The sequence below is a fragment of the Streptacidiphilus melanogenes genome (assembly GCF_000787835.1).
Classification (GTDB): domain Bacteria; phylum Actinomycetota; class Actinomycetes; order Streptomycetales; family Streptomycetaceae; genus Streptacidiphilus; species Streptacidiphilus melanogenes.
This window is the reverse complement of record NZ_BBPP01000028.1, coordinates 1-56,430: the sequence shown is the minus strand read 5'-3', so window position 1 is coordinate 56,430 and position 56,430 is coordinate 1. Positions and strand designations below refer to the sequence as shown.

At 71.6% G+C, this 56,430-nt stretch carries 54 protein-coding genes, 1 pseudogene and 2 riboswitches (1 of these 57 only partly in view); of the genes and pseudogenes, 25 read left to right on the top strand and 30 right to left on the bottom strand.

Annotated features, from left to right (window positions below):
- The 6 genes from TR49_RS26045 to TR49_RS26020 form a co-directional block, all read right to left on the bottom strand.
- Window positions 1–586, bottom strand: partial view of an endonuclease/exonuclease/phosphatase family protein gene (locus TR49_RS26045; RefSeq protein ID WP_042385999.1) — the 5' portion only. Its footprint begins 206 nt before the window's first position; the window shows 586 of its 792 coding nt (coding positions 1–586); its start codon is at window positions 584–586; the stop codon falls past the left edge of the window.
- A gap of 95 nt (window positions 587–681) precedes the next feature.
- A complete protein-coding gene (locus TR49_RS26040; protein ID WP_042385998.1) occupies window positions 682–1,620 on the bottom strand; it encodes an ROK family glucokinase in 939 nt (312 codons plus the stop codon).
- 139 nt (window positions 1,621–1,759) lie between these two features.
- Window positions 1,760–2,272: a DUF5304 family protein gene (locus TR49_RS40345; RefSeq protein ID WP_052434641.1), complete on the bottom strand. Its 513-nt coding sequence runs from the start codon at window positions 2,270–2,272 to the stop codon at window positions 1,760–1,762.
- Window positions 2,273–2,308: 36 nt separating this feature from the next.
- Window positions 2,309–3,526, bottom strand: coding sequence for an ArsA family ATPase (locus TR49_RS26030; RefSeq protein ID WP_236653529.1), 1,218 nt, complete (start codon window positions 3,524–3,526; stop codon window positions 2,309–2,311).
- Window positions 3,526–3,966 carry an SRPBCC family protein gene (locus tag TR49_RS26025; RefSeq protein ID WP_042385996.1) on the bottom strand — a complete coding sequence of 147 codons (441 nt, stop codon included), beginning with the start codon at window positions 3,964–3,966 and terminating at the stop codon, window positions 3,526–3,528. Before TR49_RS26025 ends, TR49_RS26030 begins: the two co-directional genes overlap by 1 nt.
- A gap of 88 nt (window positions 3,967–4,054) precedes the next feature.
- Window positions 4,055–4,822 (bottom strand): metallophosphoesterase family protein, encoded by a 768-nt coding sequence (locus TR49_RS26020; RefSeq protein WP_042385994.1) that lies wholly within the window; start codon window positions 4,820–4,822, stop codon window positions 4,055–4,057.
- Window positions 4,823–5,014: 192 nt separating this feature from the next.
- Between TR49_RS26020 and TR49_RS26015 the strand changes: the two genes are divergently transcribed.
- Window positions 5,015–6,811, top strand: a complete 1,797-nt coding sequence (locus TR49_RS26015) for an AMP-dependent synthetase/ligase (protein WP_042385991.1) — start codon at window positions 5,015–5,017, stop codon at window positions 6,809–6,811.
- A 70-nt stretch (window positions 6,812–6,881) separates the two neighbouring features.
- Here the strand turns inward: TR49_RS26015 and TR49_RS26010 are convergent, their stop codons facing one another.
- Window positions 6,882–8,012 carry a glycosyltransferase family 4 protein gene (locus TR49_RS26010; RefSeq protein WP_042385989.1) on the bottom strand — a complete coding sequence of 377 codons (1,131 nt, stop codon included), beginning with the start codon at window positions 8,010–8,012 and terminating at the stop codon, window positions 6,882–6,884.
- Between the two features lie 64 nt (window positions 8,013–8,076).
- On the opposite strand from TR49_RS26010, the gene TR49_RS26005 reads away from it, so the two are divergent.
- Complete coding sequence (locus TR49_RS26005; RefSeq protein ID WP_042385987.1) at window positions 8,077–9,309, top strand: glycosyltransferase 87 family protein; 1,233 nt, start codon at window positions 8,077–8,079, stop codon at window positions 9,307–9,309.
- Here the strand turns inward: TR49_RS26005 and TR49_RS26000 are convergent.
- The 6 genes from TR49_RS26000 to TR49_RS25975 form a co-directional block, all read right to left on the bottom strand.
- On the bottom strand, window positions 9,257–10,546 hold the full coding sequence (locus TR49_RS26000) for a hypothetical protein (RefSeq protein ID WP_052434640.1): 1,290 nt from the start codon (window positions 10,544–10,546) through the stop codon (window positions 9,257–9,259). The genes TR49_RS26005 and TR49_RS26000 overlap by 53 nt on opposite strands.
- Before the next feature lie 47 nt (window positions 10,547–10,593).
- Window positions 10,594–11,619 (bottom strand): C40 family peptidase, encoded by a 1,026-nt coding sequence (locus TR49_RS25995; protein ID WP_236653528.1) that lies wholly within the window; start codon window positions 11,617–11,619, stop codon window positions 10,594–10,596.
- Window positions 11,620–11,925: 306 nt separating this feature from the next.
- Window positions 11,926–12,915 (bottom strand): C40 family peptidase, encoded by a 990-nt coding sequence (locus TR49_RS25990; RefSeq protein WP_052434639.1) that lies wholly within the window; start codon window positions 12,913–12,915, stop codon window positions 11,926–11,928.
- A 52-nt stretch (window positions 12,916–12,967) separates the two neighbouring features.
- A riboswitch (cyclic di-AMP (ydaO/yuaA leader) is annotated at window positions 12,968–13,128 on the bottom strand.
- 303 nt (window positions 13,129–13,431) lie between these two features.
- The gene (locus TR49_RS25985; RefSeq protein ID WP_042385979.1) at window positions 13,432–14,463 is read right to left on the bottom strand and encodes a C40 family peptidase; all 1,032 of its coding nucleotides are present in this window, start codon (window positions 14,461–14,463) and stop codon (window positions 13,432–13,434) included.
- Window positions 14,464–14,686: 223 nt separating this feature from the next.
- The gene (locus TR49_RS25980; RefSeq protein ID WP_042385975.1) at window positions 14,687–16,057 is read right to left on the bottom strand and encodes an NYN domain-containing protein; all 1,371 of its coding nucleotides are present in this window, start codon (window positions 16,055–16,057) and stop codon (window positions 14,687–14,689) included.
- 121 nt (window positions 16,058–16,178) lie between these two features.
- Complete coding sequence (locus TR49_RS25975) at window positions 16,179–16,445, bottom strand: hypothetical protein (RefSeq protein WP_042385970.1); 267 nt, start codon at window positions 16,443–16,445, stop codon at window positions 16,179–16,181.
- A gap of 126 nt (window positions 16,446–16,571) precedes the next feature.
- On the opposite strand from TR49_RS25975, the gene TR49_RS25970 reads away from it, so the two are divergent.
- Genes TR49_RS25970 through TR49_RS25950 form a run of 5 tightly spaced genes read left to right on the top strand, consistent with a single transcriptional unit; the run spans window position 16,572 to window position 19,503 of the window.
- A complete protein-coding gene (locus tag TR49_RS25970; RefSeq protein ID WP_042385967.1) occupies window positions 16,572–17,408 on the top strand; it encodes a rhomboid family intramembrane serine protease in 837 nt (278 codons plus the stop codon).
- On the top strand, window positions 17,401–17,727 hold the full coding sequence (locus TR49_RS25965; RefSeq protein WP_042385965.1) for a WXG100 family type VII secretion target: 327 nt from the start codon (window positions 17,401–17,403) through the stop codon (window positions 17,725–17,727). The genes TR49_RS25970 and TR49_RS25965 overlap by 8 nt, the downstream gene beginning before the upstream one ends.
- Before the next feature lie 19 nt (window positions 17,728–17,746).
- Entirely contained in the window at window positions 17,747–18,928 is a 1,182-nt protein-coding gene (locus tag TR49_RS25960) for a WXG100 family type VII secretion target (protein ID WP_042385963.1), read from the top strand.
- Window positions 18,925–19,185 carry a hypothetical protein gene (locus tag TR49_RS25955; protein ID WP_042385958.1) on the top strand — a complete coding sequence of 87 codons (261 nt, stop codon included), beginning with the start codon at window positions 18,925–18,927 and terminating at the stop codon, window positions 19,183–19,185. The genes TR49_RS25960 and TR49_RS25955 overlap by 4 nt, the downstream gene beginning before the upstream one ends.
- Before the next feature lie 36 nt (window positions 19,186–19,221).
- Entirely contained in the window at window positions 19,222–19,503 is a 282-nt protein-coding gene (locus tag TR49_RS25950; RefSeq protein WP_042385955.1) for an Lrp/AsnC family transcriptional regulator, read from the top strand.
- Window positions 19,504–19,535: 32 nt separating this feature from the next.
- Here the strand turns inward: TR49_RS25950 and TR49_RS25945 are convergent, their stop codons facing one another.
- From TR49_RS25945 to TR49_RS25935, 3 genes are all read right to left on the bottom strand, one after another.
- On the bottom strand, window positions 19,536–20,903 hold the full coding sequence (locus TR49_RS25945) for an aminotransferase class V-fold PLP-dependent enzyme (protein ID WP_042385951.1): 1,368 nt from the start codon (window positions 20,901–20,903) through the stop codon (window positions 19,536–19,538).
- Window positions 20,904–21,033: 130 nt separating this feature from the next.
- Window positions 21,034–21,169: riboswitch (SAM riboswitch) on the bottom strand.
- A 113-nt stretch (window positions 21,170–21,282) separates the two neighbouring features.
- A complete protein-coding gene (gene trpD / locus TR49_RS25940) occupies window positions 21,283–22,353 on the bottom strand; it encodes an anthranilate phosphoribosyltransferase (protein ID WP_042385948.1) in 1,071 nt (356 codons plus the stop codon).
- 129 nt (window positions 22,354–22,482) lie between these two features.
- Window positions 22,483–22,893 carry a response regulator transcription factor gene (locus TR49_RS25935; RefSeq protein ID WP_042385946.1) on the bottom strand — a complete coding sequence of 137 codons (411 nt, stop codon included), beginning with the start codon at window positions 22,891–22,893 and terminating at the stop codon, window positions 22,483–22,485.
- A 297-nt stretch (window positions 22,894–23,190) separates the two neighbouring features.
- On the opposite strand from TR49_RS25935, the gene ctaE reads away from it, so the two are divergent.
- The 4 genes from ctaE (at window position 23,191) to qcrB (ending at window position 27,412) form a co-directional block, all read left to right on the top strand.
- Window positions 23,191–23,811: an aa3-type cytochrome oxidase subunit III gene (ctaE, locus tag TR49_RS25930; RefSeq protein ID WP_042369137.1), complete on the top strand. Its 621-nt coding sequence runs from the start codon at window positions 23,191–23,193 to the stop codon at window positions 23,809–23,811.
- A gap of 72 nt (window positions 23,812–23,883) precedes the next feature.
- Window positions 23,884–24,687 (top strand): cytochrome bc1 complex diheme cytochrome c subunit, encoded by an 804-nt coding sequence (gene qcrC, locus TR49_RS25925; protein WP_042385944.1) that lies wholly within the window; start codon window positions 23,884–23,886, stop codon window positions 24,685–24,687.
- The gene (qcrA, locus tag TR49_RS25920; protein WP_042385938.1) at window positions 24,684–25,751 is read left to right on the top strand and encodes a cytochrome bc1 complex Rieske iron-sulfur subunit; all 1,068 of its coding nucleotides are present in this window, start codon (window positions 24,684–24,686) and stop codon (window positions 25,749–25,751) included. The genes qcrC and qcrA overlap by 4 nt, the downstream gene beginning before the upstream one ends.
- On the top strand, window positions 25,748–27,412 hold the full coding sequence (gene qcrB / locus TR49_RS25915; RefSeq protein WP_042385935.1) for a cytochrome bc1 complex cytochrome b subunit: 1,665 nt from the start codon (window positions 25,748–25,750) through the stop codon (window positions 27,410–27,412). The genes qcrA and qcrB overlap by 4 nt, the downstream gene beginning before the upstream one ends.
- Window positions 27,413–27,530: 118 nt before the next feature.
- Here the strand turns inward: qcrB and TR49_RS25910 are convergent, their stop codons facing one another.
- The 6 genes from TR49_RS25910 to ctaC form a co-directional block, all read right to left on the bottom strand.
- Window positions 27,531–29,081 carry an NCS1 family nucleobase:cation symporter-1 gene (locus TR49_RS25910; RefSeq protein WP_236653527.1) on the bottom strand — a complete coding sequence of 517 codons (1,551 nt, stop codon included), beginning with the start codon at window positions 29,079–29,081 and terminating at the stop codon, window positions 27,531–27,533.
- Between the two features lie 94 nt (window positions 29,082–29,175).
- Window positions 29,176–31,128: an MFS transporter gene (locus tag TR49_RS25905; RefSeq protein ID WP_052434637.1), complete on the bottom strand. Its 1,953-nt coding sequence runs from the start codon at window positions 31,126–31,128 to the stop codon at window positions 29,176–29,178.
- A 69-nt stretch (window positions 31,129–31,197) separates the two neighbouring features.
- The gene (locus TR49_RS25900) at window positions 31,198–32,457 is read right to left on the bottom strand and encodes a L,D-transpeptidase (RefSeq protein WP_236653526.1); all 1,260 of its coding nucleotides are present in this window, start codon (window positions 32,455–32,457) and stop codon (window positions 31,198–31,200) included.
- Window positions 32,458–32,711: 254 nt separating this feature from the next.
- Complete coding sequence (locus TR49_RS25895) at window positions 32,712–33,110, bottom strand: cytochrome c oxidase subunit 4 (protein ID WP_042385932.1); 399 nt, start codon at window positions 33,108–33,110, stop codon at window positions 32,712–32,714.
- Complete coding sequence (gene ctaD, locus TR49_RS25890; protein WP_042385929.1) at window positions 33,107–34,849, bottom strand: aa3-type cytochrome oxidase subunit I; 1,743 nt, start codon at window positions 34,847–34,849, stop codon at window positions 33,107–33,109. The genes TR49_RS25895 and ctaD overlap by 4 nt, the downstream gene beginning before the upstream one ends.
- Window positions 34,846–35,718, bottom strand: coding sequence for an aa3-type cytochrome oxidase subunit II (ctaC, locus tag TR49_RS25885; RefSeq protein WP_042385925.1), 873 nt, complete (start codon window positions 35,716–35,718; stop codon window positions 34,846–34,848). Before ctaC ends, ctaD begins: the two co-directional genes overlap by 4 nt.
- 363 nt (window positions 35,719–36,081) lie before the next feature.
- Between ctaC and TR49_RS25880 the strand changes: the two genes are divergently transcribed.
- Window positions 36,082–37,491, top strand: coding sequence for a cysteine desulfurase/sulfurtransferase TusA family protein (locus TR49_RS25880; protein ID WP_152627456.1), 1,410 nt, complete (start codon window positions 36,082–36,084; stop codon window positions 37,489–37,491).
- A 163-nt stretch (window positions 37,492–37,654) separates the two neighbouring features.
- On the opposite strand, the gene TR49_RS25875 is transcribed toward TR49_RS25880, so the two are convergent.
- A complete protein-coding gene (locus tag TR49_RS25875; RefSeq protein ID WP_042385918.1) occupies window positions 37,655–38,629 on the bottom strand; it encodes a carbohydrate kinase family protein in 975 nt (324 codons plus the stop codon).
- A 188-nt stretch (window positions 38,630–38,817) separates the two neighbouring features.
- On the opposite strand from TR49_RS25875, the gene TR49_RS25870 reads away from it, so the two are divergent.
- Together TR49_RS25870 and TR49_RS25865 are read left to right on the top strand one after the other, a co-directional pair.
- Window positions 38,818–39,036, top strand: coding sequence for a hypothetical protein (locus tag TR49_RS25870; protein WP_042385916.1), 219 nt, complete (start codon window positions 38,818–38,820; stop codon window positions 39,034–39,036).
- Between the two features lie 111 nt (window positions 39,037–39,147).
- Window positions 39,148–39,699: a hypothetical protein gene (locus TR49_RS25865; RefSeq protein ID WP_042385914.1), complete on the top strand. Its 552-nt coding sequence runs from the start codon at window positions 39,148–39,150 to the stop codon at window positions 39,697–39,699.
- A 63-nt stretch (window positions 39,700–39,762) separates the two neighbouring features.
- Here TR49_RS25865 and erpA read toward each other — a convergent pair whose 3' ends face one another.
- Complete coding sequence (erpA, locus tag TR49_RS25860; protein ID WP_042385913.1) at window positions 39,763–40,116, bottom strand: iron-sulfur cluster insertion protein ErpA; 354 nt, start codon at window positions 40,114–40,116, stop codon at window positions 39,763–39,765.
- A 218-nt stretch (window positions 40,117–40,334) separates the two neighbouring features.
- Here erpA and TR49_RS25855 point away from each other — a divergent pair, with 218 nt between their 5' ends.
- Window positions 40,335–41,183: a GNAT family N-acetyltransferase gene (locus TR49_RS25855; protein WP_042386101.1), complete on the top strand. Its 849-nt coding sequence runs from the start codon at window positions 40,335–40,337 to the stop codon at window positions 41,181–41,183.
- A gap of 28 nt (window positions 41,184–41,211) precedes the next feature.
- On the opposite strand, the gene TR49_RS25850 is transcribed toward TR49_RS25855, so the two are convergent.
- The 3 genes from TR49_RS25850 to TR49_RS25840 all read right to left on the bottom strand — a co-directional run bounded on the left by TR49_RS25850 (window position 41,212) and on the right by TR49_RS25840 (window position 44,367).
- On the bottom strand, window positions 41,212–42,585 hold the full coding sequence (locus TR49_RS25850) for a pyridoxal phosphate-dependent decarboxylase family protein (RefSeq protein WP_236653525.1): 1,374 nt from the start codon (window positions 42,583–42,585) through the stop codon (window positions 41,212–41,214).
- 128 nt (window positions 42,586–42,713) lie between these two features.
- Window positions 42,714–43,157: an Lrp/AsnC family transcriptional regulator gene (locus TR49_RS25845; protein WP_042385911.1), complete on the bottom strand. Its 444-nt coding sequence runs from the start codon at window positions 43,155–43,157 to the stop codon at window positions 42,714–42,716.
- Between the two features lie 37 nt (window positions 43,158–43,194).
- Window positions 43,195–44,367: a low temperature requirement protein A gene (locus TR49_RS25840; RefSeq protein ID WP_042385909.1), complete on the bottom strand. Its 1,173-nt coding sequence runs from the start codon at window positions 44,365–44,367 to the stop codon at window positions 43,195–43,197.
- Window positions 44,368–44,584: 217 nt separating this feature from the next.
- Here TR49_RS25840 and nadA point away from each other — a divergent pair, with 217 nt between their 5' ends.
- Window positions 44,585–45,778, top strand: a complete 1,194-nt coding sequence (gene nadA, locus TR49_RS25835; RefSeq protein ID WP_042385908.1) for a quinolinate synthase NadA — start codon at window positions 44,585–44,587, stop codon at window positions 45,776–45,778.
- Between the two features lie 58 nt (window positions 45,779–45,836).
- Here nadA and pspAA read toward each other — a convergent pair whose 3' ends face one another.
- Entirely contained in the window at window positions 45,837–46,115 is a 279-nt protein-coding gene (gene pspAA / locus TR49_RS25830; protein ID WP_042385903.1) for a PspA-associated protein PspAA, read from the bottom strand.
- Between the two features lie 11 nt (window positions 46,116–46,126).
- A complete protein-coding gene (locus tag TR49_RS25825; RefSeq protein ID WP_236653524.1) occupies window positions 46,127–46,945 on the bottom strand; it encodes a PspA/IM30 family protein in 819 nt (272 codons plus the stop codon).
- Window positions 46,946–47,197: 252 nt separating this feature from the next.
- On the opposite strand from TR49_RS25825, the gene TR49_RS25820 reads away from it, so the two are divergent.
- The 3 genes from TR49_RS25820 to TR49_RS25810 all read left to right on the top strand — a co-directional run bounded on the left by TR49_RS25820 (window position 47,198) and on the right by TR49_RS25810 (window position 49,803).
- On the top strand, window positions 47,198–47,812 hold the full coding sequence (locus TR49_RS25820) for a DUF3043 domain-containing protein (RefSeq protein WP_042385901.1): 615 nt from the start codon (window positions 47,198–47,200) through the stop codon (window positions 47,810–47,812).
- An 83-nt stretch (window positions 47,813–47,895) separates the two neighbouring features.
- Window positions 47,896–48,759, top strand: coding sequence for a methyltransferase domain-containing protein (locus tag TR49_RS25815; protein ID WP_174501608.1), 864 nt, complete (start codon window positions 47,896–47,898; stop codon window positions 48,757–48,759).
- Window positions 48,760–48,795: 36 nt separating this feature from the next.
- Window positions 48,796–49,803 (top strand): aldo/keto reductase family protein, encoded by a 1,008-nt coding sequence (locus tag TR49_RS25810; protein ID WP_042385899.1) that lies wholly within the window; start codon window positions 48,796–48,798, stop codon window positions 49,801–49,803.
- Window positions 49,804–49,864: 61 nt separating this feature from the next.
- On the opposite strand, the gene TR49_RS25805 is transcribed toward TR49_RS25810, so the two are convergent.
- Window positions 49,865–50,065, bottom strand: coding sequence for a hypothetical protein (locus TR49_RS25805; RefSeq protein WP_042385897.1), 201 nt, complete (start codon window positions 50,063–50,065; stop codon window positions 49,865–49,867).
- Between the two features lie 94 nt (window positions 50,066–50,159).
- On the opposite strand from TR49_RS25805, the pseudogene cobU reads away from it, so the two are divergent.
- The 6 genes and pseudogenes from cobU to TR49_RS25775 all read left to right on the top strand — a co-directional run.
- Window positions 50,160–50,702, top strand: a pseudogene (gene cobU, locus TR49_RS25800) (bifunctional adenosylcobinamide kinase/adenosylcobinamide-phosphate guanylyltransferase); the annotation flags it as partial.
- 16 nt (window positions 50,703–50,718) lie between these two features.
- Window positions 50,719–51,816 carry a nicotinate-nucleotide--dimethylbenzimidazole phosphoribosyltransferase gene (gene cobT, locus TR49_RS25795; RefSeq protein ID WP_042385895.1) on the top strand — a complete coding sequence of 366 codons (1,098 nt, stop codon included), beginning with the start codon at window positions 50,719–50,721 and terminating at the stop codon, window positions 51,814–51,816.
- The gene (locus tag TR49_RS25790; protein ID WP_042385892.1) at window positions 51,817–52,629 is read left to right on the top strand and encodes an adenosylcobinamide-GDP ribazoletransferase; all 813 of its coding nucleotides are present in this window, start codon (window positions 51,817–51,819) and stop codon (window positions 52,627–52,629) included.
- A 187-nt stretch (window positions 52,630–52,816) separates the two neighbouring features.
- Entirely contained in the window at window positions 52,817–54,325 is a 1,509-nt protein-coding gene (locus tag TR49_RS25785; protein WP_042385890.1) for a leucyl aminopeptidase, read from the top strand.
- Between the two features lie 339 nt (window positions 54,326–54,664).
- Window positions 54,665–56,053 carry a dihydrolipoyl dehydrogenase gene (gene lpdA / locus TR49_RS25780; protein WP_042385887.1) on the top strand — a complete coding sequence of 463 codons (1,389 nt, stop codon included), beginning with the start codon at window positions 54,665–54,667 and terminating at the stop codon, window positions 56,051–56,053.
- A gap of 55 nt (window positions 56,054–56,108) precedes the next feature.
- Window positions 56,109–56,430 (top strand): biotin/lipoyl-containing protein (locus TR49_RS25775; protein WP_042385885.1); only part of this gene is annotated, 322 nt, incomplete at its 3' end.

The following is a 56,430-nucleotide window of genomic DNA, read 5'->3' as shown; positions in this document are numbered from 1 at the left end:
CCCAGCCGTCCTGGAGCCGTCCGGCGAGGAGGTCCCAACCCCGTTCGCCCGGGTGCTCGTTGAAGTCGCCGCCGACGACCGAGTGCGCCACACCGAGGCCGTCCAGGTGGTCCAGCAGCAGCTGGAACTGCTCGTAGCGCTCCCCGGCGTCCAGGGACAGGTGACAGCTCGTCACCGAGAGGGGCGCGGCCGAGCCCAGCCGGACCACGGTGGTGGCGAAGCCGCGCTGGTGCAGCTCGGGGCGGCGGGGCAACCAGATGTCGTGGGTGGAGAGCGGCACCGCCCGCAGCCGGCCCAGCAGCAGCGGGCCGGCTGCGGACCTGCCGCCGCTGAGCACCATCAGGCCGGCCGAGCGGGCCAGCCACGCGGCCTGGGGGCGGGGGAACCAGAAGCGCGGGGACTCCTGAATGCAGACCAGATCCGGCTCCAGCGCCCGCAGCACGCGCACCACCGCCGTGCGGTCGTCCCGCAGGCTGCGGATGTTGTAAGTGACGACCCGGACGGTCTCCGAGCCGTCCGGTTGCGGCCCGGAGGCCGGCAGCTCCCAGGCTTCCGGATGCGGCGGTCGGCGTGTCAGGGACTCCATGCCTTCGAGTCTGACAAAACATCCGACAGAACGTCCGACAGAACAGACGTGCCCGCACCGGGAGCCGGTGCGGGCACGTCGTGGGAGGCCGTGGGTCAGGTGCGGGCGAGGTCCGCGGCGCCGATGATGCCGGCGGCGGAGCCGATCGTCGCGAGGACGACCTCCGCGCGGGGGCGGTGCACGCCGCCGATGAGGTACTTCTCGAAGGCCTTGGCGACCGGGTCCAGCAGCAAGTGGCCGGAGTCGGAGACGCCGCCGCCGAGGACGAAGACGGCCGGGTCGAAGAGGGAGGCGAGGTCGGCCAGGCCGCGGCCGAGCCAGTCGGCCAGCTCGTCGTAGACGTCGAGGGCCATCGGGTCGCCCTCCTGGGCGGCCTGGGTGATCTGGCTGCCGGTGATGGTGTCGGCGACGCCCTCGTTCAGGTCCAGCAGGCGCTTGCCGCGGACCTGGTCGGCGGCCGCGGCCTCGCGGCCGTAGCGGCGCAGGGCTCGCCCGGAGCCGTACTGCTCCCAGCAGCCCTTGGAGCCGCAGCCGCAGGGGAGGCCGTCGGGGACCATGTTCAGGTGGCCGATCTCGCCGGCCACGCCGAAGCTGCCGCGGTGCATCCGGCCCTCGATGACGATGCCGCCGCCGATGCCGGTCCCCACGGTGACCATGATCATGTCCTGGTGGCTGGCCGCGGCGCCGAAGCGGAACTCGCCCCAGGCGGCCGCGTTGGCGTCGTTCTCGACCACCGTCGGGAGGTGGACCAGGTCCTCGATACGGGCCTTCAGCGGCTCGTTCTCCCAGGCGATGTTGGGCGCCATCAGGACCGTGGAGCGGTCGCGGTCGATGTAGCCGGGGGCGCCGACGCCGACGGCGACGACGTCGTGCTCCTCGCGCAGCTCCTTGATCGCGTCGGCGATGGCGCCGACGGCCCACTGCGGATCCGCAGGCGTCGGCACGCGGGTACGCGCCAGGATCGCCCCGTTCTCGTCCACGACCCCGGCCGCGATCTTCGTGCCGCCGACGTCGACGCCGATGGTGAGTCCCATGTGTCCCTCAGTCTCCGGTGGATCCCCGCTGGGCGGTACCGTACATTAGCCGAAGACATGAAGGCGAGACTGTTACGGGTCGACTTCACAAGTCGAAAACAAATCTCCCTGTTGTGCGTCAGCTCCGGCCTGACGAGGTCTAGTCCAGGTCGATGTGTTCGGTGCCGTTCTGCTTGGGCGCCGACCAGCGGCGTTCGGAGGCTGAAACCGCAGCCCGGTACGCCGCGATCAGTTCACCTCCTGCGGCCAGCAGGTGCCCGTAGACGGCGGGGCTCTTGCTGCGCAGCGGCGCGGCGAGGTTCTGCAGCACCTCCATCGGGTCGCTCTGACCCGAGCTCAGCGAGGTGACCTTCTCGCTCACCGTCGAGGCGAACCGGCGGACCTCGTCGACGAGCGGGCCCAGGTCCGCGCCGAACGGCAGCTCCGTACCGAGCGGGGACTCCTGACCGGCGTCGCCCTTGGCGCCCGCCCCGGCCCCGTCGACCTCCTCCGAGTCCGCCGCCTGGACGTGGTCCTCGGGCACGACGGCGGGGGCCGTGTGCTCCTCGGCCGGCCGCTTCGGCGCCTGCTGCTCCTGCTCGGCGAACTCGGCGACGGCCTCCGCCCACATGTCCCCGCTGCGCTCCGCGGCGTTGTCCTCGGCCATGCTCATGACCCACTCCCCTCGTCGGCGTCTTCGCCTTCGACGTTACCTGGGAGAAGCGGGCCACAGGGAAGGGTCGGGTGCGAAACGCACGGTCAGCTCGCCGTCGCGCAGCGCGGCGCCTGCGACGGTGCAGCGGCGCAGCGCCGAGGGCAGCGGGACGGCCCGGCGACTTCCGGCCACGCCGAGCAGCAGCTCGTCGCCGCGGCGGACCAGGTCGAGGTCCCCGCGTTCGGCGCCGGGCAGCGGGATGTGCCAGACCAGCACGCCGTCCGCGGTGTCCAGCCGGTCCGCCACGGCCCAGGAGGTCGCCTCGCGGGCGGCCAGGACCGGGCCCTCGGGCCAGGCGGCCAGGGCGGCGGGCTCGGCCAGCTCGAACAGGTCGCCGCGTTCCGGCTCGCGGCCGAGATCGGCCACCGCGTGCACGGGCACGCCGCCCCAGGCCGTCCGGTCGGCCCAGTCGTCGGCGTTCGGCGCCTTGGCGCCGTTGACGATCACCGACTCCAGCGGCAGCTGGTGCAGGGCCAGCCCGGCCCGCAACCGCCGCTGCTGCGCCCGGGCGCGCGGGCCGCGCGGCGGGGGCACGACCAGGCGCACGGTGGTGCCGGGCGCGTCCAACGCGGTCCGTACGTCCGCGAGTTCGGCGGAGGCCCAGGCTCGGGCCTCGAAGAGCCACTGCGCGGGCATCGGCACGCCGGCGAGACCGGCCAGGATCGGGCGCAGCGCGCGGGCCGCCTGCCGCTCGTCGGGCAGCAGCCGCGCCAGGTAGGCGTCGAGCTGCGCGGGCAGCGCGAGCGCGGTCAGCAGCTGTGCGACGGGCGGGGCGTCGACGACCACGAGGTCGTACCCGCGGGCTCCCTCGGCCGCCGTGCCCGGCAGGGTGCGCAGCAGGTCGAGCAGGGCCAGCTCGCGGGCCCCGGGCAGGGCGGACAGCTCGTCCGCCTCCAGCGGTTCGACGCCGAGCAGGTCGAAGAGCGGCCGCGCGCGTTCCATCAGCCGCAGGCCCGCCGCGCGGAAGGAGGTCTGCTCGTCCAGGCGCAGGGCGGACAGGCCGGGCTCCAGCCCGATCCGGGCGGGCTCGCCGTTCAGCCGGTGGTCGAGCAGGCCGTCCATCGCACGGTGCGGGTCGTCGGCGGCGACGAGCAGCACCCGCTCCCCCGACTCCGCCGCGAGCGCGGCGGTGGCGGCCGCGACGGTGGTGCGGCCGGCTCCGCCCGAGCCGGTGACCAGGACCAGCCGGGGCATCGCGGGTGCGGAGGGCATCAGACGGCGAGTTCCTCGACGCGCTTCTTCAGGCCGGCCAGGGCCCGGTCGATGATGACCTTCTCGGCCTTGCGCTTGATCATGCCCAGCATCGGGATCTTGACGTCGACCGCGAGCTGGTAGGTGACCTCGGTCCGGCCGCCGGCCGGGCTGAGGGTGTAGGAGCCGTCGAGGGACTTGAGCATCTGGCTCTTCACCAGCGTCCAGCTGACCTTGCGGTCGCCGTCCCAGGTGTAGGCGAGGACGTGCTCGTCCTTGATGGCGCCCGCGTCCAGCAGCAGTCGCACCTGCTCGGCGCGGCCGCCGGCGTCCTCGGCCAGGACCTCGATCTCCTTGACCTCGCCCGTCCACACCGGGTACGCGGCGAAGTCCGCGATCACCGCCATGATCGCGGCAGGGGTGGCCTCGATCGTGGTGCTCGACCTGGTGTGCTCCGCCATCGGGTGGCCTCCGCCTCTCGACCTCTTGTCTGCTGCCGCGAAGAGGCTATCGCGTCCGCGCGGGCACGAAGCGCCCGGCGGTCCGGGCTCAGATGTCCAGCACCCAGGGGCGGCCGGTGGCGTTGAAATGGCCGACGTTCACGCACTCGGTGCGGCCGATCCGCATCCGCCGGGCCAGCGGCTGGTGCACGTGGCCGAAGAGGGCGTACGCGGGCTGCGTCTCCCGGATCGCCTCCAGCACCGCCTCGCTCCCGCGTTCGAAGCGACGGGCGACGGTGTCGTAGGTCAGTTCGGGGACCGCGGGCGGGATGTGCGTGCACAGCACGTCGACCCGGCCCAGCGCCGCGACCTTGGCCGCGTACTCCTCGTCGGAGATCTCGAACGGGGTGCGCATCGGGCTCGGCAGTCCGCCGCCGACGAAGCCGAAGACGCGGCCGCCGAGCTCGACGGTCTCCCCGTCCAGGACGGTGACCCCGGTGCGGGTGAACTCCGGCCACAGGCGGGGCAGGTCCACGTTGCCGTAGGTGGCGTAGGTGGGCGCGGGGAAGGCGGCGAACAGCTCCGCGTACTGGCGGCGCACGGCGCCCTCGATGGCCTCGGCGCGGTCCATGCCGACGCCGGCCCACAGCTCGGCGGAGAAGGCGCGCGCGTCCTCGAAGCGGCGCTCGGTGCGCAGGCGCACCAGCTCGGTGGCGTTCGCCGCGCCGAACAGGTCGGGGAAGATGCCCCGGCTGTGGTCGGCGTAGTCGAGGAAGAGCAGCAGATCCCCGAGACAGACCAGTGCCTCCGCCCCCTCCCCGGCGCGCGCCAGCGCCTCGCTGTTGCCGTGCACGTCGCTGACCACATGGACCCGCATGGGCCCAACCCTAGGCCCCCACTACGCTGGGCAGCAGTGTGACCCTGGAAACACCTGGCTGGTACATCTACCCCTTGGGTGCTACCCGCTAGTAACGTCCTGGCGTCCCAGCAGCGTCGCCGTGGCAGCGCCCAGGCCAGCAGAGTGAGCAGAGCTCTGGCCGGACGGTGCGAGATGATCGAGGAGCAAGCTTTGCGCGAGTTCAGCCTTCCGGCCCTCTACCAGGTGCCGAGCGGCGGAAACCTCACCGATCTCATCCATGCCAACGCCGAGCGGTATCCCGATCTGCCACTCGTCGCCCGCAAGGTCGAGGGCGCCTGGCAGGACCGCACCGCCACCGAGTTCCTGGCCGAGGTGCGCGCCGCTGCCAAGGGCCTGATCGCCTCCGGCGTGGGCCCCGGCGACCGGGTGGGCCTGATGGCCCGCACCCGCTACGAGTGGACCCTGCTGGACTTCGCGATCTGGTGCGCCGGCGCCGTGACCGTGCCGGTGTACGAGACCTCCTCGGCCGAGCAGGTCGAGTGGATCCTCGGCAACTCCGGCGCGGTGGCCTGCGTCGCCGAGCTGCCGCGGCACGAGGCCGTCATCGCCGAGGTGCGCGAGCGGCTGCCGCAGCTGAAGCAGGTCTGGCAGCTGGAGGCGGGCGGCCTCGACGAGCTGGTCAGATCCGGCGCGGAGGTCTCCGAAGCCGCCGTCGACGAGCGCCGCGCCACCCTCGGCCCGGACACGGTCGCCACCATCGTCTACACCTCGGGCACCACCGGCCGCCCCAAGGGCTGCATGCTCACCCACGCCAACTTCATGGCGGAGCTCGGCAACATCACCGCCCGCCTGGAGCCGCTGTTCCGACCGGGCCACTCCTCGGTGCTGCTCTTCCTGCCGCAGGCTCACGTGCTGGGCCGGATCGCCGAGATCGCCGCCGCGATGGCGCCGATCCGCATCGGCCACGTCCCGGACATCAAGGAGGTCACCGCCGAGCTGGCCTCGTTCCGCCCGACCCTGATCCTCGGCGTGCCGCGCGTCTTCGAGAAGGTCTACAACGCCGCCCGCGCCAAGGCGCAGGCCGAGGGCAAGGTCAAGATCTTCGACCGCGCCGCCGAGACCGCCATCGCCTACAGCCGCGCGCTGGACGCCCCCGGCGGCGCCTCGCTCGGCCTGAAGCTGCGTCACCGCCTGTTCGACGCCCTGGTCTACAGCAAGCTGCGCAACGCGCTGGGCGGCCGGGCCACCCACGCCATCTCCGGCGGCGCGCCGCTGGGCGAGCGGCTCGGCCACTTCTACCGCGGCATCGGCTTCACCGTGCTCGAGGGCTACGGCCTGACCGAGACCTGCGCGGCCACCGCCTTCAACCCGCACGACCGGCCGAAGATCGGCACCGTCGGCCAGCCGCTGCCCGGCTCCGCCGCCCGGATCGGCGAGGACGGCGAGATCCTGCTCAAGGGCCCGCAGGTGTTCACCGGCTACTGGGAGAACCCGGAGGCCACGGCCGAGGCCCTGCGTGACGGCTGGTTCGCCACCGGCGACATCGGCGAGCTGGACGAGGACGGCTACCTGAAGATCACCGGCCGCAAGAAGGAGATCATCGTCACCGCCGGCGGCAAGAACGTCGCCCCGGCCGTGATCGAGGACCGCGTCCGGGCGCACCCGCTGGTCGGCGAGTGCATGGTGGTCGGCGACGCCCGCCCGTTCATCGGCGCGCTGCTCACCGTGGACCCGGAGTTCTTCCCCACCTGGAAGCAGCTGCACGGCAAGCCGGAGAACGCCACCGTCACCGAGCTGATGGACGACGCCGACCTGCTGGCCGCCCTCCAGGCCGCGATCGACGACGGCAACGCGGCGGTCTCGCACGCCGAGGCGGTCAAGAAGTTCCGGATCATCGACACGGTGCTCTCGGAGGACTCCGGGCACCTCACGCCTTCGCTGAAGCTGAAGCGCGCGGTCGTGATGAAGGACTTCGGCGCCGAGGTCGAGGCGCTGTACGCGAAGTGACGGCGGAAGGCCGGTAACGCCGAGGGGCGCGGGGATCCTCCCCGCGCCCCTCGGCGTTCCTGAGCCCGCCTCAGAGCAGGCCCTCCAGCCGGTGTGCCAGCAGATCCCAGCGCCACGCCTGCTCCACCCACCGGCGGCCCGCCACGCCCATCCGGGCCCGCAGGCCCGCGTCCAGCAGCAGCTCGGCGAGGCGCTCGGCGAGGTCGCCGCGGTCGCGGCCCGGGACCACGTAGCCGGTCTCGCCCTCGCGGACCGCGTCCGGCGCGCCGCCGGAGTCCCCCGCCACGACCGGCAGGCCGGTCGCCGAGGCCTCCAGGTAGACGATGCCGAGGCCCTCGACGTCCAGCCCGCCGCGCCGGGTGCGGCAGGGCATGGCGTAGACGTCGCCCGCGCCGTAGTGCGCGGGCAGCTCCTCCCAGGGCACGGGACCGGTGAAGCGCACGGACGAGGCGACGCCGGTGGCGTCGGCCAGCTTCTCCAGATCCGCCCGGTAGGGGCCGCCGCCCACGATGAGCAGCACCGCGTCCGGCACCTTGGCCAGCACGGCCGGCCAGGCGCGGATCAGGGTGTCCTGCCCCTTGCGCCGGACCAGGCGCGAGACGCACACCACGACGGGCCGGTCGGTCAGGCCCAGCCGGGCGCGGACCGCGTCGCCGCCCGAGGCGGGGTGGAAGGTCTGCTCGTCGACCCCCGGGGGGACCTGGACCATCCGCGCCGCCGCCTGCGGCCCGACGGCCGCAGCGATCCGCGAGCGGGTGTACTCGCCCAGATAGGTCAGCGTGTCCGTGCCGGCTCCGATCCGCCGCAGCAGCTGCCGGGAGGCCGGCAGCTGCGCCCAGGCGGCCTCGTGGCCGTGGGTCATCCCGACGATCCGCTCCGCGCCCGCCCGGCGCAGCGCCGGGGCCGTCAGGCCGAGCGGCGCCGCCGCGCCGAACCAGACCGAGGAGCAGCCGTGCGCGCCGAGCAGCTCGACCGCCCGTCGCGTCACCCTCGGGGTCGGCAGCAGCATCGTCGTCCGGTCACGGACGACCTCGAACGGCTGCTCCGCGTCGAACTTGCGTACCTCGACGCCGTCACGCCAGGTCGAGGCATAGACGACGAGCTTCTCCGCGGGCAGGCGCAGCGCCATGTTGTGCACGAAGGTCTGGATGCCGCCCTGGCGCGGGGGGAAGTCGTTGGTGACGATCAGGGTCTTGTTCACAGGGCCCTTGGTTTCTCGGTCTGGCAGCCTCGGTCCGGCTTGGGCTGATCCGTACGATATGGCAATGGGCATCCTCACCAGCAGCACCGTGCGTGTCTGGACGGGCTGGACCCTGGGCCGGGTCCTGCTGGTAACGGTGGCCCTCGGCGTGTTGAAGGTCCCGCACACCGACGTCGCCAGCGACGTGAAGGTCATCTACCAGGGCTGGGCGGAGGTGCTGCGCACCGGGACCTTCCCGATGGACGATGTCACCTGGCAGTATCCGCCCCTGGCGGGGCTGCTCATACTGCTGCCGCTGTGGCTGCCGGGATCGTACTTCGTCATGTTCCTCGTCCTGGTGGCGGTGTGCGACGCCGCGGCGCTGCTGATGCTCCTGCGCGCGGGCCGGGGCAGCCGGGCGGGCGCCTGGCTGTGGGTGGCGGCGGTGCCGCTGCTCGGGCCGACCGTCTACTGCCGGTTCGACCTGCCGGTCACCACGGTGGCGATCGCCGCGACCCTGGCGCTGCCCGGGCGATCCCGCTGGGCGGGGGTGCTGGCCGGGCTGGGCGCGATGCTGAAGGTCTGGCCGGTGCTGGTGCTGGCCGGCGCCTCGCCGCGGCGTCACGCCGCCTGGCGCGCGTGGACCGCGTGCCTGGTGACCTGCGCGGCGGTCTGCTTCGTGGCCGCGGCGACGACGCACGGCGCCTTCTCGTTCCTGGGCTTCCAGGGCTCGCGCGGGATCGAGATCGAGTCGCTGGGGGCGCTGCCGTTCTACTACGGCTCCGTCACCGGGCTCTGGCAGGGCAAGACGGCCATGCACTACGGCTCGCTGGAGTTCCTCGGCCCGCACGTCGACGCGATGGGCCTGACCATGCTCGGGCTGACCGCGCTCTCCTTCTGCTTCCTGCTGCTGTGGCGGTGGCACAACCGGGTGTGGACGGCGGCCACCGCGGCGGACGCCGCGCTCACGGCGGTGCTGCTCTTCACGGTCACCAGCCGGGTGATCAGCCCGCAGTACGTCATCTGGCTGCTGGGCGGGGCGGCCGTGTGCCTGACCGCGCGCGCCACCCGGATGCGCCCGGTGGCCTGGATGCTGGCCGCGGCCGCGCCGCTGACCTTTCTGGAGTTCCCGCTCTTCTGGGGCGAGCTGGTCCGCCGCTCGGTGCTGGGCACGTCGCTGATCTCCGCCCGCGACCTGCTGCTGCTCGCCGCCGCGGCCCTGGCCTGCGTGCGGCTGTGGCGGACCAATGAGGACGCGGAGCTCGTCAGGGGGCCTTCTGCAGCGCCGCCAGCACGTCCGAGCGCCACTGTGCGGTGAACGCGGCCGTGCCGAGGCCCAGCGTGGTGCGCAGCGCCCGGTCCAGCACCGCGTCCGGGGCGAGCCGGCCGTCGCGGCCGTCCGCGGCGACGGCCGCGTACAGGGCGACGAGCTTCGGCTGTCCGTACCGCAGGGCGACGCTGCGGCAGGCGAACCAGGCCTTCTGGTAGGCCTGCTGCAGCCCGGAGCCGGGCGTGCCGGAGTCGAAGTCGGCGTCGCCGGGCAGGGCGGCGAGGAGATCTGCGGCCCGGGCGCCCGCGGCCGCGACGGCGGCGGTGAGCTCCGGGGTGGTCTGACGGGGGCTGCGGCCGGTGCCGAGGTAGCCGGTCCAGTCGGCGACGCCTTCGGAGAGCCAGCGCGGCGTCCACTGCTCGGTCTGCGCGCGGGTGGCGACGTGGGTCGTCTCGTGGGTGACGACGACGCGGCGGCCGAGCGCGTTCAGGCTGTCCCAGGCTCCGGGGTTGACGGTGATCCGGTCGGTGCGCCGGGCGTCGGCCGAGCCGAGCTCGCCGGTGCAGACGGCGGCGATGCCGGAGAAGGCGGAGGGGTCGGCGCCGAGCAGCGTGCCGAACTGGTCGGCGGTCTGCGGGGCGATCAGCACGGTGCGCTGCCCCCAGCCGCTCCCCCACACGCCGCTGACGGTCGGCACGGCCTGGTCGGCCTCGGCGCCGAGCGCGGCCAGGGTGGCCTGGTCGCGCAGGCCGAGCACCAGGCTGTAGCGGCCGCGCACCACGCGCACCGGCCCGAGGTCCCACAGCAGCACGTCGCCGCCCGGGTGGTCCTGGTCGGCCGAGAGCAGCCAGCGGCCGTCACCGCCGCGCTCGAAGGTGAGGTTCTGGATGGCGGTCAGCGCCTGCTCGTCGAAGCCGGTGAGCCGGTAGTCGAGCTCGACGGCGACGGCGACGCGGTCCCCGGCGCCGACGGCGGGCGGCAGCGGGAACGCGTCGAGGGCGAGAAGGCGGTAGCTCCACTGCGCCAGCGGCACCTCGGCCAGGTTGGCGATCAGCTCGTGCTGACGCCGCACCAGGTCGGCCGGGGCGTTCCTGGCGAGCGTCGAGGTCAGGGCGCGGGGGTCGCGGGCGAGGACGGCCGCGGCCCGCTGGGACAGGGTGCGCAGCACGCCGTCGGCACGGGCCTGTCGGGCGACGCGCTCGTCGTCCCGGGCGTCGGCCCACGCCTGCCAGGCGGTGGTCCCGGCGACGCCGGCGGCGACGGCGCCGCCCGCGTACAGCAGCACCCTCCTGCGGCTTATGGAGGGGGAGGAAGAGGACGGCGAGGAGGGCATCAGGGGCGGACCACCATGGCGACCGGCATGTCGCCGACGCTCTCGTAGCGGACCCGGGCGCCGGGGTACGGAGCGTGGATGATCATGCCGTTTCCGGCATACATGCCGACATGGTGCATATCCCGGTAGTACACCACAATGTCCCCCGGACGGGCCTCGGAGAGCGGGACGCGCCGCCCCGCGAAGGCCTGCTCCTGGGACGTGCGCGGCAGCGACACCCCACCGTGCCGCCAGGCCCAGTACATCAGACCCGAGCAGTCGAACGCCCCCGGACCTGTCGCGCCGTACACGTACGGAAGACCCACCGCCGCCCGTGCGGCGGCCAGGGCGGCGGCGGCGCGGCCGTCCGCGGGGCCGAGGCCGGCCGCCGGCGGCTGCTCCGCCGCCTGGGCGGCGGCCTGCGCGGCGGCGTCCTCCGCCTGCTGCAATCCGGCGCGCTGATCGGCCGTCAGGCTGCCCAGCAGCGCCTGGGCGTGGCCGAGACGCCGCTGGACGTCGGACTTGTCGGCGGCGATCGAGCGGCGCAGCCGCTCCAGCTCGGCCAGCTGCTCGCTCACGGCGGCCCGGTCGCGCCGCACGCGCTGCTCGTCGCCGCGCAGCTCGGCCAGGCGGAAGGCGAGGTCGGAGTCGACCTGGCCGAGACCGGCGGCGCGCTCGAGGTAGTCGGACGGGTGGGCGCTGAGCAGCAGCTGCACCACCGGGTCCACCGTCCCTCCCTGCTGGTACTCGGACTGCGCCATCGCGCCGAGCTGTCCCGCCACGTCGTTGGCGCGCTGCTGCTCCTCGGCCAGGCGCTGCTCCAGCAGGGAGGCCCGGTGCAGGAGTTCGGCCTGCCGTTCCTGTGCCCCGACGGCCCGCTGACCCGCCGTCTCCGCCTGCGAGTAGAGCGCGTCGACCTGGTGCCGGACCTCGTCAGGGGTGTTGCTGCCGGGGCCGGAGGGAGCGGGCTGGGCCTCGGCCCCGCTCTGCGCCGTCAGCACCGCCGCGGTGGCGGCGGCCACGGTGACCGCGGCACGGGAGAGCACGGAGGGACCGAGGCGTCTGCCTCGTCGATGGGAAGCCACGAGCGGAGACGGTAGCGATTGGGACAGAACCAGTCCAAGCTCCCCAGAGCTGAAAAATACCCACGCAATCCGTACATATGAACCAACGTGCAGGTCGTCACCGAGACGGACGGCGTGCGCCGGGGCCGACACGCCCCCACGACCCGCTCGGCAATGCACCCGTCGGGGTGAACGCCCGGGGCGGGCCGTCCGGTCCGGGAAGCGCCGAGCCCGCCGTCGGAGGACCGACGGCGGGCTCGGGCGTGCGCACCCAGTGGAGCACGGGGCTCAGATGTGACGCATCGCGTAGATCGAACCGATGTAGCTCAGCGGCTCGTACTTGACGACCGTGCCGGTGTGCGGGGCGTGCAGCACCATGCCGTTGCCCGCCCACATCCCGACGTGGCTGTCGCCGTTGAAGAAGATCAGGTCGCCCACCTGCAGGTCGGCGACGGAGGACACCGGGGTGCCGTCGTCGATCTGGTCGTAGGTGGTGCGGCCCAGCGAGACGCCCGCCTGTGCGTACGCCCACTGCATCAGGCCGGAGCAGTCGAAGGACGTCGGGCCGGTCGCGCCGTAGACGTACGGGAGACCGAGACGGGTCTTGGCGGCGGCGAAGGCCGCGGCCTCGACCGAGTCGCCGGCCTTGCCGCCGCCGACGTTGACCGGGGCGCTGCTGCTGCCGCCGCCGGAGGTGCTGGGGGCGCTGGTGACGGCGGCGCGCTGGGCCGCGGTCATCGAGTCGAGCAGCGCCTGGGTCTGCTGGACCTTCTTCTGCGCCTCGGCCTTCTGCGCCGCCAGCTGCTTGGTGGTGGCCTCGATCTGCTGCAGGGTCTGCTCGGCCTGGGACTTCTGACCGGAGAGCTTCTGCTCCTCGCCCTGCAGCTGCTGGATCTGGGAGGCCTGGTTGGACGTCAGCTGGCCGAGCGACGCCGCCTTGCTCAGGTAGTCGTCGGGGCTGGAGGAGAGCAGCAGCTGGACGGTCGGGTCGACCGCGCCGGTCGCGTACTGCTGGTTGGCGATCTCGCCGAGCTGGTCCAGGCGGGAGTTGACGTCGGCCTGGCTGCGCGCGATCTGGTCCTGCAGCGTGCCGACAGCGGCCTGCTGCTTCTGGAGCTGCTCCTGGGAGCCGTCGTACTTCTGGACCGCCTCGTCAGCCTGGGTGTTCAGCTGCGAGAGCTGAGCCTTGAGCTGGGCCGTGGTGGGCTTGGGAGCGGCCTGGGCACCCTGCGCGGACACCGCCACAGCGGTGGCGGCTGCGGCCGTCAGAACCGACATTCGGGCACGACCAGGAGACTTGGGACGACGATGGGACGCCACGAAGGCGATCTCCTTCTTCCTACGGCCGCCTACCGGGTGAGCTGACGGGTTCGGGCCAGGAAGTCAGCCCTACGACGCCTCCGTCGTCCCGGAATCCCACCGGTCCGCCCCTGGCGTCGATTCACCCCGGGAACCGTTGGTTCCCCGGCTCCGACTCGACGGCATCCCCCTGCGACCGCGTCGTCGAACTCGACGGTGAACGCCGCTGCCACCCGGGATGGGTGAACGACCGCACGGCGATTCGAGGAGTGACCCTAGTAACCCAACCGTGATCCGTTCAAATCCTTGTCAGGAAAAACTTCTGCCACTTCCGACATGACGTCAGAGGATCGACGCTCTGTAGTCACAGTCTGACCGGATGCCGACGACAAGCGGGAGAATTCGGTCATTCCATCGCTCAGCGTGCCCAGCCTGTGAGAGTCTTCACAGACTCCGACGCGAGTCGGCTCGCGCGTGTCGACCCGTCAAATCGGGTCACATCCGGCGGATCGCGACGATTCCGTGGAACCAGCTGATCGGCTGGACCGAGACGTCGTAGCCGTACTCCGGCGCGTTCAGCAGCATCCCGTTGCCCGCGTAGAGGCCGACGTGCTCGCCGCCCTCCAGCACGACGATGTCGCCCACCTGCGCGTCGGCGATGCTCGGCACCGCGGTGCCGACGCTCTCGTCGGCCTGGGAGGAGTGCGGCAGCGAGATGCCGGCGTGGGCGTAGGCCCACATGACCAGCCCCGAGCAGTCGAAGCCCGCCGGGGTGGAGCCGCCCCACAGGTAGGGCGCCCTGCCGATCTGGCTCATCGCCGCCTCCATGGCGGTGCGAGCGGCGCTCGATATCCCCGAGAGGTCGATGGTGCCGCTCCACCCGCTGGTGGAGACCGAGCCGTAGCCGCCACCGCCGACGGCCGCCTGCTGGGCCGGCGTGAGCGCGTCCAGCACGGACTGGGCATGCTTGAGCTTGGCCAGGGCCGCCGTCTTCGCCTGGCTCATCTGTGAGAGCAGCTGCTGCTCCTGCGCGAGCTCCGCGGCGGCCTCGGCCTTCTCGCGCTGGAGCGTGGCCTCCTGGGCCACCAGCGACTGCAGCTCTGCGGTCTGGTTGCTGGTGAACTCGTCCTGCGAGGCGGCCTTCTGCAGGAAGGCGTCCGGCGAGCTGGAGAGCATCAGCTGCAGGGTCGGGTCGACCGCGCCGCTCGCGTACTGAGAGTTGGCGATCTGTCCCAGATCGTCCAGTTCGCCGTTGACCTGGGCCTGCTGGCGGGCGATCTCGTCCTGAAGGATCGACACCCGCTGCTGGAGCGCCTGCTGCTGGGTGTGGGCCTGGTTCCACTGCTCGGTCTTCGCCGCCGCGTCCGACCGGTCCGCGTCGACCTGCGACTTCGCGTCCTTGGTGGAGATCGTCGGCGCCGCCTGGGCCGCGGTCTGCGCCGAGAGCGCCACCACGGTCGCCGCCGCAGCGGTCATCATGGAGACGCGGGCACGGCTGGCCTGGCGGGGCCGGCGGTGAGAAGCCACGACGGATGCAGTCCCTTCGCACACACGGAAACGTCCGCAGGTACGAAAAAATGAACTCGGGTGCGGACGTTGTGCGTGAGGATAGTGATGAGGCGGGCCCGTTGTCTCCCCCGGGGGGCGGATCCGGGCCGGTCTCTTAACAAATGTTCAAGATCAGCAGTCTGATCAGCTGCTCAGCGTGGCCGTGCGAACGCGCTGTGCACTCCGGGACCTGCTGCGCGCCTCAGGACCTGATGAGCCGTCGCAACAGCATCGTGGACGGCACCGGCCGCGCCCCCGAGGCGCGCACGCCGTCCGCGACCTCGCGGTCCGTGGAGACCACCACGACCGGACGCCCCTCCGGCTCGGCCCGCACCAGACGGCGGATCAGCTCGTCCGCCGTCTCGCCGGTGCGGCTGAACAGCACCCGCACGCCGCGCGGCGGCGGCGCCATCGGGATCGGCCCGTCCAGGTCCTGGCCGTCGAAGACGCAGGTGATCTCGGCACCCGTCTGCGCCGCCAGCAGGCCGAGGCCGCGCTGCAGCTGCTGGCGCTGCCGGTCCAGCGGCATCCCCGGCCAGCCGGTCTTGGTGACGTTGTAGCCGTCCACCAGCAGGTGCACCTGCGGCAGCTCGAGCAGCTGGTCAAGCAGCGCCGGGTCGTCGCCCTCCAGGGCGCGCCGTGCCACGTCGTGCGGGGAGGCGGCCACCGGTGACACCGCGTCCACCGAGTCCGCCGGACGGCCACTGAGCGGCGCCAGGCCCAGCTCCCGCTGGAGCCCCTGGGCGCCCTGCACGACGGTGTCCAGCAGCAGCCGCAGCCGCATCTCCTCCGACGACCGGCCCTCGCGGGCGGCGCGCCGGGACGCCTCCAGGGCGGCCTCCAGCTCGGCGACCCGGTGCTTGAGCCGGCGCACCTCGCTCTCCTGCGCCCCGCGCTCGGTCGCCCCGGACGACCGCATCGCGTCCAGCTCGCCGACGGCCTTGCGGGTCGCCGCCTCGGCGCGCTTGGTGTCGGCCGCGAGCGAGCGCAGCTGACGGCGCAGGCTGTCGCCCTCCCGCTTCAGGGCCTCCAGCTCGGCCCTGGCGCGCTCGGCCTCCGCACGCTGCGCCGCGCGCAACGTCACCAGTTCGTCCTGGAGTTTCTCGGCCAACCGGGCCGACTCGGCGGCGACGCCCTCGTGCTCGGCGCGCTCGACCTCCTCGCCCGCCTCCCCGACGACCCGGGTCCAGCCGGGCGTGCGCAGCAGGTACGCGGCGGCGGCCACGTCCTGCGGGTCGGCCGCGGCCGGGACGCTCCCGCTCTCCAGCGCGGCCACCAGGTCCGGCTGGCCCTGCCGGACGCGCTCCGCTATCCGCGACCGGAAGCCCGGCTCGGTCTCCAGTGCGGCGGCGATGGCGGTGGCGCCGCGCTTGACGCGGGCGTCGCGGGTGAACTTGACGTAGGGGCGCAACCGGGCGGGCAGCTCGGACGGGGTGAACGCGCCGAGCGCGTCGGCGGCGATGCCGACCACGCGCCTGCGCACGCCCTCGGGCAGCGGACGGTCCAGCGCCTCGGCACCCTCGGCGCCCGCCGCGCCGTCGCCGGGCGCCGGCGTCTGGTCTCGCTGCTCCACGTCTTCCGCTCCGATCCGCTGCACTGTCCGGGTCCCGGCCCTCGGTCCGGCCCCGAAACAGTCATTGTCCCCGCTTGTACCCCCCGCCGTTCAATCCGCCACATCTCGCAAAGGAGCGGCTTCAGTCGCGCTTGGCCTGCTCGGCGGCCTCAGCCTCGGCACCGGGGCGGTCCACCAGCTCGATCTGGTCCACCGCGTTGCACCAGCGGCAGCGCACCGACTCGACCGTCTCGCTGAGCACCTCGCGCTCCTCGACGGTCGGCTCACCGGCCAGGTCCAGGTGGACGAACTCGACGACCCGGGAGGAACGCGTCACGTCGAAGCGGGTCAGGTTGCCGCAGAGCGTGCAGCGCCACCTGGTCCCCTCGGTGGGAAGGGGAACGGCCATGGCGAGGTCCTCTCGTCGTCGTCTCTTCCCGGGAAACCCTAGGGCCTCCCGGCCCGGCTCGGCACGGTCCCCCACACGCTCCAGCGCGTGGGTGTCAGATTGATCCCGGATAGGAATGCTTTGCCCATGGTGACCCTTGCGGCCCCGGAGCCCTCGACCCGCGTCCCCCGCCCTGTGCCCTACCTGCCGCTGGTGACCTGCTCGCTCATCGCGCTGTGCGTGGTCGTCTTCCTCATCGGCCCGGTCTCCGGCCTCGACCCCTTCTACGGCTCCGGCGCGGGCCGCGTCTGCGCGCAGACGCTCTACTACCGCCAGTGGGGCGTCATCCCGGCCGAGCTGCTCGGAGGCGCGCCGCTGCCCGCGAAGGCGGCGCAGCTGCACCACTGCGCGGTCGCCGGCGGGCTGCCGAAGATCCCGGCGCTGTCGGTGCTGACCGCCATGTTCGTCCACGGCGGCTGGCTCCACCTGGCGGGCAACATGCTCTTCCTCTTCGTCTTCGGCGCGATGGTGGAACGCCGGATCGGCCCGCTGGCCTTCCTCCTCTTCTATGTGGCCGTCGGCTACCTCGCCACCTACGGCTACGCCGTCTTCGAGTCCGGCAGTCCGGGCGCGACGCAGACCCTCGTCGGCGCCTCCGGCGCGATCGCCGGGGTGCTCGGGGCGTACCTGTGCCTGTACCCGCGGGCCCGCGTCACCAGCCTGATCCCGCTGCTGCTCTTCCTGCCGCTGCGCTTCCCCGCCTGGCTGGTCCTCGGCTTCTGGTTCGCCGTCCAGTGGCTCTCCGTCCCGGCCACCGACCCGACCGTGCCGGGCGTCGCCTACGCCGCCCACCTGATCGGCTTCGCCGGGGGCTTCGTCTTCGCCTGGCTGCTGTGGCGCCGTCCGGGGCACCGGCGAGGCGCGGGGCGCTCCGCTGTTAGGCTCCCGGGCGTCAAGCCACGGGGAGCAAAGACAGATGAGTGACCAACAGTTCGAGACCAACCCCGGTGCCCTCAAGGCCCTCGCCGGGGACTTCCACCATGAGGCGACCTCCCTGCCGGGGGACGCGATCTCCTTCGGCCGGGCCGCGGGCCAGATCGGCGAGGCCTTCGGCGTCCTCGGCGTCTGCGACGGCGCCTCGAGCCAGTATGCGAGCCTGCTGACCAGCACGCTCAACGCGCTCGGCAAGGTCGCGGAGATGCTGGAGGGCGACGCCGAGCAACTGGGGCAGACCGCGCAGACCTACGTCGAGAACGAGGAGCAGGTCCGGCAGCAGTTCTCGCGGGTGCACCAGAGTTTCTGAGATTCGGGGGAATCCACACATGAGCATCAACGGCGCCATCGACGGCGTGGTGCTGAAGGTCCTTCAGGCCTTCGGAGTCGAGCTGCCCGGAGGCGACGGGGACGTCCTGCGCTCCATAGCCTCCGACTGGGACGGCATCGCCACCGACCTGACCAACCGGGTGCGGGCGCTCGACGGGCAGGTCGCGTCGACCGGTCCGAACGAGTGGTCGGGCCCCGCACGCCAGGCCTTCGACCAGCACTGGCAGCAGCAGGTCAGCACCCTGGACGACTTCGCGGCCAACCTGCACAAGGTTGCCGACGGCCTGCGCACGTACGCGGGCGAGATCGACTCGATCAACCTCTCCATCGTCGACATCTGCGTGCAGATCGCGGAGATGGAGATCGCGGGAGCAGCGCTCTCCTTCTTCACCGGCTTTCTGTCCGACGTGGTGGCCAACACCGCCGTCGCCGCCCGGGTCGCCAAGATCATCGACCTGGTCGCGCAGTTCACCCGGGCCGCGGAGAAGGTGTCCGAGGTGCTGAGCGAGCTGTTCGAGCTCACCGAGGAGGGCGCGGCCACGCTGACGAAGGTGCTCACCGCCTTCGCCAAGATCTCGGGCTCGGCGCTGCGCTCCGCGGGCGAGTCCTTCGCCGGCAACTTCGTCGCGGACACCGGCAGCATGATGATGAACCAGGCGCTCTCCGGCCAGAAGGTCGACGTGAGCGCCGACGCGAAGGACGGCGCCGTCGAGGCCGGCGGCTCGGCCGCCTTCGCCGGCCTGACCGGTGGCATCGCCGCATCACCGGGCGTGTCGGGCAAGGTCGGCGACTTCCTGACCGGGGACGGCGGCAAGCTCAGCAACCTGACCAACGGCGCCCTGGGCAATATCTCCGGCACCGGCCTGGACGACTACCTCCACCCCAACCAGCAGCAGGGCAAGGACGCGACCGGCGTCACCGAGGACCTCGTCACCGCCGGGGTCACCGGCGCCTACGGCAACTCACGCATCGACGACAAGCTGAACGGCCTCAAGGAGAAGGGCAGCTTCGGCGGCGCCAACCTGAGCGAGCAGGGGAAGCGCCTCGACTCCGCGTTCGCCTTCTCGGCCGGCACCGGCGACAACACGGCTGTCTACAACGCCGGCTCGGGAGTCGAGTCGGACCTGCAGAACCTTCAGCAGGAACAGCAGAAGCTCGCAGGAGAGGAGCCCGGCCAGTGAGCACCCTCCCCTCCTCGACGTGGCCGCTCGCGGGCGGAAGCATCCCTCCGCAGGGCGGCGGCGGCCACGGCAGCATGCACTGGGGCCTGCTCGTCGGCGTTCCGCTGATCGCGCTGGGCCTGCTGCTGGCGGGCTGCGGGCTCGTCCTCGCCGTGAAGCTCGGCAAGGTGGCGACGAAGCCGGCCAACCACGTGCCCGGCCTGCTGGTCCTGCTCATCGGGGCAGGAATCGCCGGGCTCGGGTTCTGGCTCGCCTAGCATGGTCACCGCATGCCCCCGCCGACAGGAGACTCCGTGATCACCGCCATCGTGCTCGTCAAGACCAGCGTCGACCGGATCCCCGAGATCGCCGAGCAGATCGCCGCCCTGGAGAGCGTCACCGAGGTCTACTCCGTCACCGGCGGGTGGGACCTGATTGCGATCGTGCGCGTCCGCGCCCACGAGGAGCTGGCCGATGTGATCCCCGGTCAGGTCAACAAGGTGCCCGGCGTGGAGCACACGGAGACCCACGTGGCCTTCCGCACGTACTCCAAGCACGACCTCGACGCGGCGTTCGCCATCGGCCTGGACGACTGAGCGCGCGGCACGGCTCGGCCCCACGGCACGGCTCAGCGGCGGGTGTCCGGCACGCAGCGGCCGCCCTCGGTGCGGTAGGACCACGCCGAGCCGTTGCCGACCAGCTCCCGCACCGCCGCCAGGAACCGGTCCACGTGCTCCTCCGGCGTGCCCGCGCCGAAGCTCACCCGGATCGCGTTCAGGCTGCGCTCCCCCGGCAGCGACGGCTCCGGCGCGCCGCACTCGCCGGGCGCCGTCTCCTCGCCGCCGAGCAGCGTGCGGACCAGCGGGTGCGCGCAGAACAGCCCGTCGCGCACCCCGATGCCGTACTCGGCCGAGAGCGCCGCGGCGAAGTGCGAGCTGTTCCAGCCCTGCACCACGAAGGAGAGCACACCCACCCGCGGGTGGTCCTCCCCGAACAGCGTCAGCACCCGCACCTCGGGGACCTCGGCGAGCCCCGCGCGCAGCCGCTCGATCAGCAGCTGCTCACGCGCGTGCAGGGAGTCCAGCCCCGCCTCCGCCAGCGCCCGGCAGGCGGAGGCGATCGCGTAGGCGCCGATGACGTTCGGCGAGCCGGCCTCGTGCCGCGCCGGGCCCCGGTGCCACTCGACGGCCACCGAGCCGTCCGTCTTCCGCGCGACGGTGCGGCTCGCGCCGCCGCCCGCCAGGTACGGCTCGGCCTCGTCCAGCCAGTCCGCCCGCCCCGCCAGCACACCCGCGCCGAACGGCGCGTACAGCTTGTGCCCGGAGAAGGCCACCCAGTCCACGTCCAACTCCCGCACGGAGACCCGGTGGTGCGGCGCGAGCTGGGCCGCGTCCAGCACGATGCGCGCGCCGTGCGCGTGGGCGACGGCGGCGAGCTCGGCGACCGGCCAGATCTCCCCCGTCACGTTGGACGCGCCGGTCACGCAGACCAGCTTCGGCCCCTCACCCGCCGCGGTCAGCGCGGCGTCCAGCGCGGCGACGGCCTCGTGCGGGGAGCGCGGCGCGCGCAGGTACGCGACCTCCAACCCGCGGCCCGGCCAGGGCAGCAGGGACGCGTGGTGCTCGGTCTCGAACGCGAAGACCCGCGTGCCGCTCGGCAGCACGCCGGCCAGCAGGTTCAGTGAGTCGGTGGTCGCCCGGGTGAAGACGACCTGGTCGTCCTCGCGCAGGTCCAGGAACTCGGCGACGGTCGCGCGGCTCTGCTCGAACAGGTCGGTGGACAGCTGCGAGAGGTACCCCGCCCCGCGGTGCACGCTGCCGTAGTACGGCGCGTAGGCGGCGACGTCGTCCCACACGCGCTGGAGCGCGGGCGCGCTGGCGGCGTAGTCGAGCGCGGCGTAGGTGACCTTCTCGCCGCTGACGAGCGGCACCTCGACGCCGCTGCCGAGGACGGGGAGAGGGGAGCAAACAGTGACATTACGGGCGACGACAGACATGGCGGTACCTCCGGAGGCTGCACATGGGTATGGCGAAACAGCCCCTGCTCACGGGGCATGGGTGTACGGAGATGTGGAGGCCTGGACGGCCTCTACCGCATTCGCTTCTGCACGGGAGAACTCCTCGGAGGACACGCGCTTGCCTGGCGGCACCTCGCCGCAGGCCTGGTCGTCACCCGGAGGCACCCCACCACGGTCGGAGGGTTGCCGGACAGCGAGCCGGGGCTTCAGCGGAACCATCGCTCCGCGTGCTGTCACTCGTGACCTGAACAGGAGTATGCCAGAAGGCTCATGGGGTGGACGAGAACCGGTCCGGCATGTGAGAAACCGCCAGGGGCGCGGGGCTCGGCTGATGTGCGGCCTCGCGCCCCCGGGGGGCCTACGCCTGCGTCGCCTTCGACCACTCCGCGAGCTTGCGCTCCGCCGCGCCCGAGTCGAGGGACTCCGCCGTACGGTCCATCGCGGCGCGCATCTGGTCGACGAAGGGCGCGTCCGTCGGGGCGAGGGCCACCAGCGCGGACGCGCTGTTCAGCACGACCGCGTCGCGGACCGGTCCGCGCTCGCCCGCGAGGACGCGGCGGGCCACCTCCGCGTTGTACGCGGGGTCCGCGCCGCGCAGCGCCTCGATGGGGGCGAGGGCGATGCCGACGTCGCGCGGGTCGAAGGAGAAGCGCTCGACCTCGCCGTCGCGCACCCGCCAGACCGTCGAGGTCGTGGTGATGGTCAGCTCGTCGAGGCCGTCGTCGCCGCGGAAGACCAGCGAGGAGTTGCCGCGGCGTGCCAGGACGCCGGCGATCAGGCCGGCCATGCGCGGGTCGAAGCAGCCGACCGCGTTCGCGCCGACCCGGGCCGGGTTGGTGAGCGGGCCGAGCAGGTTGAAGAAGGTCGGGATGCGCAGATCCCCGCGCGCCGTCGCCGCGTGGCGCATGGAGGGGTGGAAGACGGGGGCCGGGCAGTAGGTGATGCCCGTCTCGACGGCGACCTCCGCGACCCGACGCGGCGTCAGCGCCAGGTTGACGCCGAGCTTCTCCAGCACGTCGGTCGCGCCGCTCGCGCTGGACGCCGCACGGTTGCCGTGCTTGGCGATCCGCGCGCCCGCGCCCGCCGCGACGATCGCGGACATGGTGGAGATGTTGACGGTCTTGGCGCGGTCGCCTCCGGTGCCGACGATGTCCACCGCCGGACCGGGGACCTCGATCACCGTCGCGTGCGCGTACATCGCGTCGACCAGGCCGGAGACCTCCTCGACCGTCTCGCCCTTGGCCCGCATGGCGACCATGAAGCCGGCCACCTGGGCGGGGGTCGCCTCGCCGGAGAAGATCTGGTCCATCGCCCAGGCGGTGTCGTCCGCCGTCAGGTTCTCACCGGAGAGCAGCGGCATCAGGACGTCCGGCCAGGTGCGCACCCGCGCGGGGTCGTCGCCGCCGAACGCAGGAGTGGAGTGCACCATGACTGTCGCCTCTCGAAGGCCGGGGTCGATCAAGACGACCCCAGCCTATCGAGCGGGACAGGGGGGAGGACGACACATCTCACGCCGCAAGATTTCTCAGGCGGCCGGATCCTTGGGGCAGCCGGACCCTCAGGCGGCCAGGCCCGCGCGTCCGCGCAGCAGCGCGGTGGCCGCGCCGACGAGGGCGACCGGGTCGATCGGGGCGGGGACCGCCGCGTCGGCGTGGCTCCACGTGGCGAGCCAGGAGTCCTGGGGGCGGCCGATCAGCACCAGCACCGGCGGGCACTGGTAGATCTCCTCCTTGAGCTGGCGGGTCAGACCCATGCCGCCCAGCGGCACCGCCTCGCCGTCCAGCACCAGCAGGTCGATCCGGCGGGAGCCCTTCTCGTACTCGTCCAAGGCCCGGACCACGGCCGGGGCCGTCGCGCACTCCAGGTAGGCGAGCTCCGGCAGCTCCGCGTCCGGCCGCTTGCCCAGGGCCAGGCGGACCTGCTCCCGGGTGTTGCGGTCGTCGCTGTAGACAAGGATGTTCAGTGCCATCGCTCGTACGCTCCCTTGAGGGACGGTGCTCGCCCGGATATGAGACGTGGACCACTGCGCGGTGCTCGGTTCGGATGCTACTCGCGTCCCGCGCGCCACAACACCGGGTGAACGACGATCTCTGATAGGAAGGTCCGGACAGCGGCACCTGCTTCACCACTTCGGGCGACACCGGGTCGCCCGGCGGTGTGGCGCGCCCGCTCCGACCTGGCCGGACGCGGCGTCGGAGGGTACGTCACACCCCAGACACACCGAGGAAGACCCCCCGGCGTTAGTGCGGAATAAGGGACCGACATAATGTCGGTCGTGGCGACAGCAACTGCAGTAGAAACCGGGCACGCGCACGGTTCGGTCAACCGGCCGAACCTCACCAGCGTCGGAACCATCGTCTGGCTGAGTTCCGAGCTGATGTTCTTCGCGGCCCTCTTCGCGATGTACTTCACGCTTCGTTCGGTGACGGGTACCGCCTTCTGGCACTCGCAGAACGACGCGCTGAACGTTCCCTTCTCCTCCGTGAACACCACGATCCTGGTGCTCTCCTCGTTCACCTGCCAGATGGGTGTCTTCGCCGCCGAGCGCGGCGACGTGAAGAAGCTCCGGGCCTGGTTCATCGTGACCTTCATCATGGGCGCGATGTTCATCGGCGGTCAGATCTACGAGTACACGGAGCTGGTGAAGCACGACGGCCTCTCGCTGTCGTCCTCGCCCTACGGCTCGGTGTTCTACCTCACCACCGGCTTCCACGGGATGCACGTGACGGGTGGTCTGATCGCGTTCCTGCTGGTCCTCGGCCGGACCTACGCGGCCAAGAGGTTCACTCACGAGCAGGCGACCGCGGCGATCGTCGTGTCCTACTACTGGCACTTCGTCGACGTGGTCTGGATCGGCCTCTTCGCGACCATCTATCTGATCAAGTAGCAGGGTCGGACCGTCAGGGACGGTCTACCGGACTCTCCAGACGCTCCAGATCCTCACACCGGGGTTTATTCCGTGAAAAAGCTCTCCGCACGACGGCGCCACCCGCTGGCAGCGCTCGTCGTCCTCATCTTCGCCCTGGCGCTCACCGGGGGGCTGTGGGCGGCGCTCGCGCCGACCAGCAGCGCCTCGGCCGATGCCAGCCAGTCCCTCCAGGTCGAGGAGGGCAAGCGGCTGTTCCAGGTCGGCTGTGCCAGCTGCCACGGTCTGAACGGCGAAGGCACCAACCTCGGCCCGTCCCTGGTGGGCGTCGGCTCCGCGGCCGTCGACTTCCAGGTCGGCACGGGCCGCATGCCCGCGCAGCAGCCCGGCGCGCAGGTCCCGAGCAAGAAGGTCATCTACAACCAGGCCCAGATCGACCAGATGGCGGCCTTTGTCGCCACGCTCGGCGCCGGCCCGGTCATCCCGACCCAGGACCAGTACTCCGGCGGAAACGTCGCCGCGGGTGGCGAGCTCTTCCGCACCAACTGCGCGCAGTGCCACAACTTCGCCGGCGCCGGCGGCGCCCTCAGCGAGGGCAAGTACGCGCCGAGCCTCGCTGGCGTCAGCGCCAAGCACATCTACGAGGCCATGCTGACCGGCCCGCAGAACATGCCGTCCTTCCCCAACTCCACCATGCCGGAGCAGCAGAAGAAGGACATCATCGCTTACGTCCAGCACGCGACGAACAGCGACACCAACCCGAGCTACGGCGGTATGACCCTGGGCGCGATCGGCCCGGTCTCCGAGGGTCTCTTCGGGTGGATCTTCGCGCTGGGCGCCCTGATCGGCACCGCGATCTGGATCGCCGCCCGCACCCCCAAGGCCAAGAAGTCATGACGAGCCAGGACAACATGTCTGAAGAACACCTGCCGGAGGCCACGCACGGCCACGGGGGCGGACCCGTCGTCAGCAAGGACGGATACTTCGCCGACCCGGGCCTGCCGCCCCACGAGCACCGCCGTACCGACATCGACGAGAAGGCCGCCCGCCGTGCGGAGCGCCAGGTCGCGACGTGGTTCCTGCTGTCGATGCTGGCGACTGTCGGCTTCATCGCCAGCTACGTCATCTTCAAGCCGGGACCGACGCACCACGTCTACGTCTGGCCGGTCGGCGACGTCTCCCCGCTGAACTTCGCGCTCGGCGTCACCCTCGGCATCTCGCTCTTCGCCATCGGCGCGGGCGCGGTCCACTGGGCCCGCACGCTGATGTCGGACGAGGAGCACATCGCCGAGCGTCACCCGATCGAGTCGACCCCCGAGGTCCGCGAGCAGGTCTTCGCCGACTTCCGCCAGGGCACCAAGGAGTCGGGCTTCGGCCGTCGCAAGCTGATCCGCAACACGATGATCGGCGCCATGGCGATGGTCCCGCTCTCCGCGGTCGTGCTCTTCCGCGACCTCGGTCCGCTGCCGGAGAAGAAGCTGGACACGACCGGCTGGAAGGCCGGCATGCTCCTGAAGAACATGAACACCGGTGAGCCCATCAAGGCCTCCGATGTGGAGGTCGGTTCGCTGACCTTCGCGATGCCGCAGGACCTGTCCGAGGACGACGAGGACTTCCAGGTCCGCATCGCCAAGGACGCGCTCATGCTGGTCCGTCTGCAGCCGGGCGACATCAAGGACAAGAGCTCGGCCGCCTGGGGCTACGAGGGCGTGCTCGCGTTCTCGAAGATCTGCACCCATGTCGGTTGCCCGATCAGCCTGTACGAGCAGCAGACGCACCACGTCCTCTGCCCGTGCCACCAGTCGACCTTCGACCTGTCCGACGGCGCCCGCGTCATCTTCGGCCCGGCCGGTCACCCGCTGCCGCAGCTGCAGATCGGCGTTGACGCGACCGGCAACCTCGAGGCCCTCAACGGCTTCACTGTTCCCGTCGGCCCCGGCTTCTGGGAGCGCAGCGAATGAGCACTCACGCATACGACGACTCCCACGAGGAGCAGATCGGCCACAGCGAGGCCGGCGTCGAGCAGAAGCACCTGGGTGAGAAGTCCGCCGACTGGGTGGACGGTCGCCTGGGCATCTACAGCCTGGCCAAGGCCAACCTCCGGAAGATCTTCCCGGACCACTGGTCGTTCATGCTGGGCGAGATCTGCCTCTACAGCTTCATCATCATCATCCTGACCGGCGTCTACCTGACGCTGTTCTTCCAGCCCAGCATGGGCGAGGTCGTCTACCACGGCTCCTACACGCCGCTCCAGGGCATCAAGATGTCCGAGGCGTACGAGTCGGCGCTGAACATCAGCTTCGACGTCCGTGGCGGCCTGCTGATCCGTCAGATCCACCACTGGGCGGCGATCGTCTTCGTCGCGGCCATGCTGGTGCACATGATGCGCGTCTTCTTCACGGGCGCGTTCCGCAAGCCGCGTGAGATCAACTGGCTGTTCGGCTTCCTGCTGCTGTTCCTGGGCATGTTCGACGGCTTCATGGGCTACTCCCTCCCGGACGACCTGCTGTCCGGTACGGGTATCCGCTTCATGGAGGGCGCGATCCTGTCGGTGCCGCTGGTCGGCACCTACCTGCAGATGTTCCTGTACGGGGGTCAGTTCCCGGGCAACGACATCATCCCGCGCTTCTTCACGATCCACGTGCTGCTGATCCCGGGCATCATGCTGGGCCTGCTGGTGGCCCACCTGATCCTGGTCTTCTACCACAAGCACACGCAGTTCGCGGGCCCCGGCCGCACCGAGAAGAACGTCGTCGGCATGCCGCTGATGCCGGTCTACATGGCCAAGGCCGGTGGCTTCTTCTTCCTGGTCTTCGGCGTCATCGCCTTCGTCTCGGCGATCGCCTCGGTCAACCCGATCTGGGCGTACGGCCCCTACCGCCCCGACCAGGTGTCCACGGACGCCCAGCCGGACTGGTACATGGGCTTCTCCGAGGGCCTGATCCGCATCATGCCGGGTTGGGAGATCCGCGCCTGGGGTCACACCCTGGAGCTGGGCGTCTTCATCCCGCTGGTGGTCTTCGGCCTGATGTTCGTCGTCATCGCGATCTACCCCTTCCTGGAGGGCTGGATCACCGGTGACAAGCGCGAGCACCACATCCTCGACCGCCCGCGCAACGCCCCGGTCCGTACCGGCCTCGGCGTCGCCTGGATCGCCGAGTACCTGATCCTGCTCGTCGGTGGTGGCAACGACCTGTTCGCCACGCACCTGCACATGTCGATCGACGCGATCACCTGGACCTGCCGCATCCTGTTCTTCGTCGGCCCGGTCGTCGCCTTCATGGTGACCAAGCGTTGGTGCATGGGCCTGCAGCGCAAGGACAAGGACAAGATCCTGCACGGTCGCGAGACCGGCACGATCAAGCGCCTGCCGCACGGCGAGTTCATCGAGGTGCACGCGCAGCTGCCGCAGGAGGAGCTGTACCGCCTCACCGCGCACGAGCAGCAGGCCCCGGCCCAGCTGCCGCCGGCGGTCGACGAGAACGGCGTCAAGCGCAAGGTCGGCGCCGTGGCCAAGCTCCGCGCGAAGCTCTCCGCCGGCTACTTCGGCCCGCAGAGCCAGATCGCGAAGCCGACGGCCGAGGAGCACGCCGAGATCACCGCCGGTCACGGCCACCACTGATCCGGGGACCGATCCTCTGCTGATCCGACTGCAGTAACGCCGCCGCCACAGCGGTAGAGGCCCCCTCCCGAGCGGGAGGGGGCCTCGTGCGTTCCCGGTGCGTTCGGACCTGGTGCGTTCAGTCCTCGCGGGTGCGGCCGCCCGGGAGGCTCAGCAGCAGGTACAGCACCAGCGCTGAGCCGAGGCCGACGGCCCAGCCGTAGTCGGCCAGCGGCTTCAGGGGCGGGATCAGGCCGTCGACGGGGAACGGCCCCTGCTTCACGCCGTCGCTGACGGTCGAGTAGGAGCCGCCGACGGCCAGCAGGCCGCCGACGAGGAAGGCGAGCACCGCGCGCAGGTTCCAGCCGCCCGTGTACCAGTAGCGGCCGCCCTTGCGATACAGGTCGGCCAGGAGCAGCCGGGTGCGGCGCAGCAGCCAGTAGTCGGCGATGAGGATGCCCGCGACCGTGCCGAGCAGGCCGCCGACCACGCCCAGCCAGGTGTAGATGTACACGTGCGGGTTGGCGATCAGCTTCCACGGCATGATGACGATCCCGACCACGCCCGTGATCAGCGCCCCGGTGCGGAAGCTGATGTACTTCGGCAGCAGGTTGGACAGGTCGTAGGCGGGCGAGACGACGTTGGCGGCGATGTTCACCGACAGGGTCGCCACCATGACGATCAGCAGCGCGAACAGCGCGCCCGCGACGTTGCTCATCCTGGCGCTCAGCGCGATCGGGTCCCAGATCGGCGCCCCGTAGACGGCCTGCGAGCCGGAGGTCACCAGCACCGACAGCACGGCGAAGAGCGTCATCGTCGTCGGCAGTCCGAGGGTCTGACCCCACAGCTGCGCCTTCTGGCTGCCGCCGAAGCGGGTGAAGTCGGGAATGTTGAGGGAGAGCGTCGACCAGAAGCCGATCATGCCCATCAGCGCGGGGAAGAAGACCTTCCAGAAGTCGCTCCCCCAGCCCAGCTTGGAGGGCTGGTCCAGCAGCGGACCCAGGCCGCCGGCCTTGTTCGCCATGAAGCCGAGCAGCGCCAGGGCGCCGACGATGACCAACGGCGCGGCCCAGTTCTCCACCCGCCGCAGCGTCTCCATGCCCCGGGTGATGACGGCGATCTCGATCAGCCAGAAGAGCAGGAAGGAGAGCCACTGCGTCCACGGCGTTCCCGCGATCTCACCGGCCGTCAGCCAGCCGTGGCCCAGCACCTTCCCGGCCAGCAGGTAGATGCCCTCGCCGCCGATCCAGGTCTGGATGCCGAACCAGCAGCAGGCCACCGCGGCCCGCACCAGGGCGGGCAGGTTCGCGCCGCGCAGCCCGAAGGAGGCGCGGGCGAAGACCGGGAACGGGATGCCGTACTTGGTACCCGCGTGCCCGGTCAGCAGCATGGGCCCGAGCACGATCAGGTTGGCCAGCGCGATGGTCAGCACGGCCTGCTTCCAGTCCATGCCGAGCGCCACCAGCCCGGAGGCCAGGGTCCACGAGGGGATGCAGTGGGCCATGCCGACCCACAGCGCCAGGTAGTTGTACGTGCGCCAGGTGCGGCGCTCGACGGGGACGGGGGCCAGGTCGCCGTTGGCGAACCGCGGATCGTCGAGGACCACGCCCGGCGCCAGCGCCACCCGGCCGTCCGGATGGGTCTGCTGCAGCGTGGAGGGATCGGTCAGGGCTCTCTCGGTCGAGGACAACGGACGCCACCTCGCTTCGCGAAGGCTGACAACCGACCGGAATCGGCCGGAAACCGTCAGTAGAGCAGAGACCGATCTTCGCGCATAGACCGCGTCAGCTCCGTTCGTGCACGGCCTCCAGATGGGCGCCGATCCGACCCAGGAACTCCTCCCAGCGTGCCACGAACTCGGGATCGTGCGGGGAGAGACCCGTCGCCATCCGGGTGACCTGCGGCAGCAGCGTCGGATAGCTGGCCAGGCCGAAGCACATCAGCCGGAACAGCGCCGGGTCCACCTCCGGGTCGAGGCGCCCGGCGGCCTGCCGGCGGGCGATCTCGGCGATCTGCGCCAGGATGACGGGCGTGCGCTCCTCCTCGTGCGGGATCGGTCGGTCGCCGTAGGCGAGCGCCTCGCGCTGCAGGTAGGCGAGCCACGCCGCGTCGGCGTCCTCCTGGTGGCGGTAGTGGAACGCGAGGAACTCCCCGAACGGCTCCGGCGCCTGCCCCGCCCGGTCCAGCCGCTGGCCGCGGACCCGCGTCAGCAGCTCGTTGAAGAGCTGGTCCCCCACCCGGCCGCCGGTGGCCAGGAACATCGACCAGGCGAAGCCGCCCGCCCAGCCCGGCAGCCGCTCGACGAGGGCGTTCGCGGGCTGCCCCGGCGCCTGCGGCATCCGGTACACCAGGAACGCGGCCGCCAGCAGCAGCACTGCGCTGAGCGGCATCAGCTCGCCGAACGCGGTGGCGTAGGCCGCGCCGTGGGCCGCCTGGCCGACCAGGGTGAAGTAGGTCAGCCCGAACAGGGCCACGCCGAGCACGTTGCCCGTCTGCATCGAGGTGGTGACCACGCCGGAGGCGCCGCCCGCGTCCTGCGGCGGCACGCTGGAGAGGATCGTGCCGACCAGCGGGCTCATGCCGAGGCCCTGCCCGATGCCGGTCAGCAGCATGGTCGGCGCCAGCGCCCAGACTCCCAGTGAACCGCCGCCCGACAGTGAGGTGCCTGCGGCGGCCGCCGTGGCGGCCGTGCCGAGCAGGCCGAAGGCAGCCAGCACGTAGCCGATCGCGAGCACGTGCCGGCCGAGCACCGGCACCAGCCGGGGCGCGAGCAGCGAGGTGCAGAAGAAGCCGACGGCGCTCGGGGTGTAGACGAGCGCGGACTTCAAGGGCGAGAAGTCCAGCCCGGTCTGCAGGTAGACGGCGAGAGTGAACAGGAAGCCCGCATAGGACAGCTGGAACAGCACCGCGATCGGCACGCCACTGGCGAACCCCTTGTTGCGGAACAGGTCGAGCCGCACCAGCGGCTGGCCCCCGCGGGCCGCCACCGCCTTCTCGAAGCGCAGGAACGCCCAGCCCACCGGCAGCGCCGCGACGAGCATCAGCACCAGCCACAGCGGCCAGCCCTGGTCCCGGCCCAGCAGCAGCGGGACCGAGAGCAGCAGCAGGAACATCGTCACCAGGCCCGCGCCGCCGAGGTCCAGCCGGGTCCGGCTCTCGTCACGGTCGTCCGGCAGCCACACCAGCGCGGCCACCGCCGCCACGATGCCGACCGGCACGTTGACCAGGAACACCGGGCGCCAGGTCCAGCCGAACAGGTCCATCGCCAGCAGCGCGCCGCCGATCAGCTGCCCGGCGATGGCGGCGATGCCGATCACCGCGCCGAAGGCGCCGAGCGCGCGGCCCCGGGCCTCGCCCTGGTAGCTGGTCTGGATGATGGCCAGCACCTGCGGGTAGAGCATCGCGCCGCCCACGCCCTGCAGCACCCGCGCGACCACCAGCACCGCGATGTCCGGGGCCGCCCCGCACAGCGCCGAGGCGGCGGTGAACACGAGAAGGCCCGCGACGAACATCCGCTTGCGCCCGAGGATGTCCCCGAGCCGCCCACCGGTCACCAGCAGCGAGGCGTAGGCGATGGTGTACGCGGACACCACCAGCTCCACCGCGCCGAATCCGGCGTTCAGGCCGGAGCGTATGGACGGGATCGCCACGTTGACGATCGCCACGTCCAGGATTGCCATGAACGTGCCGACCAGCACGATCGGCAGAACGAACCTCTGACCAGCTGCGCGCGCCACGCGCCCTCCCCCAAGATCACGTCAAAGCCCCTATTCTGAAGGGGACTTGGACGTGTTGGCGAGAGGTTTTCAGGCGCTGGGCCGCAGGTACCCGGCGCTGGCCGTGACGCCTGTCCCGGAGATGCCCGCGCCCGCGCCGCCGGACACCGCAGCGGGGTCGGCCGGCCGCGTGGTCACCGTCCGGCCGAGCGCGCTGCCCTTCTGCCAGTCGGACCAGCTCATGTTCCAGTCGCCGAAGCCGTTGCCGAACGGCTCCATCGTGTGGCCGAGGCTGTGCACCACCTGGACCAGGTCGCCGCGCCGGAAGGTGCTGTAGAACCACTCCGCGCTGGCGGTGCTCATGCCGGTGCAGCCGTGGCTGACGTTGGAGACGCCCTGCGAGCCGACCGACCACGGCGCGGCGTGCACGTACTCGCCGCTCCAGGTCACCCGGGTGGCCCAGTAGACGTCGAGGGCGTAGGCGTTGGAACTGCCCGCGGCGATGCCGACGGTGGAGGAGTTCATGAAGACCTCCTGCTGCTGCTCCAGCACCACCTTGATGCCGTTGCGGGTGGAGAAGCCGGGCTTGCCGGTGGTGATCGGGATGGAGCGGATCTCCTGACCGTTGCGGTAGACGGTCATGTAGTCGCTGCCCGCGTCGGTCAGGGCGAGCATCCGGTCTCCGGTCCGGAAGGCGATAGCGGTCGGCGCGCCGCCGTAGAGGCCGTTCTGCACCTTGGCGCCGCCGAGGTCGAAGGAGGCCTGGACCACGGCGTGCACCGGCCAGTAGTCCTTGGGCCGGAAGTGCAGCGTCTTGTCGTCCACCCAGTACCAGCCACCGGTGACGGACGGCGTGGAGCGGACCGTCAGGGCGCTCTCCACGACCTTCCGGGCGGCCGGGTCGTGGACGGGCTGGCTCAGCGCGACCGTGATCGGCTCGCCGACGCCGTAGAGGGCCTTGTCGCCGGGGGTCATGGCGGCGGTGAGGGTCGCACTCGCCGCGAGGGTCGTGAAGCTCTTCTGGACCCCGCCACGGCCGTCCCCGTCGCCGTTCGCGGCCTGGACCTTGACGGTGTAGTGGGTGCCCGCCGCGAGCGGGCCGGTGGAGCGCCAGGAGCGGCCGTCCGCGGCCAGCCGCCCGGCCACCTGGCGGCCCGTGTCCGAGACGACGGTGACGTCGGTGAGGCGGCCGCCGTCCTTCGCGGTGACCACGACGGGCAGCGAGGGGTCCACCTTCCCGCCTCCGGACGGGGAGACCTGCACCAGCCCGCTCGCGTCGACCTGCTGCTCGGGGCCGACGTCCCTGCCGCTGCAGGCGGCCAGCGCCAGAGGACCGGCCGTCAGAACCACGCCGGCGATGATATTGCGAGCCCACACCGTGCTACCCGGCTTCATGTGCCGTCACGCCCTCTCCTGAGGTGGCCGACGCCGCGCGATCCGACGCCTCGTCACATCGTAGGAAAGTCGTACTTATCCCACCTGCTCAGTCACCCGGGCGAGTGAGACGGCCCGCTGGTCCGGCGTGTCGGGTATGCCGAAGGGCCGGGCTCGCGCACCGAAAGGTGCGCGAGCCCGGCCCTCGGACGGTCCGGATCAGCCGCAGGTCACTGCGTCTGGCTCTCGCCGCGGTAGTACTCGAAGGTCCAGCCCCAGAGGCCGATGAGGATCACCGGAGCGGCGAACATCAGCAGCCACCAGCCGAAGATGACGCCCATGAAGCCGAGGGCCCCGCCGAGGCCGAGGGCCAGCGGCTGCCAGCTGAACGGGCTGAAGAAGCCCTGCACACCGGCGTCGTCCGAGACCTCCGCCTGCGGGTTGTCGCCCGCGCCCGTGTCCACGCGACGAGCGGTGAACAGCAGGTAGAAGGCGATGAACGACCCCAGGCCGAAGGCCAGGAAGAGGCACGTGGTGCCCGTCGGGTCCTTGGACCACAGGCCGTACCAGATGGCCATGCCCAGGACGAAGACCGCGAAGCCGGCGAAGATCTTGCCTTGCTCCTTCATCGGTCACCCGCCTCCTTCTTCTCCAGTGCGGCCTGCAGGTGGGCCGGCACCTCGCCGTGGTTCTCCAGGTAGTCGCGCGCCGCGATCTCCGGGTGGTGCAGGTCGAACGCCGGGGATTCGGAGCGGATGCGCGGCAGCGTGAGGAAGTTGTGCCGCGGGGGCGGGCAGGAGGTCGCCCACTCGAGCGAGCGGCCGTAGCCCCAGGGGTCGTCGACCGTGACCTTCTCGCCGTACTTGGCGGTCTTCCACACGTTGTAGAGGAACGGCAGGATCGAGGCGGCCAGGACGAACGAGCCGATGGTCGAGATCAGGTTCAGCGTGGTGAAGCCGTCGCTGGGCAGGTACGTCGCGTAACGACGCGGCATGCCCTCCGCGCCCAGCCAGTGCTGCACCAGGAAGGTGGTGTGGAAGCCGACGAACAGCATCCAGAAGCAGATCTTGCCGAGCTTCTCGTCCAGCATCTTGCCGGTCATCTTGGGCCACCAGAAGTGGAAGCCCGCGAACATCGCGAACACGACGGTGCCGAAGACCACGTAGTGGAAGTGGGCCACGACGAAGTACGAGTCCGAGACGTGGAAGTCGATCGGCGGGGAGGCGAGCAGAACGCCCGTCAGACCACCGAAGACGAAGGTGGACCAGGAAGCCGAGCTCCACAGCATCGGCGTCTCGAAGCTGAGCGAGCCCCGCCACATGGTGCCGATCCAGTTGAAGAACTTGACGCCGGTCGGAACGGCGATCAGGAACGTCATGAAGGAGAAGAACGGCAGCAGGACGGCGCCGGTGACGTACATGTGGTGCGCCCACACCGTCACGGACAGACCGGCGATCGCGATGGTGGCCGCGATCAGCGAGGAGTAGCCGAACATCGGCTTGCGCGAGAAGACCGGCACGACCTCGGAGATGATCCCGAAGAACGGCAGCGCGATGATGTACACCTCGGGGTGACCGAAGAACCAGAACAGGTGCTGCCACAGGATGGCGCCACCGTTGGACGGGTCGAAGACGTGCGCACCGAACTTGCGGTCGGCCTCGAGCGCCAGCAGCGCAGCGGCCAGGACCGGGAAGGCCAGCAGGACCAGCACCGCGGTCAGCAGGACGTTCCACACGAAGATCGGCATCCGGAACATGGTCATGCCCGGGGCACGCATGCACAGGATGGTGGTGATGAAGTTCACCGAGCCGAGGATGGTGCCGAAGCCCGAGAGGGCCAGACCCATGATCCACATGTCGCCGCCGACACCGGGGCTGTGGATCGCGTCCGAGAGCGGCGCGTAGGCGAACCAGCCGAAGTCGGCCGCACCCTGCGGGGTGAGGAAGCCGCCGACGGCGATCAGCGAGCCGAACAGGTACAGCCAGTAGGCGAACATGTTCAGACGCGGGAACGCCACGTCGGGGGCGCCGATCTGGAGCGGCATGATCCAGTTCGTGAAGCCGGCGAAGAGCGGCGTCGCGAACATCAGCAGCATGATCGTGCCGTGCATCGTGAACGCCTGGTTGAACTGCTCGTTCGTCAGGACGCCCGCGTTCGGCTGCGCCAGCTGCGCACGCATGGTCAGTGCCAGGATGCCGCCGACGAGGAAGAAGGCGAACGACGTGACCAGGTACAGGGTGCCGATGGTCTTGTGGTCGGTCGTCGTCATCCACTTGATGATCGACGTGCCGGCCTTCGTCTCCTTGGCCGGTCGGGCCGCGGTGGCAGTTCCCCCGCTGAGCCCATGGGGTTCATTGAGGATGGTCATTTCTGGAGGTTCCCCGCTCCCGTGGTAACGATGCCGGACGGGACGTTGCCCGACTGGCCCTTGGCCCTAAGCGCGAGCAGGTGGGCCTGGTACTGCGCCGGGGTGACCACCTTGACGTTGAACAGCATCTGCGAGTGGTCGACGCCGCACAGCTCGGTGCACTTCCCGCGGAAGGTGCCCAGCGCGGTCGGGGTGACCTCGAAGTGGTTCACCACACCCGGGATGACGTCCATCTTCATGAGGAAGTCGATCGGCCAGAAGCCGTGGATGACGTCACGCGACGTCAGGTCGAACTCGGTGGTCACACCCTGCGGCAGCCACAGCGTGGGCTCCTCGGTCGGGGTGCCGATGTCGTAGGCACCGGGACCGTTCACGTTCGCCGCGGTCTGGTCGTGCGGGTTGACCTGGTAGTCGTAGTTGAACGCCCAGCTCCACTGGAAGCCGACCACGTTGATGTGGTTGGTCGCGTCGCTGGTCTTGAGCAGGTAGTTCTCGTCACGCGCGGTGTAGAAGAAGAACACCGACACCATGATCAGCGGAACCACCGTGAACAGGGCCTCGAGCGGCATGTTGTAGCGGAACTGCGGCGGCACCTCGACCTTGGTGCGGCTGCGCCGGTAGAACACGACGGCCCACAGGATCAGTCCCCAGACGAGCGCCCCGACCGCCAGTGCGGCGATCCAGGAGCCCTGCCACAGGAACAGGACCGTGCGGCCCTGAACGTCCCGGGGGGTGGGCAGGCCGAGGCGGGGCAGGTCGTTCGACGAGCAGCCTGTGGCGGTGGCAAGGACGAGGCCCAGCGTCAGCGCTGAAAGCAGCTTCCGCCGCATCGAGCGCCGCGGCGAGCGGTCGGAGCCGTTGGGACTCACGTAGCGCCTTCCCGAAGTCTCGCCCGCTCACCAGCCGACCGGAGCGCCGGAGAGCTCTCCGGGATTCCCAGTGGCATGGTCACGGGCAGGGTTTGGATGTTTATGCGGCCCAAACCCTACTCCAGCCCGATCGACGGTTCGCGGGCAGGTCCCACTAACGCGCCGATCATCACCCCGCACTGCCCCCGTTCGGGCGATTTCGCAGGTCAGGCGGGGTACGCGCGGACTCCCCCGGGTGATCGCGACACGCCGGTCGGGCGGCCGGGGGGCCGCCTCCTGACGCCGCATGAGGACGTCATAGGATCAGGGGGCAGGCGGCACCGGCTGACATGCTGCCACCTGCGTGCTCGTTACCGTGGGACCGTGCCGAATTTCGACGTCGCGTCCACCGTTCCGATGCATCCGCTGGCCAGACAGGCCCTGCTGGCCGCGCTCGACGAGGGCTGGGCGGACCCGGCACGGCTCTACCGCGAGGCGCGCCAGGCCCGACTGCTGCTGGACTCGGCCCGCGAGAGCGTCGCCGCCGACCTCGGCGTCCGCGCCGACGAGCTGAGTTTCACCGCGTCAGGTACGCAGGCGAACCATCTCGCCGTCCTCGGGCTGCTCGCCGGAAATCACCGGAAAGGGCGTCATCTCGTCCATTCCGCCGTCGAACACTCCTCCGTGCTGCACGCCGCCGAGCGATTCGAGGCGGACGGCGGTGCGGTGACGACGGCACCCGTCGACTCCTTCGGCCGGGTCCTGCTCGACGCCTTCGCGACGGCGCTGCGCTCCCCCGGGACGGCCCTCGCCTGCCTCCAGTCGGCCAACCACGAGGTCGGCACCGTCCAGCCGGTGGCCGAGGCCGCGGAGCTGGCCGCCGAGGCCCACGTCCCGCTCTTCGTGGACGCCGCGCAGTCCGTCGCCTGGGGCCGGGTCGAGGGCGCCTGGTCGGCACTGGCCGCCTCCGCGCACAAGTGGGGCGGCCCGGCCGGCGTCGGCGTCCTGGCGGTCCGCAAGGGCGTCCGCTACCGCTCGCCGCTCCCCGCGGACGAGCGCGAGGGCGGCCGCGTCCCCGGCTACGTCAACGTCCCCGCGATCGTCGCCGCAGCGGTCGCGCTGCGCGCCGCCCGCCAGGAGGCGGCGGAGGCGGACGCGCGGCTGCGCGCCCTGGTGCGGCTCCTGCACGAGCGCGTCCCCGCGCTGGTTCCCGACGTCTCGGTGCTGGGCGACCCGGCCCTCTCGGACCCCGCACGGCGACTGCCGCACCTGCTGACCTTCTCCTGCCTCTACGTCGACGGCGAGTCCCTGCTGGGCGCCCTCGACCGGGCCGGCTTCGCCGTCTCCTCCGGCTCCTCCTGCACCTCCAGCACCCTGACCCCGAGCCACGTCCTCGCCGCGATGGGCGCGTTGACCGAGGGCAACATCCGCGTCTCGCTCGACCGCGGGGCGACCGCGTCGCAGGTGGAGGAGTTCCTCGCGGTCCTGCCCCCGGCTGTCGCCGACGTCCGCGCCCACCTGACGCCGACGGCGCCGCGGAGCGCCGCGCAGGGGGCCATCGTGGTGGACGTCCTGGGACAGATGTGCCCGGTGCCGGTCATCGAGCTGGCGAAGGCCTTCGAAGGGGTCCCGATGGGCGGCCTCGTCGCGGTCCTGTCGGACGACGAGGTGGCGGCGATCGACGTCCCGGCCTGGTGCCACCTGCAGAACCAGTCGTACGAGGGCACGGCCCCGGCGAGTGAGTACCTCGCGGGCGCGGAGGGCACGGCGTACCTGGTTCGCAGACTCAGCTAGGTGCACGGCCAGGGGGCGCGGAGCTCTGCCGACATGCGGCTCCTCCCCCAGCCGTGGGCCGGGAGGTGCCCCCCGCGTGGGCGCGACAAGCCACTGACATGCGGATGGTCCGGGGCCCCCAGGGCCATCCGCACAGGGTGGTTTCTCGCGCCCCTGAAGACGGCTACGCCATCTTGCTGCGGATCTCCGCCGCCGCGTCCTCGCCGTAGGCGACGGCGAAGCGGTCGAGGAAGTGGCCGTGGCGCAGCTGGTACTCCTGGGTGCCGACGGTCTCGATGACCAGGGTCGCCAGCATCGCGCCCGTCTGGGCCGCGCGCTCCAGCGACACGCCCCAGGTCAGGCCCGCCATGAAGCCGGCGCGGAAGGCGTCGCCGACGCCCGTCGGGTCGAGCTTGGCCGTCTCCGCGGGGCAGGAGACGAAGATGGTCGGCTCGCCCTTGCGGTCGATGCGGGCGCCCTTCGCGCCCAGCGTGGTGACGCGGACGCCGACGCGGTCCAGGAACTCGTCCTCGGACCAGCCGGTCTTCGACTCGATCAGGGCCTTCTCGTACTCGTTGGAGAACAGGTACGCCGCGCCGTCCACCAGGGTGCGGATCGACTCGCCGTCCAGGCGGGCCAGTTGCTGGGAGGGGTCGGCCGCGAAGGCGTAACCGCGGGCGCGGCACTCCTCGGTGTGGCGGACCATCGCCTCCGGGTCGTCGGCGCCGATCAGGACCAGGTCCAGGCCGCCGACACGGTCCGCGACCGGCCGCAGCTCGATGTTGCGGGCCTCGCTCATCGCCCCGGTGTAGAAGGAGGCGATCTGGTTGTGGTCCTGGTCGGTGGTGCAGACGAAGCGCGCGGTGTGGCGGGTCTCCGAGATGTGCACCGAGGCGGTGTCGACGCCGTGGCGGTCCAGCCACGAGCGGTACTCGGAGAAGTCCGCGCCGGCCGCACCGACCAGCACCGGGCGCAGGCCGAGCACTCCCATGCCGAAGCAGATGTTGGGCGCGACGCCGCCACGGCGGACGTCCAGGGTGTCGACGAGGAAGGAGAGCGAGACCGTGTGGAGCTGGTCGGCGACGAACTGCTCGGCGAAGCGGCCGGGGAAGGTCATCAGGTGGTCGGTGGCGATGGAGCCGGTGACAGCGATACGCACGGCGGCGTGCTCCTCGAAGGACGGGGGCGAGACGACGTTCTACGGTACCGGCCCCGAACCCGCAGGACACGTGCGCGTTACCGCCCCGTAGGGCTGGAAGGGCGACCCACCGGGGCCTAATGTCGATCGTGAGACGCCGGTCACAGCGTGCACGGAGCAGCGGCGGCCCGGCGTGAGGAGGCCCCGAGATGATGCCCGAGCGGAACCCGGTCCACATTCCCGCGTACCTGCGCGGCGACGCGGACGCGGACACGTTGGCGGGTCTGGTGGAACGCGGGCGCAGACTGGGCCGCTTCTGGCCGCAGCTGGCCGTCGAGCCCCCCGAGCGCTCCGAGCCGCTGCGGCGCAGCCCCTCGTTCCGGATCGGCGCTCGTGAGGCGCGCATCTTCGGCGGTCTGCCGGAGTAGCGCGGCCCACCCAGGCCTCCGCGCACCGCCGCGCGAAAAACGAGGGGAACCGGTTCCGCACCTCCCACGTCCCATGCACGCATCGCAAGGGACAGACCAGGAGGCCTCACCGTGCACACCCATCGTCGCTCCCGCTCCCGCGTTCTCGGCGCGCTGGCCGTGCTGGTGGCAGGCGCCGCCGGCCTGACCGGCTGCGCCTCGAGCACGACCGCCGGCTCCGGCCCCGCGAGCGCGGTGAGCGGTTCGCCGTCCGGGGCGAGCAGCTCACCCTCCGGCGGGATCACCCCGGGCGGCCCGATCAAGAACCCCTCGCCCTCGCCGAGCGCGCCCGGCACCGGCGCCAAGCCGTCGCCGCCGAAGCCCGCCCACGGCATCCCGATCTCCGGCTACAACGTCCAGGGGACGGTGCTGACCGTTTACTACTTCGCCGGGGTGTGCGACAAGCACGGCGTCACCGCGGACCAGTCCCAGCCGGGCGAGGTGCGCGCCACCATCGTGGTGACGCAGCACGCGCCGGCGGGGCAGATGTGCCCGCTGGTGGTCACCGAGCAGCACTCCAGCGTCAACCTCGGCCGCCCGCTGGACAGCCGCAAGGTGGTCGACACCAGCACCGGGCTCACGGTCGCGCCGCAGAAGGCCGGCCTGCCCATGGGCGCGGGCTGAGAAAAACGGAACCGCCCCGGCCGTGGGCCGGGGCGGTTCCGTGTGTACGCGGCGGGCGCTCGATCAGCTGAAGGAGTCGCCGCAGGCGCAGGAGCCGGTGGCGTTCGGGTTGTCGATGGTGAAGCCCTGCTTCTCGATCGTGTCCACGAAGTCCACGGTGGCGCCGGCCAGGTACGGGGCGCTCATGCGGTCGGTGACGACGTTGACGCCGCCGAAGTCGGCCACGACGTCGCCGTCGAGGGAACGCTCGTCGAAGAAGAGCTGGTAGCGCAGGCCCGAGCAGCCGCCGGGCTGCACCGCGACGCGCAGCGCGAGGTCGTCGCGACCCTCCTGCTCCAGCAGGCTCTTGACCTTGGCCGCGGCGGTGTCGGTGAGGATGATCCCGCTCTCGACGCTGGTCTCGTCCTGGACGGTCATCTGCTTACTCCCGGGATTGACGACGTACTTCCACCGGCGGAAACCGCCGACGCCCCGGAGGTATTCCGGGAGGCTCCATCCCGTCCATGCTCGCACACTCCGCACCTGTCATCACGGCTGCGTACGCCAGGGGCGGGCCGTCGTGCTGGGGCCGCGTGCCGGAGCCCGGACCGCGGAGCCGCTGACACGACGGCGCGGGCCCTGCCAGGATCGTGATCGTGCTGCTGCGACCCGTCCACGACTCCGCCGCCGACACCGCCGCCGTCCGGGCCATCGACGCCGCCGCCTTCGACAAGGCGCTCTCCGGCCGGGAGGCGGCCCGCGCCGACGTGCGGACCAGGCGGCTGGCCGCCGCCGACCAGCCCGGCTGCTGGTTCGGCGAGGAGGACGGGAAGGCCCTCGGGGTCGCGCTGTCGCTGCGGCGCGAGGGCCTGTGGGGGCTGGCGCTGCTGGCGGTCCGTCCCGAGGCGCAGGGCAAGGGCCTCGGCCGCACGCTGCTCGACCACGCGCTGACCCACGCCCACGGCTGCCTGCGCGGCATGATCGTCGCCTCGGACGACCCGCGCGCCGCCCGCCGCTACCACGCCGCCGGCTTCCGGCTGCACCCCACCATGGCGCTGACCGGGCGCGTCGACCGCACCGGTCTGCCCGCCACCGGCGGCGTCCCGGTGCACCTGGGCGACGCGACGCACTTCGACCTGCTCGACTCCGTCGACCGCCGCGCCCGCGGCTCCGCGCACGGCGAGGACCACCTCGCCCTGCTGCGTACCAGCGACGAACTGCTGGTCGCCGACACCCTGAGCGGCTCCGGCTACTGCTACCGCCTGGGCGGCCGGGTGATGCTGCTGGCCGCGACCTCCCGCCGGGTCGCTGCGGCACTGCTCACCGACACCCTCGCGCGGATACCGGACCAGGAGGCGGCGGACGTGCGGACGGTGACCGCGGAGCAGGACTGGGCCGTGGACGTGGCCATGGCCGCCGGGCTCAGCGCCGCCACCCGCGGCTACCTGGCCCTGCGCGGCATGAGGCCCCCGACGCACTACCTGCCGTCGGGGGCCTACCTGTAGGGCTGTCAGGCCCTCAGGCCTTGGTGTCTCAGACCATGGTGTCCAGGATCTCCCGGACCATGTCCATCGTGGTGCCCGGGTGCAGGAACGCGAAGCGGGCCACGACTTCGCCCTCCCAGCCGGTCGGGGTGACGAAGCCGGTCTGGTCGGCGAGCAGGCGCTCGGACCAGGCGTAGTAGTCCTTCGCGGTCCAGCCCTTGCGCCGGTAGACCACGCTGGACAGCTCCGGCTCGCGGATGACCTCCAGGTCCGGGTACTCCTCGCGGATCAGCGCCGCGGTGTCGCGGGCCAGTGCGATGCCGGTCTCGATGGCCTCGGTGTAGGCGTCGGTGCCGTGCACGGCCAGCGAGAACCAGAGCGGCAGGCCGCGGGCGCGCCGGGTCAGGTGGTACGCGTAGTCGGTCGGGTTCCACTCCTGGTCGTGGTCGGCGGTGTGCAGCACGTCCAGGTAGGAGGCGTCCTGGGTGTGCACGGCCTTGGCCAGGCGCGGGTCGCGGTAGATCAGCGCGGCGCAGTCGAACGGCGCGAAGAGCCACTTGTGCGGGTCGACGACGAAGGAGTCGGCGTGCTCGATGCCGCGGTACTTCTCGCGCACCGAGGGCGCGAACAGGCCCGCGCCGCCGTAGGCCCCGTCGACGTGGAACCAGAGGCCGTGTTCGCGGGCGACCTCGGCGATGCCGGCCAGGTCGTCGACGATGCCGGCGTTGGTGGTGCCCGCGGTGCCGACCACGGCGATGATCGAGCCCGGGTCACCGTCGGCGGCGATGGCGGCGCGCAGCGCCTCGCCGGTCAGACGGTGGTCCGCGGTCGGCACGACGAACTTCTCGACGCCGATGATGTTGAGGGTGTTGGTGACCGAGGAGTGGGTCTGGTCGCTGACCGCGATCCGCAGCCGGGCGCCGATGCCGACGCCGAGACGCTGGCGGGCCACGTCGCGGGCGACGACGAGCGCGGAGAGGTTGCCCGCGGAACCGCCGGAGACGAAGCAGCCGCCGGCCGTGGCGGGCAGTCCGGCCCGGTCGGAGATCAGGCGCAGCACCTGGTTCTCGGCGGCGATGGCGCCGGCCGCCTCCAGCCAGGAGATGCCCTGGAGCGAGGCGCAGGAGACCACCATGTCGAACAGCAGCGCGGCCTTGGTGGGCGCGCAGGGGATGAACGACAGGTACCGGGGGCTGTCGGCCGAGATCACGGCCCGCGACAGCTCGTGGTCGTAGAGCTTGAGCACGTCCGCAGGATCGTTTCCGCGGTCGGTGAGCAGACCGTCCAGCGCGGCGCCGAGCTTCTCGCCGTCACCGGGGTGGTCCAGCGGGACCGGGTCGTACTGCAGGCGCTCCCGCATGTAGTCGAAGACCAGGTCGACCATGCGGGCGTCGTACCGGTGCATGCGGTCGGCGTGGGGCACGGGAGATCCTTCGGTGCACAGGGGGTGGGGGCACTGCCACCCTAGGCACCGCGCCGCGCCCGCCGCCTGTCGGAACCCTGCGGCCCGCGCAGGATTCCTGCGCAGTCAGGCGCGCCCGCGAAGGAAACTCAACCGATCAGCCGGCTGAGCACCACCGTGCTGCGGCTGCGTTGCACGCCGGGTTCGCGCCGGATCCGCTCGATGACCGCCTCCAGATGCCGCATGTCCGCCGCCCGCAGGTGCACCAGCGCGTCCGCGTCCCCGGTGACCGTCCAGGCGGCGACGACCTCGGGGAACTGGCGCAGCGAGGAGAGGATCTCCTCCGGCGGGGTGCGCTCGCGGCAGAAGACCTCGACGAAGGCCTCCGTCGTCCAGTCCAGCACGCTCGGGTCCAGCACCACCGTGAAGCCGCGCACCACGCCGCGTTCGCGCAGCCGGTCCACCCGGCGCTTGACCGCCGTCGCGGAGAGGTTCACCAGCAGGCCGATCTCCGCGTAGGACGCCCGGCCGTCCCGTCCGAGCAGCTCCAGGACCCGGCGGTCGGTGTCGTCGAGGGCGACGGATCTGCTCACGGTGTCGCTGATCGGAGTTCTCGGTGCTGGCACGTGTTCAGCTTTTCACACCTGGTTCCTGCACGCGGTGGATCAGCAGTCCGACCGCGACCGAGGCCGCGCAGACCAGACCCGCCACCAGGACCGTCGGCGAGAAGAGCACCACCACCGCGCTCACGGGCTGCACCCACAGCGCGATCCCGCGCTTGGTGTGCCGCGAGTGCAGCGCCCAGACGGTGATGAGGTAGAGGGCCGCCGGGATGGTCACCCCGAGCGTGGCGGCGTGGGCGGAGATGTGCGTCTTGCCGACCCCGTGCTCGACCGCCACCTCCAGTCCGGCCCCGATCGCGGCCGCGGAGAGGAAGACGAAGTAGTGGCCGTACCCCCAGCTGAAGGCCTGGCGGTTGGAGGTCAGATGGCCCTCGACCGACCGTGCGAAGTAGATCCACCACGCCGCGAAGCAGATCAGCAGCCCGCCCGCGGCGATCGGCAGCAGCTCCCCGAGCGCCTGGTGCTCGTCGACGGACGACTGCACCGCGATCGTCGCCGCCGAGACCGACTCCCCCAGCACGATCAGGGTGAAGCAGCCGTAGCGCTCGGCGATGTGCCCCGGATGCCAGGCGGTCTGACCGACCCGTTCGGCCAGCAGCGGCACCCCCAGCTCGACGACCACGCCGATCAGCGCCGACCCGTACTTGTCGGTGGTCGGCACGTAGAGCAGCCAGAGGACCCAGTAGACCTGGGCCAGCGCCACCCCGGCGGCGTAGCGCAGCGCGACCGTCCGGTGCGTGCCGCTGTTGGCCGCCGCGGCGCGCAGCCACTGGGCGACCAGGGCGACACGCATCACCACGTAGCCGGTCACGGTGACGGCGAAGTCGGCGTCCGCGAAGGCGCGGGGCACCCCGGCGGCCAGGACCAGCGCCCCGACGATCTGCACGAAGGTGCAGATCCGGTAGGGGACGTCGTCGGTGTCGTAGGCGGACGCGAACCAGGTGAAGTTCATCCAGGCCCACCAGATGCCGAAGAAGATGAACAGGTAGCCGAGGATCCCGTGCCGCAGGTGCGCCTCGGCGAGATCGTGGGCGAGCTGGGAGCCCGCCTGGGCGACCGCGACCACGAAGCAGAGATCGAAGAAGAGCTCCAGCGGCGTGGCGGCCCGATGGCTCTCGCCGCGACCGCGGGGCCGCATCCGCCGCCCGGTGCCGGACCCGGTGATCGCCTGCTCGCTCATCGCCCCGTACCCTCTCCTTCGTCTGTGCCAGACGATAGGGCAGCTCGCGAGCGCCCGGGGGTAGCGCCGCCGCCATGGACAGCGTGGCCATAGCGGGGTACGTCACATTGCCGGGGCGCCCATCGAAACTGTGATCAGGGCGGGCTATCATAGATAGCGTCAGGTAGACGATAAGGCGACGGTCCCTCACCGCCGCCGAGCAGGAGGGCACCCGCCCGTGACCACCACCTCCGCGCCCGCGCAGGGCGCCACCTTCGCCGAGCCGGGCGCCACGCCGCTGGCCCTGCTGCTGCTCGGCCGCGAGGCCGACACCGCGAGCGAGCGCGGCGTCGACTGCCCCGGCGACCTCCCCGCCTCCTCCGACCCGGACCTGGTCGCGCGGGCCGCCGCGGCCAAGGCCAAGCTGGGCGACAAGGTCTTCATCCTGGGCCACCACTACCAGCGCGACGAGGTCATCCAGTTCGCCGACGTCACCGGCGACTCCTTCAAGCTGGCCCGCGACGCGGCCGCCCGCCCCGAGGCCGAGTACATCGTCTTCTGCGGCGTGCACTTCATGGCCGAGTCCGCGGACATCCTCACCTCCGAGCGCCAGCAGGTCGTCCTGCCGGACCTGGCCGCCGGCTGCTCCATGGCCGACATGGCCACCGCCGAGCAGGTCGCCGAGTGCTGGGACCAGCTGGTCGACGCGGGCGTCGCCGACACCGTCGTGCCGGTCGCCTACATGAACTCCTCCGCCGACATCAAGGCCTTCACCGGCCGCCACGGCGGCACCATCTGCACCTCCTCCAACGCCAAGCGGGCGCTGGAGTGGGCGTTCGAGCAGGGCGAGAAGGTCCTCTTCCTGCCCGACCAGCACCTCGGCCGCAACACCGCGGTCAAGGAGATGGGCCTCTCGCTGGACGACTGCGTCGTCTACAACCCGCACAAGCCGAACGGCGGCCTCACCGCCGAGGAGCTGCGGGCGGCCAAGATGATCCTGTGGCGCGGCCACTGCTCCGTGCACGGCCGCTTCAGCCTGGACTCGGTGAACGAGGTCCGCGAGCGCGTCCCCGGCGTGACGGTGCTGGTGCACCCCGAGTGCAAGCACGAGGTCGTCGAGGCCGCCGACATGGTGGGCTCCACGGAGTACATCATCAAGGCCCTCGACGCGGCCGAGCCCGGCTCCAGGTGGGCCATCGGCACCGAGCTCAACCTGGTCCGCCGGCTGGCGAACGCGCACCCGGACAAGGAGATCGTCTTCCTGGACCGCACGGTGTGCTTCTGCAGCACGATGAACCGCATCGACCTGCCGCACCTGGTCTGGGCCCTGGAGTCGCTGGCGGACGGCCGCGTGCCGAACGTCATCACGGTGGACCCGGAGACGGAGAAGTACGCCAAGGCGGCGCTGGACCAAATGCTGGCGCTGCCGTAGGCGCGGCAACGAAAAAGGACCGGCGCCCCGTGGGGTCGCCGGTCCTTTTTCGTTGCCGCTATCCGGGGATCAAGCCGTCCGTCTTCAGCAGCGCCCGGGTCTCCTCCAGCGTCGCGTCCGCGTACGGGAGCGTCGCGTCCGAGGCGCCGAGGTAGTCGGCCGCCACGGGCGTACCGCCCTCGCGGACCGCGCCGAGCAGCGCGGCCAGACTGACGTGGAACTCCTGCTCGTCGCCGTTGTCCAGCGCGGCCAGCACCGCGTTGTCCAGCTCGTTGAGGTGCTCGACGAGGGTGTCGGGCACCTCGAACTGCCCCTCCGAAAGAATCCTGACGATCACGCCGCTCCCCCTCAGCCCTCGTGCGGGCGCTGGTCCTGCGGCGCCTGGTACGGGTTCTGCTGCGGGGCGGACTGCGGGGCCGCCTGCGGCTGACCCTGCTCGATCGCCGGGGTGGGCGCGCTGCCGCCGCCCAGCTCGGCCTTCATCCGGGCCAGCTCCAGCTCGACGTCCGAGCCGGCGGACATGCGGTCCAGCTCGGCCGAGATGTCGTCCTTGCGCATGCCGGACGGGTCGTCGAGCGCGCCGCTGGCCAGCAGCTCGTCGATCGCGCCCGCACGGGCCTGCAGCTGCGCCGTCTTGTCCTCGGCACGCTGGATGGCCAGGCCGACGTCGCCCATCTCCTCCGAGATCCCGGAGAAGGACTCCGCGATCTGGGTCTGCGCCTGGGCGGCGCTGTACTGGGCCTTGATGGTCTCCTTCTTGGTACGGAAGGCGTCCACCTTGGCCTGCAGGCGCTGGGAGGCCAGCGTCAGCTTCTCCTCCTCGCCCTGCAGCTGCTGGTACTGGACCTCCAGGTCCTGCACCTGCTGCTGGACGCCGGAGCGCCGCGTCAGCGCCTCACGCGCCAGGTCCTCCCGGCCGAGGGAGAGCGCCTTGCGGCCCTGCTCCTCCAGCTTGGCGGACTGCTGCTGCAGCTGCGTGAGCTGCAGTTCGAGCCGCTTACGGCTGGTCGCCACGTCCGCGACGCCGCGTCGCACCTTCTGCAGCAACTCAAGCTGCTTCTGGTACGAGTAATCCAGCGTCTCGCGCGGATCCTCCGCGCGATCCAAGGCCTTGTTGGCCTTGGCGCGGAAGATCATCCCCATCCGCTTCATGATTCCGTCGCTCATGGGCTTCGCGCGCCCCCTTCTCCGACCTGCCGGTTTCGCCGTCTTCTCGCTACCCAAGCCTACGGGTCGCGCGGCCCTCGCCGCAGCGATCCGCGCTGCAACAAGACTGCTACAGCAAACAGCATGAGTGCCTCATCCGTGGGACTGATCGAGCCCTGGTCGATCTACGCCGCGCGGCGGAGAAGGATCCCTGACGAAGCCCACTACCCGGGGGACTGGGGAATACACCAGCTGACCACGTACTCTTGCTGTGTGTTCCGACGTAGCTCCCAGGATGCCCCCGCCGACGCCGCCACCCTCGTCGAGGACGAGGCCGCCGACGCGAAGAAGGCCGTGCCCACGGCGGAGGCCCCCAAGGGCCGCCCGACGCCGAAGCGCAACGCCTCCACCACCAACCAGCGCGGCCGCGCCTACGTGCCGCCGGACCGCAAGGCCGCCGCGAAGAAGGCCCGCGAGTCCGGCCGCGACGACCGCGCCCGCCAGATGGCGGCCATGCGCGGCGAGGGCGACCCCCGCGACCTGCCGCCGCGCGACGCCGGACCGGTCCGCACGTTCGTCCGCGACTACGTCGACTCGCGCTGGACGGCGCTCGAGTTCGCGATGCCGGTGGTCATCCTGATCTTCCTGCTCGCGACGCTGCTGCGCAGCGCGTCGATCGTCGTGGGCGCCACGCTGTCGCTCTACATCGTGATCCTGCTGATCGTCGTCGCGACCTTCTTCTTCGCGCGCGGCCTGCGCAAGGAGCTCGCGCGGCGCTTCCCGGACCAGAACACCAAGGGCGCCGTCGCCTACGGTCTGCTGCGCTCCTCCAACATCCGGAAGATGCGCCTGCCCAAGCCGGCCGTCAAGCGGGGGCAGCGGCCCTGACCAGCCACCCGGGTCCGCTGGGGGGCTATCCCGGTTACTCGTACTCGCCCCTGGGCCCCTGCCCGGGGGCCGACGAGTCGACGATGGTGCTGCCCGCGGTGCTACCCGTGCAGCGCGTGGTCCAGCCGTACCCAACCCTTCCCCCGTCCCCGCCCGTGCCGCCGATCGGCTTCGCGCCGGGCGCCCAGGCCTGGCTGGCCAAGCTCGGCGGGCTGCGCAACGTGGTGCGCCAGGAGCTCGTCTCCCGGCAGCTCGACGAGCAGCTCGGCGCGCGCTTCGGCGCGGACGCCCGGCTGCGGGTGCTCGACGTCGGCTGCGGCCAGGCCACCCAGGCGCTGCGACTGGCCCGGCGCGGCCACCAGGTCACCGGGCTCGACCCCGATCCGGCCATGCTCGCGGCCGCGCGGCAGGACCTCGCCCTGGAGTCAGCCGAGGTTCAGGCCCGGGTGCAGCTGCTGCCGGGCTCCGGCGAGGACTGCGGCCGCTGGTTCGGTCCGGCCGCGTTCGACCTGGTGCTCTGCCACGGCGTGCTGATGTACCTCCCCGAGCCCGGCCCGCTGCTGGCGGCGCTGGCCCGGATACTGGCCCCCGGCGGGCTGCTGTCCGTGCTCTCCCGCAACGGCGACGGTCTCGCCATGCGGCCGGGCCTGGCGGGCGACTGGGCCGGGGCCGTGGCCGCGTTCGACGGCGACGACTACACCAACCGCCTGGGCCTGCCCACCCGCGCCGACCGCCGCGAGACGCTCGCCCGCACGCTCGCTGAGCTCGACGTGCCGGTGCTCGCCTGGTTCGGGGTGCGGGTCTTCACCGACCTCGCCGCCGACGACGCCCCGCTCCCGGCCGAGACCGAGCTCGCGGCCCTGCTGGAGGCCGAGCACCGGGCCGGCCGCACCGACCCGTACCGGCAGCTCGCGGCGCTGATCCATCTGGTCGGCGCCCGCCCGTGAGGCCGCGGGAGGCGGCCTGCGACTAGGCTCGGCCCCATGGAGTTCCGTCACCTCGGCCGCAGCGGTCTCGTCATCTCCGAGATCGCCTACGGCAACTGGCTCACCCATGGATCCCAGGTCGAGGAGGACGCGGCCATCGCCTGCGTCCACGCCGCCCTCGACGCCGGGATCACCACCTTCGACACCGCCGACGTCTACGCCGCCACCCGCGCCGAGTCCGTACTGGGCCGGGCCCTGTCCGGGCAGCGCCGCGAAGGCCTGGAGATCTTCACCAAGGTCTACTGGCCCACCGGCCCCGGCAAGAACGACACCGGCCTCAGCCGCAAGCACATCATGGAGTCGATCAACGCCTCCCTGACGCGCCTGCAGACCGACTACGTCGACCTCTACCAGGCTCACCGCTACGACCACGCGACGCCGCTGGAGGAGACCATGGTCGCCTTCGCGGACATCGTGCACGCCGGCAAGGCCCACTACATCGGCGTCTCCGAGTGGACCGCCGACCAGATCCGGGCCGCGCACGCCTACGCGCAGGAGCTGCGCGTCCCGCTGGTCTCCTCCCAGCCGCAGTACTCCGCGCTGTGGCGGGTCATCGAGGCCGAGGTCGTGCCGACCTGCGAGGAGCTGGGCATCGGCCAGATCGTCTGGTCCCCGATCGCCCAGGGCGTGCTGACCGGCAAGTACCTGCCGGGCGAGCAGCCGCCCGCCGGCTCGCGCGCCACCGACGACAAGGGCGGCGCCAACATGATCTCCCGCTGGCTGCGGGACGACGTTCTTGCGCGCGTGCAGCAGCTGAAGCCGCTCGCCGACGACGCAGGCCTGACGCTCGCCCAGCTCTCGGTGGCCTGGGTGCTGCAGAACGCCAACGTCTCCGCGGCCATCATCGGCGCCTCCCGACCCGAGCAGGTCGCCGAGAACGTCAAGGCGGCCGGCGTGAAGCTGGACGCCGGCCTGCTGAAGGCGATGGACGAGATCCTCGCCCCGGTCGCCGAGTTCGACCCGGCCAGGACCGAGGAGAACGCGCCCAAGCAGCGCGCGAACTGACGCACGCACACCGGCGCGCACGCGTGAGGGGTCCGGGGCCGACGCCCCGGACCCCTTCACGTCACTGGTGCAGGCTCATCGGCCCGTAGATCTTCTCGCCGTCATCCAGCAGCACCACCTGGTCGACGCCCTCGGCGAGCAGTTCCTTCCAGGTCTCGCCGATCCAGGTCTCCGCGTCGCCCTGGGTCGGGAACTCCTCGACCCCGTTCGGCGCGGGCACGACCGATCCGTCGAGCTTCTCGTACCGCCAGGTCCACACCATGCCGGGCTCCTCTCGCCCTCGCTGACTGCACAAGGACAGTACCCGGCACAATGGCCCGATGCGCCTCCTCGACCGTCTCGTCCCCGGCCGGCGTCCCCGCCGCACGCTGCTGCTCGGCGGTGCGCGGTCCGGCAAGTCCTCGCTCGCCGAGCGGCTGCTGGCCGACGCCGCGGACGTGACCTACGTCGCCACCGCCGGACACCGCGATGGCGACGCCGAGTGGGCCGAGCGCGTCGAACTGCACCGGGAGCGCCGCCCCGCGGACTGGCGCACCGTCGAGACCTGCGAACTGCCGCCGCTGCTGGGCCGCAACGGCGGCCCGCTGCTGGTCGACTGCCTGGCGCTGTGGCTCACCGACGCGATGGACCGGGTCGGCGCCTGGGAGGAGGAGCGCTGGTACGGCGGCGGGGAGCGGGAGTTGCGCGACCGGACCGCGGAACTGGTGCGGGCGCTGGCGACGAGCCCCCGACGCGTGGTCGCGGTCAGCAACGAGGTCGGCAGCGGCGTCGTGCCGGCCACCGCCTCGGGCCGCCGGTTCCGCGACGAGCTGGGCCGCCTCAACGCGGCCGTCGCCGACGTGTGCGACGACGTCCGGCTGGTGGTCGCGGGCCGCGCGCTGCGTTTGTCGGATCGGTGACGGTAACGTTCCCGCCGTGACGACCTTCGACCTCGACGAGATCTCCGCGCGGCTGGCGCGGCCCGACGACGAGTACCGCCTCGCCGCGGAGGAGCGCTTCGCCGCGCTCGACCTTCCGCGCGGCTCGCTGGGCGAGCTGCAGGACCTGGCCGGCTGGCTGGCCGCGGTCCAGGGCAAGGTCCCGACCAAGCCGCTGTCACGGGTCAAGGTCCTGGTCTTCGCCGCCGACCACGGCATCGCCTCGCTCGGCGTCTCGATGCTGCCGCCCGGCACCACCGAGCTCCGGGTGCACCAGATCCTTCAGGGCACCGCGCCCGTCAACGTGCTGGCCCGTCAGTTCGGCGCGCAGGTGCGCGTGGTGGACATGGCCGTCGACGCGGCGGAGGACGCCTTCCCCGCCGAGGTGAGCCGCTACCGGGTCCGCCGCGGCTCGGGCCGGATCGACGTGGAGAACGCGCTCACCCGCGAGCAGGCCGAGCAGGCCTTCGCCGCGGGCGTGGCGCTCGCCGACGAGGAGGCCGACTCCGGCACCGACCTCGTCGTCCTCGGCGACCTCGGCGTCGGCTCCACGACCGTGGCCGCCGTGCTGATCGGCGTGCTGTGCGGCACCGACGCGGCCGTCGTCACCGGACGCGGCTCCGGCATCGACGACCGGATCTGGATGGTCAAGTGCGCGGCGATCCGCGACTCGCTGCGCCGGGCCCGCCCGGTGCTGGCCGACCAGCTCGACCTGCTGGCCGCCGTAGGCGGCGCGGACTTCGCGGCGATGGCGGGCTTCCTGCTGCAGTGCGCGATGCGACGCGTGCCGGTGCTGCTGGACGGCGTCGTCGGCACCGCGTGCGCGCTGGTCGCGCAGCGGATCGCGTTCCGCGCGCCGGAGTGGTGGCGCGCCGGGCAGGTCACCGGCGAGCCGGCGCAGGCCAAGGCCTACGAGCGGATGGGCATCACGCCGCTGTCGGACCAGCGTGTCGCCGTCGGCGCCGGCGCGGGCGCGCTGATGTCGCTGCCGCTGCTCCAGGCCGCCGCCGCGCTGCTCGCCGAGCTGCCGCTGCCCGTGCCGGCGCCCCTCCCGGCCGAGGAGCCGCCGTCGGCCGAGAAGCCTGCCGAGGACTGAGTGCTCAGCAGACTCCTCGAACCGCTGCGCTTCGCTTTCGGGACCCTGTCGGTCCTCCCCGTTCGGGTGAACCGCTGGGACCGGCCCACGGCCGGACGGGCGATATCCGTGGCCCCCGTGGTCGGGCTCGTGCTGGGCGGCCTCGCCGCCGGCTTCGCGACGCTGCTGGCCTGGGCCCACACCGGGTCGCTGCTGGCCGCGGTCGCCGGGGTCGCCGCGCTGGCGGCCCTCACCCGGGGGCTGCACCTGGACGGCCTCGCGGACGTCGCCGACGGGCTCGGCAGCAACCGTCCCCCCGACGCCGCACTGAAGATCATGAAGGCCTCGGACATCGGCCCCTTCGGGGTGCTGGTGCTGCTGCTCACCTTGCTGGCGCAGGTCGCGGCCGTCGCCCGGTGCTTCGACCTGGGCCTGCCCAAGGGCGCGTTCGCGCTGGGCCTGGCGGCGGTGACCTCCCGTACCGCGCTGCTGCGTGGCTGCTCCGCCGGTGTCCCGCCGGCCCGCGAGGAGGGGCTCGGCGCGATGGTCGCCGGCACCGTGCCGCGGCTGCGCGGGGCCCTGGTCACCCTGGTGGTCGTCGCCGCCCTCGCGCTGGCCGGCTGGGCCACCGCCCGCTACGGCCAGAACCAGCTGCCCCTGGCGCTCGGCACCGTCGTCTCGGCGGCCGGGGGGCTCGGCCTCGCGGCCCTGCTGCTGACGCACTGCCTGCGCCGTTTCGGCGGAATCACCGGAGATGTCCTGGGTGCGATGGTCGAGGTCGCGGCCACCGGGGCACTTGTTCTGTGGACGCTTTTCGCAGCTGCCACCCCGTAGCGGGGTGCTGTCTCGAAATTTCGGCGGCCGAGACGGCGCGAGGGCTCAATATGCGGACTACCATGCCAGGAGCCGGTCTGTTCACCCGCCGTGGCCGCGCCATGGGACGACGCCTGCCCGCATCCGGACAGACACGAGCACCCCGACTCTCGCATCGCATACTTTTCGACAGAACAGGACGCATTCCGTGACTGCAGTGTCTTTGAGCACCTCCACGGCCGCCGCGCTGCGCGCGGACGCCGTCGTCGTGGCCGTGGCCAAGGGCCCCAAGGGCCTTGTCCTCGCCCCCGGAGCCGAGGCGGTCGACGAGGCGTTCGAGGGCCGCCTCGCCGAGGTGCTCACCACCGTCGGCGCCACCGGCGCCGAGGGCGAGGCCGTGAAGGTCCCCGCCCCCGCGGGCCTGAAGAGCCCGCTGGTGCTGGCCGTGGGCCTGGGCGAGGTCGCCGAGGACGGCTACAGTGCCGAGGCGCTCCGCACCGCCGCGGGCGTGGCCGCGCGCACCCTGCACGGCAGCAAGAAGGCCGGATTCGCCCTGCCCGCCGCCGACGCCGCCTCCGTCGAGGCCCTCACCCTCGGCGCACTGCTGGGCGCCTACACCTTCACCGCCTGCCGCAGCGACAACGGCAAGGCCGACACGAAGACCCCGCTGGCCGAGGTGGCGATCACCGGCACCAAGCGCGGCGACAAGGCTGCCAAGGCCGCCGTCGAGCGCGGCACCGTCGTGGCCGAGGAGATGAACCGGACCCGCGACCTGGTCAACATGCCGCCGAACGACCTCTTCCCGAAGTCCTTCGCCGAGATCGCCACCACGGCCGGCAAGGAGCTGGGCGTCAAGGTCGAGGTGCTCGACGAGAAGGCGCTGGTCAAGGGCGGCTACGGCGGCATCCTCGGCGTCGGCGTCGGCTCGGCCCGCTCCCCGCGCCTGGTCAAGGTCGCCTACACGCACCCCAAGGCCAAGGCCTCGCTCGCCTTCATCGGCAAGGGCATCACCTACGACTCGGGCGGCATCTCCCTCAAGCCGGCCGGCCACAACGAGACCATGAAGTGCGACATGGCCGGCGCCGGCGCGGTCTTCGCCTCCGTGCTCGCCGCCGCCAAGCTCGGCCTGCAGGTCAACGTCACCGGCTGGCTGGCGCTGGCGGAGAACATGCCCTCCGGCGCGGCGACCCGCCCCGGCGACGTGCTGCGCATGTACGGCGGCAAGACCGTCGAGGTGCTCAACACCGACGCCGAGGGCCGCCTGGTGCTGGCCGACGCCATCGTCCGCGCGGGCGAGGAGAAGCCGGACTACATCGTCGACGTCGCCACCCTGACCGGCGCCATGGTGATGGCGCTGGGCAGCCGCACCTTCGGCGTGATGGCCAACGACGACGCCTTCCGCAGCACCGTGACCGAGCTGGCCGAGTCCGTGGGCGAGCCCGCCTGGGCCATGCCGCTGCCGACGCACCTGCGCAAGCCGATGGACTCCACCGTCGCCGACATCTCCAACATGGGCGAGCGGATGGGCGGCGGCCTGGTCGCCGGCCTGTTCCTCAAGGAGTTCGTCGCCGACGGCATCACCTGGGCGCACCTGGACATCGCCGGCCCGGCCTTCAACGAGGGCGCGCCGTTCGGCTACACCCCCAAGGGCGGCACCGCGACGGCCGTGCGCACCCTGGTGGCGCTCGCCGAGCACGCCGCCGACGGCAAGCTGTGATGATCTACTGAGGGGTAACCCTTCATCGGACCCCCGTCTCCGTTCGCCCTGGGCGAACAGGGACGGGGGTCCGTCGGCGTTCCACGGGAAACCCTGCTGACCAGGCCCCCTTCCCGGCACTGGAATTTGCCTCTCGACCTGCGGAAACAGACAATTCCTCGCGAGGCACCCACCCCGGACCGACGGGGGGTGCCGGTCCACACCGTGGCCCGGTCCCTCACCACCGCACGACAAGTGCGAGGATGTATCTCCGGCACGACGGGTCTCCCCACAAGGGAGCACCACACCCGGCCGGCGATCGACCGGGAGCATCCGCACCCTTTGCATGGAGGACGTGACGTGGCGAACGACGCCAGCACCGTTTTCGACGTAGTCATTCTCGGAGGCGGAAGCGGCGGTTACGCCGCGGCGCTGCGGGCGGCCCAGCTGGGTCTGCAGGTCGCGCTGATCGAGAAGAACAAGCTCGGCGGCACCTGCCTGCACCAGGGCTGCATCCCGACCAAGGCGCTGCTGCACGCCGGCGAGGTCGCCGACCAGACCCGCGAGGCGGCGGGCTTCGGCGTGAAGGCCGTCTTCGAGGGCATCGACATCAACGCGGTCCACGCGTACAAGGACGGCGTCGTCTCCGGCCTGTACAAGGGCCTCCAGGGCCTGGTCGCCAGCCGCAAGATCACCTACGTCGAGGGTGAGGGCCGCCTCTCGTCCCCGACCTCCGTGGACGTGAACGGGCAGCGCTACACCGGCCGCCACATCGTGCTGGCCACCGGCTCCGTGCCGAAGTCCCTGCCGGGCCTGGCCATCGACGGCGACCGCGTCATCTCCTCCGACCACGCGCTGACCCTCGACCGCGTGCCGAAGTCCGCGATCGTGCTGGGCGGCGGCGTCATCGGCGTCGAGTTCGCCTCCGTCTGGAAGTCCTTCGGCGCCGAGGTCACCATCATCGAGGCGCTGCCGCACCTGGCCCCGCTCGAGGACGAGAACTCCTCGAAGCTGCTGGAGCGCGCCTTCCGCAAGCGCGGCATCAAGTTCGAGCTGGGCGCCCGCTTCTCCGGCGTCGACTACACCGCGACCGGCGTCCGCGCCTCGCTGGAGAACGGCAAGCAGGTCGAGGCCGACCTCATGCTCGTCGCCGTCGGCCGCGGCCCGGTCTCGCAGAACCTCGGCTACGAGGAGGCCGGGGTCGCCATGGACCGCGGCTACGTCCTGGTCGACGAGTACTGCCAGACCAACGTCCCCACGATCTCCGCCGTCGGCGACCTGATCCCGACGCTGCAGCTGGCCCACGTCGGCTTCGCCGAGGGCATCCTGGTCGCGGAGCGCATCGCCGGCCTCAAGGTCGTCCCGATCGACTACGACGGCGTGCCGCGCGTGACCTACTGCAACCCCGAGGTCGCCTCCGTCGGCATCACCGAGGCCAAGGCCAAGGAGCTCTACGGCGACGACAAGGTCGTCACCGCCAAGTTCAACCTGGCCGGCAACGGCAAGAGCAAGATCCTCAAGACCGCGGGCGAGATCAAGCTGGTCCAGGTCAAGGACGGAGCGGTCGTCGGCGTGCACATGGTCGGCGAGCGCATGGGCGAGCAGGTCGGCGAGGCCCAGCTGATCTACAACTGGGAGGCCCTGCCCGCCGAGGTGGCGCAGCTGATCCACGCGCACCCCACCCAGAACGAGGCCCTCGGCGAGGCGCACCTCGCGCTGGCGGGCAAGCCGCTGCACAATCACGACTGACAACCCTCGTCGCACGCCAACCATCCGCAACGCACCACAAGGAGCAACTGAAACCATGGCGGTCTCAGTAACACTGCCCGCACTCGGCGAGAGCGTGACCGAGGGCACCGTCACCCGTTGGCTGAAGGCCGAGGGCGAGCGCGTCGAGGCCGACGAGCCGCTGCTCGAGGTCTCGACCGACAAGGTCGACACCGAGATCCCGGCCCCCGCCTCCGGCATCCTCGCCTCCATCAAGGTCGCCGAGGACGAGACGGTCGAGGTCGGCGCCGAGCTGGCGATCATCGACGACGGTTCCGGCGCCCCGGTCGCCGCCCCGGCTCCGGCTGCCGCGGCCGCCCCGGCCCCCGCCGCCCCCGCGCCGGTCGAGACCCCGGCCC

Bases quoted from the DNA above. Each gene is read 5' to 3' on its own strand.
- TR49_RS26040 (WP_042385998.1), bottom strand. From the start codon at position 1,620: ATGGGACTCACCATCGGCGTCGACGTCGGCGGCACGAAGATCGCGGCC.
- TR49_RS40345 (WP_052434641.1), bottom strand. From the start codon at position 2,272: ATGAGCATGGCCGAGGACAACGCCGCGGAGCGCAGCGGGGACATGTGG.
- TR49_RS26030 (WP_236653529.1), bottom strand. From the start codon at position 3,526: ATGCCCTCCGCACCCGCGATGCCCCGGCTGGTCCTGGTCACCGGCTCG.
- TR49_RS26025 (WP_042385996.1), bottom strand. From the start codon at position 3,966: ATGGCGGAGCACACCAGGTCGAGCACCACGATCGAGGCCACCCCTGCC.
- TR49_RS26020 (WP_042385994.1), bottom strand. From the start codon at position 4,822: ATGCGGGTCCATGTGGTCAGCGACGTGCACGGCAACAGCGAGGCGCTG.
- TR49_RS26005 (WP_042385987.1), top strand. From the start codon at position 8,077: ATGGGCATCCTCACCAGCAGCACCGTGCGTGTCTGGACGGGCTGGACC.
- TR49_RS25990 (WP_052434639.1), bottom strand. From the start codon at position 12,915: ATGTCGGTTCTGACGGCCGCAGCCGCCACCGCTGTGGCGGTGTCCGCG.
- TR49_RS25975 (WP_042385970.1), bottom strand. From the start codon at position 16,445: ATGGCCGTTCCCCTTCCCACCGAGGGGACCAGGTGGCGCTGCACGCTC.
- TR49_RS25970 (WP_042385967.1), top strand. From the start codon at position 16,572: ATGGTGACCCTTGCGGCCCCGGAGCCCTCGACCCGCGTCCCCCGCCCT.
- TR49_RS25965 (WP_042385965.1), top strand. From the start codon at position 17,401: ATGAGTGACCAACAGTTCGAGACCAACCCCGGTGCCCTCAAGGCCCTC.
- TR49_RS25960 (WP_042385963.1), top strand. From the start codon at position 17,747: ATGAGCATCAACGGCGCCATCGACGGCGTGGTGCTGAAGGTCCTTCAG.
- TR49_RS25945 (WP_042385951.1), bottom strand. From the start codon at position 20,903: ATGTCTGTCGTCGCCCGTAATGTCACTGTTTGCTCCCCTCTCCCCGTC.
- trpD (WP_042385948.1), bottom strand. From the start codon at position 22,353: ATGGTGCACTCCACTCCTGCGTTCGGCGGCGACGACCCCGCGCGGGTG.
- TR49_RS25935 (WP_042385946.1), bottom strand. From the start codon at position 22,893: ATGGCACTGAACATCCTTGTCTACAGCGACGACCGCAACACCCGGGAG.
- ctaE (WP_042369137.1), top strand. From the start codon at position 23,191: ATGTCGGTCGTGGCGACAGCAACTGCAGTAGAAACCGGGCACGCGCAC.
- qcrA (WP_042385938.1), top strand. From the start codon at position 24,684: ATGACGAGCCAGGACAACATGTCTGAAGAACACCTGCCGGAGGCCACG.
- qcrB (WP_042385935.1), top strand. From the start codon at position 25,748: ATGAGCACTCACGCATACGACGACTCCCACGAGGAGCAGATCGGCCAC.
- TR49_RS25895 (WP_042385932.1), bottom strand. From the start codon at position 33,110: ATGAAGGAGCAAGGCAAGATCTTCGCCGGCTTCGCGGTCTTCGTCCTG.
- ctaD (WP_042385929.1), bottom strand. From the start codon at position 34,849: ATGACCATCCTCAATGAACCCCATGGGCTCAGCGGGGGAACTGCCACC.
- TR49_RS25870 (WP_042385916.1), top strand. From the start codon at position 38,818: ATGATGCCCGAGCGGAACCCGGTCCACATTCCCGCGTACCTGCGCGGC.
- erpA (WP_042385913.1), bottom strand. From the start codon at position 40,116: ATGACCGTCCAGGACGAGACCAGCGTCGAGAGCGGGATCATCCTCACC.
- TR49_RS25840 (WP_042385909.1), bottom strand. From the start codon at position 44,367: ATGAGCGAGCAGGCGATCACCGGGTCCGGCACCGGGCGGCGGATGCGG.
- TR49_RS25825 (WP_236653524.1), bottom strand. From the start codon at position 46,945: ATGAGCGACGGAATCATGAAGCGGATGGGGATGATCTTCCGCGCCAAG.
- TR49_RS25815 (WP_174501608.1), top strand. From the start codon at position 47,896: ATGGTGCTGCCCGCGGTGCTACCCGTGCAGCGCGTGGTCCAGCCGTAC.
- TR49_RS25810 (WP_042385899.1), top strand. From the start codon at position 48,796: ATGGAGTTCCGTCACCTCGGCCGCAGCGGTCTCGTCATCTCCGAGATC.
- TR49_RS25805 (WP_042385897.1), bottom strand. From the start codon at position 50,065: ATGGTGTGGACCTGGCGGTACGAGAAGCTCGACGGATCGGTCGTGCCC.